The organism is Fictibacillus sp. NRS-1165, assembly GCF_050468105.1.
GTDB classification, from domain to species: domain Bacteria; phylum Bacillota; class Bacilli; order Bacillales; family Fictibacillaceae; genus Fictibacillus_C; species Fictibacillus_C terrinigri.
In genome coordinates, this window is the sequence record NZ_JBDPNU010000038.1 from 1 (window position 1) to 44,249 (window position 44,249).

Here is a 44,249-nt window from a genome sequence, read left to right on the forward strand (position 1 = left end):
ACAATTGGGGTGCAGTTCAGAACAGGCGGTTTTTGTTTTTATAGGATGGGGGAGAGCAGGCGGGAAATAGATTCTCTGAACCGGATCCATTTTGAACGCTGCTGATATTGTTCCCATGTCAGCTTTCTTGAAAGTTTGACATCCTCATGGAAAGCGTCCATCAGTTTTTTGGCAATCGTTTTGTTGTAAATAAAGGCATTGATCTCAAAATTGAGTTTTAAACTTCGGATATCGAAATTAGCGGTTCCGACAGAGGATATCTCATCATCGACCACGATAGATTTAGCATGGATAAAGCCGTTGTCGTAAATATAGACTTTTGCTCCTGCCTTCAGCAAGTCACCAATGTTCGATAAAGATGCCCAGTATACAAAGACATGGTCCGGCTTATTCGGAATCATGATCTTTACGTCTACCCCGGAATGGCAGGCGATCCGCAGCGTGTCCAGCAGGCTGGCGTCAGGAATAAAGTAAGGGGTTTGAATGGTGATCGAATTTTTGGCCAGGGAGATCATCTTAATGTATCCGTCCTTAATTTGCGGCCATTGGGATTCAGGGCCGCTTGTCACAATCTGCATGCCGATGCTGCCCTTGCCGATCTCTTCTGGAAAAAGGACCGGGTCATAATCAATATCATGTCCATAAGAGGCTTGATTCCAGTCCAGAATAAAGCGGGTTTGCATGGAGTGGACGGCCGTACCCTGGATCTTTAAGTGGGTGTCGCGCCAAAAACCAAACCTCGGATTAAGCCCCAAGTATTCATCGCCAACGTTAAAACCGCCGACATATCCAATCTTTCCGTCGATAATAACGATCTTCCGGTGGTTCCTGTAGTTCATCCTAAAATTAATGAAGGCAAACTTTGTCGGGAAGAAGACTTCGACCTCTCCTCCAGCTTTTCGAAGCTCTGAAAAAAAGCGCTTGGTGAGCCTTCGTGATCCCAATTCATCGTAAAGAACTCTCACCTTAACTCCCTGCTTCGCTTTTTCGATCAGCATATCTCTTATTTTTCTGCCAAGATTGTCTTTTTTTATGATGTAATACTGAAGGTGTATATGGTGCTCAGCCTGCTCGATATCCTTAAACAGGCTCTCGAATTTCTTTTCCCCGTCGGTAAATATTTCAACGGAGTTATCTCTGGAAAATGGAGCTTGGTTATTGAGGAGCTGCATGTAGATCAGATCCTGACTGGCCCGTTCAGGTTCGTTGCAGAACTCAAAAGAGCCCTCCCTAAGATGTTTCATCTGGCTGTTTAATGTTTTCTCCAAACCGAGCTTTTTTTGGTCATCCCATTGAAAAAGCCGATTTCTGCTCAGGTTTTGCCCAAAGAGTAAATAAAGAAAAAAGCCTCCTAAGGGTATGAAGAGCAAAACAAGGAGCCAGGCCCAAGTGGAGCTGGCATCGCGGCGTTCCCGAAATACGATGACGGCCGCAAGCAATATATTCAAAATGGTAACGAGCATTAGTAAAATAGAAAAAATATGCATAAATTCTCCTTAACAAGCAAGAGTACGGTAGATGTATAACATACCATATTCTCCTTGTATATTCCCAGTTCTTCAAATAATAAGCAGAGGGACCGGTTGGATTTTTTCATAAATAGAGTGTAGCATAATCCCATAAATTTCCGAATAGTTACTCAAAAGAAAGCATATGAAAGGATATTAGAGGATATGTCCATATATGTAAGTATATTATGGCTATCTGTTGGGATTCCTAATAGTAACTGTCACACACCCTTAAATCAAACGATACATAATTTGGTGCAGCATTGATACTTCTATACAATAATAAAGTTACGGTGAATCGTGGTTGTCGAAAAATGTCGTAAAATTAGAGGTGATGTTATGGAAGTAAAAGTCAGTGTAAGAAATGTAACCAAAGTATTTGGCAAATCTCCGAAAGCTGCCGTTCAATTACTGAAAAAAGGTTACTCAAAAAGAGACATATTAAAAGAAACGGGCAGCACGGTCGGTGTGAATAACGCATCATTTGATATCTATCCTGGTGAGATCTTCGTGGTCATGGGGTTATCCGGAAGCGGTAAATCCACTTTGATCCGCATGCTTAACCGGTTGATCGATCCTTCGAGTGGCGAAATTCTTATCGATAATAAAGACATCGTGAAAATGCCTTCCTCTCAACTTAGAGAAGTGAGACGCAAGACCATCAGTATGGTGTTTCAAAACTTCGCATTATTTCCTCATAAAACCGTGTTGGAAAATACGGAATACGGATTGGAAATACAAAATGTCTCCCCATCGGAACGCAAGGAAAAAGCGATGAGATCCCTTGAGATCGTCGGATTAAAAGGCTATGAAAATCAGCTGCCTTCCCAGCTGAGCGGCGGAATGCAGCAGCGTGTGGGACTGGCAAGAGCGCTCGCAAGCGATACAGATATCCTTTTGATGGATGAAGCTTTCAGTGCCCTTGACCCATTGATTCGGAAGGATATGCAGGACGAACTCCTCGAAATTCAGGATTCCATGCACAAAACGATTATTTTTATCACGCATGATCTGGATGAAGCGCTACGAATCGGGGACCGTATTGCCCTTATGAAAGACGGCAGCATCATTCAAATCGGAACACCTGAAGAAATTATGATGAACCCGGCAAATGAATACGTAGAACGGTTCGTGGAAGATGTGGATATATCACGTGTTCTTACCGCTTCACACGTAATGAAACGGGCAGAGAAGATCTCTCCTGACAGAGGGCCGCGGGTTGCGCTTCAAATCATGAAAGACCAAGGGTATTCCAGCATCTTTGTCGTCGACCGGAAAAAAAGACTGCTTGGGGCTGTGACAGCAGACGCTGCATCTATGGCCATTAAAGAAAATAAAACCATCGAGGAAGTCATGCAAAAAGACGTGTTGACCGTAAGTGAGGACACACTGCTTTCTGACTTGCTGGAACCGATGGCGAATTCGACGATTCCACTTGCCGTTACGGATGAAGAAAAACGGTTAAATGGTGTCATTATCAGAGGCGCAGTCATTGGGGCGCTTGCCGGCAACCGCGATGGGCTGAACGGAAAGGAGGATGACGAATGAATTTTCCGAAAATCCCTTTAGCACAATGGGTTGACCATCTTGTGGACTGGATAACGAGCACGTTTGATCCTGTGTTCAATGCCATTACAGGCTTTATCGATGGGCTGCTTGACAACCTTGTCACCCTTCTTGGAATGGGACCATCGATTGTTTTAATATTAATCATAACTCTTATTGCTCTTTACACGAGCAGATGGGGAGTGGCCATTTTTACTTTGATCGGATTATTACTGATTGATAATCTCGGATATTGGGATTCAACTGTGGATACGATCGCACTCGTGTTGTCATCCGTCGTCCTGACTATATTGATCGGAATACCGCTTGGAATATGGGCTTCGCAAAAAGATACCGCAAGAAGAATCATTACCCCTATTTTGGATTTCATGCAGACCATGCCTGCCTTCGTATACCTGATTCCATCGATTCTGTTCTTCGGAATCGGTGTGGTGCCGGGGATTCTGGCATCTGTGATCTTTGCGGTACCGCCGACGATCCGTCTTACGAATCTAGGGATCCGCGAAGTGCCAAAAGATTTGATCGAAGCTTCAGAAGCCTTTGGCTCCACAACAGGACAAAAGCTGCTCAAAGTACAGCTTCCATTGGCTGCACCGACCATCCTGGCTGGTGTCAACCAGAGTATCATGCTTGCCTTGTCCATGGTCGTTATCGCATCACTTGTTGGTGCACCCGGACTTGGAGCAGAAGTTTATCGTGCGGTGACGCAAATTAAAGTCGGCCAAGGTTTTGAAGCCGGGCTATCGATCGTTATTATCGCAATCATCCTGGATCGAATCTCTCAAAACTTACGAAAACCGCTTTTCGGCAATATCATCAATAAGAAAATTGTTTATTCTGTCTTAGCCGGTGTGCTGATCGTAGCTTATGCTGCAACAGCGATCGCACAGGCTAAACCGGATCAAACGAGCTCTAAGAATGTCGGTGACCAGGTGAATTATGAAATAACAGGGATCGATCCTGGTGCCGGATTAATGAAATCAACAGAAAAAGCGATGAAAGACTACGGTTTGAATAAAGACTGGACACTAAAAGAAGGTTCAGCCGCAGCGATGACCGCAGAATTGAAAAAAGCGTATGAAAAGAAAGAGCCGATCATCGTTACTGGATGGACGCCGCATTGGATGTTCAGCAAGTACGACCTTAAATACCTGAAGGACCCTAAAGGCTCTTACGGTAAGGGAGAAAGCATCCATACTCTCACGAAAAAAGGATTCAAGCAGGAAAATCCAGGCGCTAACAAGATCTTGGATCAGTTCTACTGGAAGCCTTCTGACATGGAAGAGGTCATGGTGGACGTTCAAGATGGAGCGAAGCCTGAAAACGCTGCAGCTAAATGGGTGAAATCCCATAAGCAACAAGTCAGCAAATGGACGAAAGGTGCTCAAAAAGGCAATGGGAAAGAAGTCAGCCTTGTATATGTAGCCTGGGAATCCGAAATTGCAAGTACGAACGTTGTAGCAAAAGTTCTTGAACAGCAGGGCTATAAAGTAAAACTTCAGCAGGTTGAAGCCGGCCCGATGTTCGCTGGAGTGGCAGACGGAAGTGCCGACGCGATGGTCGCCGCATGGCTGCCAACGACTCACAAGGATTACTACAACAAATATAAAGGCAAATTCGAGGATCTCGGTCCTAACCTGGAAGGTACGAAGCTTGGACTGACGGTTCCGAAATACATGCCGATCGATTCCGTTGAGGATCTAAAAAAATAAGAATGATTGAAAAGAGGGCAGCTTCCTGAAAGCTGTCCTCTTTTTTAGATAGACTAATGGCCAAATCCTTCTAATAAACTATAAGGAATACTGCAAATTGTTTGTTAAGGGGGAGCTCAGCATGAATAACATCAATTGGGTCGTGGGCGATCCATACGTATATCAATCGCTGCAGCCGGCCGTAGGAAAGCCGGTTGTCGTCCAGACCGAGCGAGGGTCGGTCCGGGGGACGCTTAAACAGGTGGTTCCTGATCATATCGTCGTAGAATCCGCAGGAAACTCATTTCATATCCGCACGCAAGCGATCATCTGGGTGGTGCCGAATCCTCAGCTTATTCCCGAATAATCCTCCTGGGGACCACATAGGCTTTGAGGTAGTAGAAACACAGCGGGGGGGTGAAGCATCATGATAAAACGTGTGAACAAAATTCAGATCGAACTGCCGCGGCCGGAGCACGGAGACATGAACGGAGCCTCAGCCGTTCAGGAGCTTTTGGGCGGAAAGTTTGGAGAGATGTCTACACTGAATAATTACATGTTCCAGTCATTTAATTTTCGGGGAAAGAAAAAACTTAAACCTTTTTATGACCTGGTGGCCAGCATCACGGCGGAGGAGTTCGGCCATGTGGAATTGGTGGCCAATACGATTAATCTCATGTCATTCGGCAATACGTTTCCGGGTGACCCGGACAGCACACCGCTGCAAAATGGGAAGGATGCACGCTATTCGCTCCATTTTACGACGACGCCTCAGACTGCCTACCCGGGTGACTCCATGGGCCGCCCGTGGAACGGAGAGTTTGTAACCAATACCGGAAATCTTATAGCTGATCTTCTTCATAACTATCTGTTGGAGATCGGAGCGCGTACCCATAAAATGAGGGTGTATGAAATGACGGAGCATCCAACAGCAAGAACCTTGACCGGTTATTTACTCGTCCGGGGAGGCACCCATATTATCGCTTATGCAAAGGCATTGGAAGTAGCAACCGGTGTGGACGTCGGAAAAATGCTTCCGGTTCCGAGACTCGACAACAGCAAGTTTGATTACGCAAAGAAATTTATGGATCAGGGACTTTATAATGTGCTGTATACGTGGGGAGAGCCTGAGTACCGCGACATCAGCAAGATCTGGAAAGGAAAGAACCCTGAAACCGGCCAGCAGTTAACGGTCATTGACGGCATGCCGGAAGGGGCTCCCGTACCGGACTTTGAAGAACTTCCTGAGGAATTTGCCCCGGGCATCGACCGGGATGATTATGAGCGCATTTTGAAGAGGCTGATGTCGAATTTGTAAAGGGATGCCGAATCGCCAGTGTATGATGGAGTGGTTCGGTTTTTTTGTGGTAATTGAGCCAAACTCCAGCTAATTGAGCCAAACTCAGGAAGAATTGAGCCAAACTCGAAATAATTGAGCCAAACTACTTATTCAGAGTATTTCACTCGGAAAACCTTGACATCTGTCCTGAAAGTAAGGTAACATACTCTCAAACTAAAACATCAACAGCGGCAGAGGGAACAACCCGCAAGGTGCAATATGGCATCGCCGGCCTAATGTTCCGCCGTCTCCAAATTGGTGAATTACATAGAGCAAGAGCTGACTAGACATCTAGAGGCTCGTTTAAGCAGATCACGTTCTGTTTAAGCGGGCTTTTTATACGGGAAAAATAGAGGGAGGAAAGCGCATGTTCACTTTCTACTGGAGTCTATTGATCTTATTTTGGGTGATCGGACTGTTTATTTGGCATAAAATTTATCCGGATCAAAGAAGAGAGGGATAAGTGAGTAAACTGTCCGTCTGAAACGTAAACATGGAAAATCCTCATCCGGGCAGAAGGATGAGGATTCTTAATTTATTGAAGAACTTTTTTTAGAATGTTAATGTTTTTTTCCATGAGGCTGATATAGTCTTGTTTACCTGAAATATCTTTTAGAGAGGGTGACTCCAAGTTATGGAAGGACAGGGCCTCGGCACCCACCTCAGATTTTACTGTATCGGCTACCCGCGGTTTGACATTGTCTTCAAACAAAACATAGCGGATCTGATGTTTCTTTGAAAGATTAATAATTTGCTGCAGCTGTTTCTGGGTCGGTTCATTGGACGGAGAAAGTCCGGAAATTGGAATTTGTTTTAATCCATATCGCTTCTCCCAATAACCATAAGCAGCGTGTGAAACAAGGATTTCTTTTTTATGGCTGCCTTTCATAAGAGTTTTGAAGTCTTGATCAATAGCAGCGATCTGAGATTTTAAATCCTCAAAGTTTTTCTCATAGTATTCTTTATGAGAAGAATCTTTTTTCACCAATGCATTTTTTATGTTTTCCGCCATTTTTATGGAATGTAATGGATCAATAAACACATGGGGATCAACGTCTCCATGTTCATGATGCTCCTTTTGGCCTTCATGCTCCTCCTGAGCTTCAGCAAGCGGTATCCCTTCTGAGGCTTTAACCACCATCGTTTGATCTTGATTCAATGTGTCGATGGCTTTGTCGGCAAATCCTTCCAATCCTGCTCCGTTATAGATAAAAATATCACCATCAGTCAGTTTGGACATCGTTTGGATCGTGGGTTCGTAGTCGTGGGGCTCGATACCTGCAGGTACTACATTTTGCACATTAACATACTTGCCGCCGATCTTTGCTGCAAAATCCTCAAGTGGAAAAATAGTCGTATTGATTTGTATTTTTTTGTTCTTATGAGCTGCTTCCTCGGCCGAACTGGTCTTGTTTTGGCCGGAACAGGCTGCAAGAATAAAAGAAAGAGCAGTGAACATGGCAAGCCATTTCATCATTTTCATCGTATTCAACCTTTCAATATAAGATCTTACTGAACTATATCGTAATGGTTACGATTTGTAAAGAGTTTTTCCTCATCTCCATCTTACAAAAATTGCCATTATTGACAGCCCGATGTGTAAGGATTACAATACAAAACGTAATAATTACGATTTAAGAAAGAAAGGAATGATGGATGATGGCGAAAAAAGCAATGATCGAACGAGAGTTAAAACGTCAGGCGGTCGTTGAGCGCTATGCTGCAAAAAGAGCAGAATTGAAGGCGATGGGAGATTATGAAGGTTTGAGCAAGCTTCCTAGAAACGCGAGTTCAACCAGGCTTCATAATCGATGCAAGGTGACCGCGGCCGAGGGGAGTCCTTCCGTGAACTTGCTCATAAAGGCCAAATTCCAGGCGTGAAAAAAGCAAGCTGGTAAAAAGAGAAAACTTTCTCTCACAAAACGTGAAGAGAAAGCTTTTTACTAATTTGCATTAAGACCATGGCCTCACCTTCCTTCCGTATAGAATGCAGGAATAGGATCTCGGAGTTTTTCCCAATCGGAATTCATTTATTCTGTTGTTAAAAGGCAATGATCCAGTGAATGTTCGATACTTTTTTGGTCCATGTTCATTCCAATCATGACAAGCTCTGTCAAGCGGTCACCGAACTGCCCGTCCCAAATCTCAAGCAGTTCGGGTGCTTCTGCCAGAGTTTCTTTTTGTTCATCCTCAGGCAATGCAGCGATCCAGTCTCCTGCTCCTTGAATGACAATCGAAGTACCTGCCTGAGATAAAAGGCCGGCTGTACGGTTTCTTGAAGCCAGCCAAAACATTCCTTTTGACCGCACGATTTTTGCAGGCCAGTTTTCCAGCCATTTCATCAGGCGTTCAGGATGGAATGGGCGTTTCCGGCGATACACAAAAGAAGTGATGCCAAATTCTTCTGTTTCAGGTGTATGCTCACCGTTAAGCTCTTTAAGCCAGCCGGGTGACTGGCTGACCTTTTCAAGATCAAATAGTCCGGTATTCAGCAGTTGGCTAAGTGGAACTTGGCCTTTGATGGATTCCAATATTTTAGCTTCGGGCTGCAGCTTGCGCATGACTGCTTTTAGACGTGCGACTTGCTCAGATGCTACAAGGTCTGTTTTATTAATGATAATGATATTGCTGAATTCAATTTGATCAACGAGCAGATCGATCACTTGGCGTTTATCTGTTTCATCGACTGCTTGATTTCGATCAAGAAGGTTTTCTCCTGAAGCATAATCTTCCCAAAACCGGTGGGCATCCACAACGGTGATCAAAGCATCAAGTGACACTAACTTGGTAAGATCGAGGCTTGATTCTTGATCCTGGTAGGTTAATGTCTGTGCAACCGGAAGAGGCTCACTTATTCCAGACGACTCGATCACGATGTAATCGATCGTCTTGTTGTCAGCAAGCTTCTGAACCTCCAGAAGCAAATCATCGCGCAAAGTGCAGCAGATGCAGCCATTCTGCAATTCTACCAGCTTCTCCTCCGTGCGGGAAAACCCGCCCTGTTTGATCATTTCGGCATCCACATTTATTTCACTCATATCGTTTACAATGACAGCAACCCTTAAGTTCTCGCGGTTGTTTAGTATGTAATTAAGCAGAGTGGTTTTCCCTGCGCCCAGATAGCCGCTGAGCACGGCAACAGGTATGGTTTCCAATCCAATCCCTCCAAAATAAAACGTAATGTTTACGATTTGGATCTTACCATACTCTTTTAAGAAGTAAAGGGGACAGCGAAAATCTTTTTGATGAATAGATAATTTGTTTGTTTTTCTAGGTCTGGACCTGCCATCCATGATATGATAAAACATAATGATTACGATTTATAAAAATAACAAGCATTTACTGATAGGAGGGCCATCATATGACACAGCCACAAAAAATACCAACCTACATACTAAGCGGCTTTCTTGGCAGCGGAAAAACAACAGTATTGCTCAAGATGCTGTCTGACTTTAAAAAGAGGGGGCTTAAGCCGGGCATCGTTCTTAATGAGCTCGGTCAGGTGAATGTAGAAGGGCATATGTTTAAAGGTGAAAAGCTGCTGGAAATGCTGGACGGCTGTATTTGCTGTACGATACAGGACGATCTTCGCGAGGAGCTTCAGTTCTTTTTACAGGAAGAGAACGCTGTCGATGTATTACTGATTGAAGGTACAGGAGTGGCAAATCCGAAGGAAATTCTTGAAGCGCTGACCGATCCGCGTCTTCTTGACGGTTTTGAAACACAGTCCATCATCAGTCTCGCCGATGCGAGCAAGTTCCTTGAGTATCAAAGCATTTTCTCCAGTTCAAGGGAAATACGGGAGATGCTCAATGAACAGATGACGAGCGCTACACTTATTCTTTTAAACAAGATGGACCTTGTCAACGAGAAAACGAAAGAAAAGATCTATAAAAAACTTAGCAAGCTATTAAAAGCAGATGTTGAAATCATAGAAACGGTCTATGGTGAAGTGGAGCTGGAGGAGCTGTTGAAGAAACGGATGAGCACGATTGCCGTCTCCCTTGGGGATGGAATGGAAGAAGCCGGCCATTCGCATCACAATCATGAACACCACCACCACGAGCACCCTTTTAAAGCGTTTAAAATAGAAGATTTTCCTGCGGTCGAGCGAATCCGCTTTGAAAAATGGCTGAAAAAGCTGCCTGGAAGTGTGCTGCGCGGAAAAGGAATGGTATCGCTGGCTTCTCTCTCTGGTCTCTATCAATTTCAATTCGCATCGAAAGAACTGGAGATAGAACGGATGGAAGACCCAACCTGCCGGACATGCCTGATTTTGATCGGTTATAACATGCCGATTGAGGAAATTCGAACTTCCTTTCAGCAGGAGGTTCTGCAGACATATAAAGTGTAGTTTCCCTACAATGGCTATTCATTAATGTTCAGAGCGGCTTCCTGCGTTTCCTCTTTAATTTGACCGATGACAGAGATAGCAGCGCCCACAGCTTGGATCCGGCTGCCAGTGATAATTAAGTCATCATTGTCAAAGAAGACAGACGGATGATAGTATCCGCCGTCTTCGAGCAGCTCATATGAACCGCCCAGCGCCTGAAGTGAGTTCCCGATGGCCTGTCCTCAAATTCGTCTGCTAAAGCAACCAAACCGCCTAATGCCTGGGTCCAATTCCCCGTTATGATTAAAATGTCCTCGATGTGGCCTTCAAAATCCATAAGAAGACCGGCGATGACTGTAACGTTTCCGATCGCCTGAAGTTCATTTCCGATCAGTTCCAGTGAAAACGTTCCTTGCCCGCCGGCTTCAAGTGAATTTCCGGCAGCTTGCAATGTATTGCCGAAAAGGTCTAAATCCTTCCGGAATTCCTTTGGTAAAGCAGGAAATGGAGTAGTCCCAATTGCTGAAAGAAGGGTGCCTAAAGCTGCTATTACAGATCCTGCAATTTCTTTGCTATGGCTATTCATAGGCAACCAGCTTCCTGTTTTTATCTTACTTAAATCTTATTCAGCAGGAAAGCCGGGCGTTAACATATCGAGATCGATTTCTAATTAAGCAGACAGCTAAATTTCCGCACAGAACTGTAAAACATGCTACATTAAATGCATGATGATCAGAGAGCACGATGAAGGAGGATTTATTGTGATACGTTTTGGTATAATTGGAACGAACTGGATTACCGATTCTTTTTTGAAAGCAGCAGGGGATCTGGAGGATTTTAAACTGGCTGCCGTCTATTCAAGGACGGAGGAAAAAGGCAGAGAGTTTGCGGATAAATACGGGGTGCAGACCGTTTTTACGGATGTGGAAGAGATGGCAAAATCAGAAGTCGTCGATGCGGTCTATATCGCCAGTCCAAACTCTTTTCATTCGAAGCAGGCCATCATGCTGATGAATCATGGGAAGCATGTGCTCTGTGAGAAGCCCCTTGCATCGAACGCAGGCGAAGTGAAGGATATGATTGCAGCAGCAAAAGAGAACAAGGTGGTTATGATGGAGGCGCTGAAGTCTACGATGCTTCCAGGGTTCAAGGCGATCCAGGAGTGCTTGCCCAGGATCGAAACGATACGAAGATACGTCGGGAACTATTGCCAATATTCTTCCCGCTATGATGCCTATAAAGAAGGAAACATTTTAAATGCATTTAAGCCCGAGTTTTCGAACGGAGCACTAATGGACTTGGGAACGTATTGCATTTATCCGCTCGTTGTTCTGTTTGGTAAACCGCTCACTGTAAAGGCAAGCGGGATCATGCTGGAATCCGGTGTCGATGGGGAGGGAAGTGTTCTTCTGACCTATGAGTCGATGGAAGCCGTCATCACCTACTCGAAAATTACTGATTCCTTCCTCCCTTCTGAAATTCAAGGGGAGAAAGGGAGTATCGTCATTGACCGGATTCATACCCCGGAGAAAGTAGAGATCCGGCTAAGGGGCGGCTCGACAGAAGAAGTCTCTCGGACTGCCGATCATGAACCGATGTATTATGAAGCAAAAGAATTCATCTCCTTGATTCAGCAAGGAAAACTTGAATCTGACATTAATTCACACTCGAATTCTCTTACCGTCATGGAAATCATGGATGAAATCCGCAGCCAGATTGGAGTTGTCTATCCGAATGACAGTAAATAACGACAAAAACCGCTCATCCTTTTAAATGAGCGGTTTTTGTTTAATTCAGCAGTGAAAATGGAATAGTACCTATCAGATGAAAATGGGGGTTTGGATGAGAGAGCATTGGTCACACTAATGCATAGATAGGGTACAATTTTGAGGCCTTTGAGGAGTGGTAGATATGAAAACAGTAAAGAAAGCCATTATTCCAGCAGCCGGGCTTGGTACCCGGTTTCTGCCGGCCACCAAAGCGATGCCGAAAGAGATGGTGCCTATAGTAGACAAACCCACTATTCAATATATTGTGGAGGAGGCGATTAGTTCAGGCATTGAAGATATCCTGATCGTGACAGGTAAAGGGAAACGTGCGATCGAGGATCACTTTGACTATTCCTTCGAACTGGAGCAAAGTCTGTTCAGCAAGGGCAAGGTGAAGCTCCTTCAGGAAGTTCAACGATCTTCAGAGATGGCCGATATTCATTACATCCGCCAGAAACAGCCGAAGGGACTCGGTCATGCGGTGTGGAGTGCCAGGAAGTTTATTGGAGACGAGCCGTTCGCCGTGCTTCTTGGTGATGATATTGTACAGTCAGAAACACCATGCATTCGCCAACTGATTCAGCAGTTCGAGAAAACAGGGTCGTCTGTAATCGGGGTCAAACCGGTACCGGAAGAAGAAACCGATCGATACGGAATCATTGAGACGAAAAAACAATCCGGACGATTGTATGAGGTTTCTAATTTTGTGGAAAAGCCCGCTAGAGGTGAAGCACCATCAAACCTGGCCATCATGGGGCGCTATGTTCTTACTCCAGAGATCTTTTCCATTCTGGATAATCAGGAGATCGGGGCGGGTGGAGAGATTCAGCTTACGGATGCCATCCAGAGGCTGAACCAGAATCGGCATGTGTATGCCTACGAGTTTGAAGGCGATCGTTACGATGTTGGGGACAAGCTTGGATTTATCATGACGACGATTGAATTTGCTCTGAAAAATAAGGAGCTTAACGAGCCTCTCTTGCGTTATTTAAAGGAAAAGATGATGGACGTACAGGCCGATCCGAAATTGTAATTTTGCCGATTTTACGGCTTATTTTAAACAGAAGGGGTTCTCTGAATTGTGAAATACTGGCCAGCCTTAAGCCCGGAAAAAAAACATCTGATACTCGCATGGGTGTTCCTGTTTTTCTTCATGGCCCCTCCGTTTATACTTGGCGAGAACTCGCATATCCGAGTGCATGATAATATGGATTCTAACATCGCTTGGTATAAGGTGCTAAAAGAGAGCGGCCAGCTATTTGGTCCGATGGATGCGGTTATTCCCCAAATCATAAACGGGCTACCCCGCAATGCGTTCGGAACGGAGTTCAGCCTGATCCAGTGGCTTCATCACTGGTTTGAGCCGATGACAGCTTACGCAATGAGCCAGGGAATTACCCGTATTTTTGCGTTCATCGGCATGTATTTGCTGCTGACGAGACATTGGATAAAAGACCAAAAAGCTTATCCAGTTACTGTATGGGTTTCGCTCGCGTTTGCTCTCACCCCCTTCTGGCCTTCGGGCATGCTCAGTACACTCGGGCAGCCCTTGGCACTATGGGCTTTTTTAAATATAAGAAAGCACAAAGACACATGGAGGGAGTGGCTGATTCTCGTACTACTGCCCTTATATTCCAGTTTTGTGCTTGGTTTTTTCTTTTTCCTAACGGCTGTGGGTTTGCTTTGGATGTATGATGCACTGGTAAAAAAGCAGTGGAACCTCCGCTTTTTATTCAGTATCGTACTGATGGTTGCAATCTATCTGATGATTGAATACAGACTCTTGTACTCGCTCGTTGTACCTGAAGAACCGACAAGCCGGAACGAGTTTGAGATCGGGCAGCATACATTCTGGCATTCGATGAGGCTGTCTTTTAAGAACTTTTTTTTGGGCCACACGCATGTTCTCACCCTGCATACAGCGGTCATCATGCCTATTACGTTTGCGGCGCTTTGGAAGCTTTGGAAAGATAGAGGCAGAAACGTTGATAGCAAAAAGCTTTTCCTATTCCTGTTTGTGCTTAACTTTTTGCTCTCTGTCTGGTATGCCTTTTGGTTTAACAAGGGCTGGGAACCGATTAAAGTCAGGGTTTCTTTTCTTGCAACCTTCAATTTTGCCCGTTTTCATTTTTTGCGTCCTCTCGTTATTTACGCATTATTTGCTTTGGGATGCTGGGTTTTATGGAATAGAGGATCTTGGAGGATATGGGTGAAGGCTGGGATTGCTCTTCAGATTTTTGTTCTGTGCTGCGCTCATGAAGAGATCTATTATCGTTCGGTCGGTGCTCCGTCCTTTAAGGAGTTTTATGCTGAAAAGCAATTTGAGGAGATCAAGGACTATATAGGCAGTCCTCAGCCATCTTACCGGGTCGCGAGTATAGGGATCCATCCTGCCATTGCTCAGTATAATGGCTTCTACACACTCGATACCTATAATAATTATTATCCGTTGTCCTATAAGCATCAGTTTCGGAAGATCATTGCCAAGGAACTGGATAAAGACCGGGCGTTAAGGAAGTACTTTGACCGTTGGGGAAACCGGTGCTATCTGTTCGCAGATGAACTGGGGAAAAAGTATCATTACACAAAGGATTCAAAAGAAGTGGTTCATCATCTGCAGCTGAACACTAAAGTCTTTACCGAAATGGGTGGACAGTACATTTTTTCCGCATTGCCGATCGGCAATGCGGAAGAAAATCATCTGCACTTTGTCAGAGCGTTCTCACAAGAAGAATCGGCATGGAAGATTTATTTGTATCGTGCAGAAGCTGTTGAATAAATTAAAGGTTGATGAACAATGAAACATTCATTTGTGCGTTTTTTAATGGTTGGTGTCATCAATACGCTTGTCGGACTATCCGTCATCTATCTGTTGATTCATGCAGCCGGTGCAACGTATTGGATTGCAACGTTTTTGGGAAACACGGTTGGAGCCTGTGTAAGCTATGTGCTGAATCGGATGTTTACCTTTAAGAGTTCCACACCCGTTGCCGGAAGCATGATTCGTTTTATTATCGTTATACTGCTCTGCTATTGTACAGCCTACTACGCTGGCATACAGGTTGTTAAATGGGCGTTTTCAGCTATCCTTCCCCTGCCAAAGGAGTTTGCCAAAGATGCCGCAGTACTGATTGGAACTGGACTTTATACGGTATTGAATTATGGCGGGCAGAAACGCTTCGTTTTTAACGAAAAAAACAGTCATGGCAAAGCGGGCTCATTAACTGGAGAGTAATAAAAAGTTGTTATTTTGTTCCGGGAGCGGGCTGGTCTACACCTTTTACATGATGACGATGTCCATCGTCTACAGTTGTGAAAAAGTCGTAAAAGTGTACGTGCATGCCGTTGCCAACAGGTATGGGCGGACCAGAATAGGCACGGTAATGGTGGGTATGCCCATCTTCAAACAAGACGTACCCCTCCGTAAAATGGATATGGCCTCCGTCCTGCGTGGGAATGGGCGGTGAAGTCACATCAAGACATTGATGAACATGATTATCGGCCATAGAAGTATAGTCAACGGAACCATGGTTATGATGGGGAACAAAACCTTGCACAAAATCATTTTTTCTGACTTTGTTGTTCATAGCAGATTCCTCCTGTAACATTGATCTACTTCATAGATATGTTTCCGCAGTGTGTTATTTTCCAGAAATTAATGCTGGATTGCATTTCTGTTTTGAAAAGAGTATCATTAAAGAACTGGTATTTTTGCCGCAACAAATAAGGATGATGGATATGACGAGCCCAAAATTCAAAATTACATAGTACCCTAAGCCGGAATGGGCTTAGGGTTTTTTTTTCCTTCGGGAAACTTTATTTTAGGAGGGGAACATGGACACTGTAAAAGAAAGAGAAAGGATCGGTAAAAAAGTAGCCTGGCTGGCTCTGATCAGCAACTGCATATTAACCGTTGGAAAGGTGGCAGTCGGGCTGATGGCAGGAAGTGAATCTGTCTTTGCTGACGGCATTCACTCTGCTGCCGACATTGTCGCTTCCATTGCTGTATTGGCCGTGGTGGGGATTTCCAACAAACCGCCTGATGAAGACCATCCATTCGGGCATGGTAAAGCAGAAGTGCTTAGTGAGGGTTTTGTAGGCATTATTTTATTTCTTGTTTCGATTTACATTGTCGTTGAAGGCATTCTCGGATTGATGGGAACTCCTCATGCACCTGAATACATTGCATTGATTGCAGCTTTATTTTCTTATATAGCAAAGCATCTGTTGTACCATAACTCCATGAAGCTGGGGGAAAAATACAACAGTAAGGCCATCATCGCGATAGCATTTGACCATAAAGCGGACATTGTCGCTTCTCTGGCAGCGTTTTTCGGTGTCATTCTCTCGATGATCGGTGAGCGATTCAACGTGCACTTTCTCTTGTACGGTGATGCTGCTGCCAGTCTTATTGTTGCTTTTCTTATTTTAAAAATTTCATTAAAACTGCTCGGTTCATCCATTGATGTACTCATGGATAAAAATATCGAGAAACCGATGCTGACGCAGTATCGAAAGGTCGTTTTGGAATTTAATGAAGTGAAACGGATCGACCGGATGAGAGCCAGGACACATGGGCATTACATCATCCTGGACTTAAGGATTTCACTTAATTATGACTTGAGTATTAAAGAAGGCCATGATATTGCAAGAGAATTAAGAGACGAAATACAAAACAGATTTCCGGATACATCAGAAGTATTTATCCATATTAACCCTTACTTCCCTGACAAAAAATGACACCTTTGACGGGTGTTCTTTTTGTTTAGTACAAATCAAATCGGGAATAGATTGCATAAAGAAATGCAAAAAGGAGGAGAAGTTGAATGAAATCTATCCATGTGCAGCTTGAATATACGGAAGATGCTCCAGAGACCTTTGATAAAGATCTCCGTGTAAAATTAAATGATAACTTAAGTGATCTGGGGCTGAAAGTTGTTTCGATCGGAGACTTTGGTACAGAGGATCAGCTGCCGAGTTCACAGTCTGGTACAGCAAAGCCCGACGCATCCGGACAGCAGGCAACGATCATCCCGGATAAGAATACTTCTGCAGGCGGACAGTCAACTCCGGATGAGCAGCTTCCCGGACATGAAAATTCAGGGAAGAAGTAATATTGGTGTTTAGGCCTTGTCACAGGACAAGGCCCTTTTTATTTACAGAGGATGTAAAAAAGATGGGATCTTGAAGAATCCTTACCTCTTTAAAGGAAATGCAGGAGGGATGTCGAAATAAGTATGATCGATAAAGTAATGTCTTCTATAGTAAGATGTCCCCAAAAGGAAATGAATTTGTTGAAATAAAAAGGATAAATACATAAATTGTTGAAGGTATGAAAGGTATATATATAATGTGTTGTTTATTCAGTGGTGTGTCTAAAAATACTATATTCCGTATGCCAATAGCAAGTAAGCACTACCAATAAAACAGGAATAGAGGTGCTTACCATGTTCTATCATCAGGTTACGGTTGACATAACTAAAGAACTGGATATATCTATTGCCAGGCAAGAAGGTAAGGAGCTTGCCAGAATCATCGGATTTAATCAAGTCAATCAGGTCAGGATCAAAACAGTGATATCAGAGCTTGCCAGAAACATTTACCTTTATGCGGGACAAGGTAAAATCATTGTCGAAGCGGTTGAAGAAGTAAAACGGCCAGGGATCAGAGTATCAGCGATTGATTACGGTCCGGGTATTCAGGATATAGACCTGGCGCTTCAAACGGGTTACACGAGTTCAGGAGGATTGGGAGCCGGTTTGCCGGGTGTCCAAAAATTAATGGATAGCATCAACGTCCGATCGACTCTTAATTTGGGAACTGAGATCATAGCCATTAAATGGTGCAGTGAAAAAATGATGAAATAGCCGCCGATTTCCATGAAAGTAATGGGAGCAGGCGGCTAAATTAATGGGTATTTAATGGAAAATATTACAAACTGCTTGTCTCTGAACTATAATAAAAATGAAGCCAAATATTAAGGAGAATCCTTATTTATGATAAAATCTGTAATCTTTGATTTTGATGGCACGATGGCTGACTCGAAGCGGGTGTTCCTATCGGTGTTTAATCAGCTGGCGGCAAAACATGGTTTTCGCAGAGTAGATCTAGAAGAGATGGAGTATTTAAGGAAGCTTTCAATGAGGGAAAGGATGAAGCAATTTGACTTCCCGGTGCATAAACTGCCAGCTTGGAGCACTGAATTTTACGAGCTGTACCATCAAGCGTCTGAGGAAGTGACACTGGTCCCCGGCATGGCTGAACTTTTATCGGAAGTAAACAGCAGGGGATATAAAACGGCCATTATATCCTCCAATTCCAGAAAGAACATCGATGCATTTCTAGATCGGAACAGGCTGAGTCCCATGGAAGAGGTCATTTGCTCGAACCGGCTGTTCGGAAAGGACCGCCATATTAAAAGCTATCTGAAAAGAACCGGTCTGGGAAAGGAAGAAGTGATCTACGTGGGTGATGAAGCCAGGGATATTGCCGCTTGCCGTAAATGCGGCATTAAAATCATCTGGGTCAGCTGGGGTTATGATGCAAGAGAGGCCGCTGAAAAAGAAAAACCGGATTTCATGGTGTATGAGCCTAAAGATATTTTAAAGGTCATACACTGAGCACATGATAAACCCTGCGTTAAGGACGCAGGGTTTTGACTTGCTGTTTTCGCTTCTTATAAGGCAGAGCTAAAAATGGCAGCTTTCGTTTATTGCCTTTATAGTGGATAATTTCAAGCAGCTGGTTTAATGCTTTCATTTGGTCAGGTTCATTCATGATATGGGCGCCTCCTCCTCTTCATATCAATCTATGAAACAGCAGAGGCAATATGCTTCTTTTTTCTCTAGGCTAAATATTCCTGATGAGTGACAGTGTTCAGTAAAATGTACTGTCCTTCGATTACAGCCGAGTAAAGCTTAGCCTCGCTTTCCAAAACACCAATCCTGACCAGCTTCTGCTGGATGTTCTTTTCGGAGGGCGGCACCTTGCTTGTCTCGTAAGGTCCTACGACCAACATATGCTTTGTGTCCATTCCGTCTTTTTTCAATAGTTTCAGCCGATTTAACAATTTCTTTTCAGAAGGGTATATGCCGATAACCCTGCGCGTATTCATGGACAAACCTCCTCAATAATTGTAAAAATTTAAGTGAATATTCTGTAAATTCCCGAAATAGTTACCCTTTAAAACCTATTTCATAAAATTTTCATAGAGCTGCAGTTTTTGCATGGCAGGGAGGTATTGTTTAGTACGATCGTCTGCAGGCTTTAAACAGGGCGCTTGAGCTGTTTCAATGTGTTATAGTAAAAATGAGAAAGTATTTGAATAGATAGGGGTAGGCTTGTTATGGTTGAGGTGTTAATGGCAGCGCTTTTGCCGATTGTTTTACAGCTTATTTTTAACCGGGTGCTCTTTTCAAAGTATCTGCCTGTGTTCATCACGCTGCTTATTATGCTGTTTGCGTTTGATGGACAAAATCAGCCGTTTTATCTTCAGGCAACAGGATTATGTTCTCTGATGATCGGATATTGGCTTGGGTTGAACATATATAAGAAACAAGCGCGCAAAATGAAATAAAAGCGTTCGCCTCAAGAAGGGGCGGACGCTTTTTTTCGCCAATAGCGAGCGGAATCCTTTAAAAATAAGAAAAGCAGTATCATAATATAGACCGAAACAACGCCGAGGCCGATGCGGCCGAAATGTAAAAGCTGAAGAAATACGGAAACGATCGTTGCGGCGTAAATTCCGCCGAGATATGTTTCCATTTGGTGATTTTGATAGAGCGCGGTAAGCCTCGCTCCCAGCTGGGCGCCGATCAATGCGCCAATAATTAATAATAGGCCCATGTGATAGTTGAGCGTGACCGACTGTGCGTAGGTGAGAAAACCGGCTGCAACAATAGCAAAAACACTCACGAGGCTCGTTCCTACGGCTTTTCTCGGCTGCAGCTTCAATACAGAAATCATCAGAGGCACCATGACAAAGCCGCCGCCGACCCCGAGGGTGGCAGAAAGGAACCCGCCGGTAAACCCGATCAGCAGGGCCTTCGGGATGGAAAAAGCACTTTCCGCTGGTGCTGCCGCTGGCTTTGTTCCTTTCTTTTTCCTGAGCAGCTGAACAGCAAAGTATCCCATAAGTATGATATATAAGGCTGGTATAACAATTTTATCCCAATGGTTTTCGCTAAGCCACATGACAACAGGGTGTGCTGCCTGTGTGGCAAGCACTCCAGACAAACCAAGGGTAATGGCTGTTTTCCAATAGATATTTTTCATGCGAAGATGGGCAAATACCCCTGAAACACTGGTCCCGATCGAATACATGAGACTGGTCGCAATTGCAGTGACCGGCTCATAGCCAAAAAGTATCAGCACAGGGGTCAAGATAAAGCCTCCCCCAAGTCCGAAAAAACCGGAAATAATTCCAACCGCAAGCCCCAGAAGAACATAAAGCAATTCCAAGATGCATTCTCCTTTAGACGTTCTGTCCAACATTCAAAGTGTACACCAAGCGGAGAGGGATGAAAATATATTTCACATGATAAATTCGTTATTTCCAACATTTAACGCGCGAATATTTGTTCGTAAAAATTAGAGTTTTGCAGGTCAGCTGTGTTATAATCTTATTAGCAAAATTTAGGAACGGAGGTTGTGAAATGAGTGAGTCTTTTCAGCTTGTATCTTCTTACGAACCTCAGGGAGATCAGCCTGAAGCGATCCGGAAGCTGGTTCAGGGGATCAAAGAGAAGAAGCAAAAAATGACACTGCTTGGCGCTACAGGTACAGGTAAGACATTTACGGTTTCAAATGTCATAAAAGAGGTGAATAAACCAACGCTGGTTATCGCCCATAACAAAACATTGGCAGGGCAGCTGTACAGTGAGTTTAAAGAATTCTTTCCGAATAACGCGGTTGAATACTTTGTGAGCTACTATGATTACTATCAGCCGGAAGCTTACATCCCGCAGTCCGATACGTTCATCGAGAAGGACGCGAGCATCAACGACGAAATTGATAAGCTCAGACACAGTGCCACCTCCTCGCTTTTTGAACGGAAGGACGTTATCATCGTATCCAGCGTTTCATGCATTTATGGCCTCGGTTCGCCGGAGGAGTACAAGAGTATGGTCATTTCCTTGCGCACAGGCATGGAAAGAGACAGGGACCAGCTTCTGCGTGATCTGGTGGATATTCAGTACAACCGCAACGACATTAACTTCACACGCGGTACCTTCCGTGTACGCGGAGACGTAGTGGAAATCTTCCCCGCATCCCGTGATGAACGCTGCCTGCGGGTAGAGTTCTTTGGAGACGAGATCGACCGGATTACAGAGGTGGACGCCCTGACAGGAGAAATTGTCGGGGAGCGGAAGCATGTCGCGATCTTCCCGGCATCCCACTTTGTTACCCGTGAAGAAAAAATGAAACTGGCGATCCAGCGGATTGAAGCAGAGCTGGAGGAGCGGCTGAAGGAGCTTAATGATGCAGGAAAGCTTCTGGAGGCACAGCGGCTTGAACAGCGGACCCGCTATGATATAGAAATGATGAGTGAGATGGGATTCTGCTCAGGCATCGAAAACTATTCCCTGCACCTGACGCTTCGCCCGATCGGATCCACACCGTATACACTGCTTGATTATTTTCCAGATGATTCTATGATCGTCATCGATGAGTCCCATGTTACCCTGCCTCAGATCCGCGGTATGTATAACGGTGACCAGGCCAGAAAGAATGTGCTTGTAGAGCACGGCTTCCGTCTGCCGTCAGCCAAAGACAACCGTCCGCTGACGTTTGATGAATTTGAAGGAAAAGACAAGTTCCAGCATATTTATGTTTCTGCGACTCCAGGCCCTTATGAGGCGGAGCACGCACCAGAACCGATCCAGCAGATCATCCGTCCGACAGGATTGCTGGATCCGACCATTGAAGTGAGGAAGAGCAAAGGCCAGATTGATGATCTTCTTGGAGAGATTAACGATCGTGTGGCGAAAAATGAACGGGTGCTCGTCACTACCCTTACGAAAAAAATGTCTGAGGATTTGACAGATTATCTGCAGGAAATGGGTATAAAGGTAAGATACCTCCATTCTGAAATCAAAACATTGGAGCGGATCCAGATCATCAGGGACCTCAGGCTCGGTGTGTTTGATGTGCTGGTAGGGATTAACCTTTTAAGAGAAGGATTGGATATTCCGGAGGTGTCACTGGTTACCATTCTGGATGCCGACAAGGAAGGATTCCTTCGTTCGGAAAGGTCACTCATCCAGACGATCGGCCGTGCAGCGCGTAACAGCAATGGCCACGTTATCATGTATGCAGACCATATTACGAAGTCCATGGAGATCGCCATCGGCGAAACACAGAGGCGCCGCAACGTCCAATTGAAGTATAACGAGGAACACGGGATCACGCCGCAAACGATTAAAAAAGCAGTGCACGATGTCATCCGCGCCACAAAGGCGGCTGAGGAAGCGGAAGAATATACATCTAAAGCACCTAAACAAAAAATGAGCAAAAAAGACCGCGAAGCATTTATCGAGCGTCTGGAAGTGGAAATGAAGGACGCAGCACGAAATCTGCAGTTCGAGCGGGCCGCAGAGCTTCGTGATATGATACTTGAGCTTAAGGCTGAAGGGTAAGGTGATTGTTGTTGTCTACCAACCAGAACATTATAGTAAAGGGTGCACGCGCCCATAATTTAAAGAATATAGATATTACGATTCCAAGGGATAAACTGGTCGTTCTGACCGGTTTATCCGGGTCAGGAAAATCCTCGCTGGCGTTTGATACGATCTATGCAGAAGGGCAGAGGCGCTATGTTGAGTCGTTATCTGCTTATGCCAGGCAGTTTCTGGGCCAGATGGATAAGCCCGATGTCGACTCTATCGAAGGACTGTCTCCTGCCATCTCGATCGACCAGAAAACGACCAGCCGGAACCCGCGTTCAACAGTAGGGACTGTAACAGAAATTTATGACTATCTCCGTCTCCTCTTCGCACGCATTGGCCGGCCGGTCTGCCCGAATCACGGCATTGAGATTACATCGCAGACGATTGAACAGATGGTCGACCGTATTCTCGAGTACCCTGAACGGACGAAGCTGCAGATTCTTGCGCCCGTTGTTTCAGGCCGCAAGGGTGAACACGTTAAAGTGCTCGAAGACATTAAAAAGCAGGGCTATGTCCGTGTAAGAGTTGACGGTGAACTTCGGGACATCGGCGAAGATATTAAGCTTGAAAAGAACAAGAAGCATTCCATCGATGTTGTCGTCGACCGTATTGTCGTAAAGGAAGGAATCGCCACACGTCTTGCTGATTCTCTTGAAACAGCGCTGAACCTTGCCAGCGGAACCGTTACGGTCGATGTAATGGGTGAGGAAGAACTCCTTTTCTCCCAAAACCATGCCTGCCCATATTGCGGTTTCTCAATCGGTGAACTTGAGCCGCGCCTGTTTTCCTTTAACAGCCCGTTCGGTGCATGCCCTTCATGTGACGGTCTTGGAATGAAGCTTGAGGTTGATCCTGAACTCGTCATCCCTGACTGGAGCCTGTCGCTGAATGAGAATGCGATTGCTCCCTGGACGCCTGTGAGCTCCCAGTACTACCCGCAGCTTCTGAAGAGTGTGTGCGATCATTTTGGAATTGATATGGACGTTCCTGTTAAAGACCTGCCTAAAGATCAGCTCGATAAAGTCCTTTATGGCAGTGATACCGAGAGAATCCGTTTCCGGTATAAAAACGATTTTGGGCAAGTTAAAACGAATGATATTTATTTTGAAGGCGTTCTGGCTAACGTTGAACGCCGCTATAAAGAGACGGGTTCAGATTACATCCGGGAGCAGATGGAAGGCTACATGGGACAAAAAGCCTGTCCTTCATGCAAAGGGTACCGATTGAAAAAAGAAGCGCTGGCGGTACTTATCAACGGTCAGCATATCGGTGAAGCCACCGCTCTATCTGTGACCGAGGCGAAAGAATTCTTTGAAAATCTTGATCTAACAAACAAAGAGCGCGCGATCGCCCGCTTAATTTTGCGTGAGATCGTTGACCGGATCGGCTTCCTTGTAAATGTGGGACTCGATTACCTTTCATTAAACCGTGCAGCTGGAACATTATCCGGAGGAGAAGCTCAGCGTATCCGGCTTGCCACACAGGTCGGCTCAAGGCTGATGGGTGTTCTGTATATCCTGGATGAGCCTTCAATCGGACTTCATCAGCGGGATAATGACCGGCTGATCCGCACACTTGAAGAGATGCGCAGCTTGGGGAATACTTTGATCGTCGTAGAACACGATGAGGATACGATGCTCGCTGCAGACTATATTATCGATATCGGACCAGGTGCGGGAGCTCATGGAGGAATGATCACTGCCCAAGGCTCCCCGAATGAAATTATGGATGATCCGAACTCCCTGACTGGACAATATCTTTCCGGCAAAAAGTTCATTCCGCTTCCAAAAGCGAGAAGGAAACCGGACGGGAGGAACATCGAAGTCATCGGTGCTTCTGAAAACAATTTAAAAAACGTAAAGGTAAAAATTCCTCTTGGACTTTTTACAGGGGTAACCGGAGTGTCCGGTTCCGGAAAAAGTACGCTTGTTAATGAGATCCTGCATAAAGCATTGGCACAGAAGCTCCATAAGGCCAAGGAAAAACCGGGTGCGCATAAAGAAATCAGAGGCTTGGAGCACGTGGACAAGGTCATCGACATCGACCAGTCGCCGATTGGAAGGACACCGCGTTCCAATCCGGCTACCTATACAGGTGTTTTTGATGACATCCGGGATGTTTTTGCATCCACCAATGAAGCGAAGGTCCGCGGATACAAAAAAGGCCGTTTCAGCTTTAACGTAAAAGGCGGACGCTGTGAAGCCTGCCGTGGAGACGGGATTATCAAGATCGAGATGCACTTCCTTCCAGATGTTTATGTTCCTTGTGAAGTTTGCCACGGAAAAAGGTACAACCGCGAAACACTGGAAGTGAAATATAAAGGGAAAAACATTGCGGAAATTTTGGATATGACGGTTGAGGAGAGTGTGGATTTCTTTGCCAACATACCTAAGATCAACCGTAAGCTGGCTACGATTCTAGATGTTGGTCTTGGCTATATAAAACTTGGTCAGTCAGCGACGACCCTATCTGGCGGAGAAGCGCAGCGGGTAAAGCTTGCCTCTCAGCTCCATAAGCGTTCAACCGGTAAAACGATCTACATTTTGGATGAACCGACAACGGGGCTTCATGTAGATGATATCTCGCGTCTGTTGAAAGTCCTTCAAAGGCTCGTAGATAATGGGGATTCAGTCGTTGTGATCGAGCATAATCTCGATGTTATCAAACAATGTGACTACCTCATCGATCTTGGTCCCGAGGGCGGAGACAAAGGCGGAACGATTGTCGGCGCGGGTACGCCGGAAAAATTAGCCGGTACCCCTGAGTCACATACGGGCCGTTATCTTGCTCCCATCATCAAGCGGGACAAGAAACGCATGGACGCTGTTCTTCAACAAAAAGAATCAGTGACAAAATAAAAAATGAGTGCCGGGCACCGCGATTACACAAGTGTGTAATGGTGGTGCCTGGCACTTTTAATGTAAAAAAACAGCAGAGCTCTTCTATTTTTTTAGAAAAAGTAATAGCTTGTATAAAAGGTAATTTATGAGCAGAACGAACAAACTACCTACGATCGCCGCCAAGAGCCGTTCCCATGCGGAATAATCGGCGCTGGAATCTCCCAGTGCTCCGAATATGATGCCAGCCAGCATAAGGATGGTTAAAAAACTAAAGAAAGATTTTATCGCTTTTTGGGTTGAAAACATGTTATCCTCCATATTGATTTCCCTTACTCTCTCATTTCGAGTGAAGGCATGGGTGCAAAAAATAAGTATCCCTATCTAAGATAGCCTATAATAAGGGAAAAAAACAAATACACCTGCGAATTTTTAAAGGATGTATATTTCTTAAGTAGAATTAGAAGAAGTAGTCCTTTTCGTTGTTCTAGATTTCAGGAGGAGACACAGCATGAATCCAAATGTAAGACGTTTTGTATCGGCATTTTGTTATTTCAGCCTGTTTTTTGCACCCTTTCTCTTTCCGGCGGTCGTTTATTTTGCGGTTCCGGATCAAGAGGTGATCCAGCATGCCAAAAGAGCTTTTTTATCGCATCTTTTCCCGCTTATCGCGATACCGCTGGGGATTATCATCTCGGCTGAAACAGAGTTTAATATGAAGGCGATCATCGTGAGTGTGATCTTATTCGGCCTTACTTCATTAGCCATTATGGTGTGGAATATAATGCAGGGAATTAAAGTTTTTACCCGATAGTTGAATGTCAGCATGTATTGACCGGAACAGTAGAAAGCAGCCTAGAATCAGCCGGCGCCGGTTTTTTAAAACTTTGAAGGGGGCGTCAATTTCATATGGAAGAGCGAAAAATGATTTTAACCATGCTTAATGAAGGCAAGATTTCAGCTGAGGAAGCTGAGAAACTATTGCTCGCGGTTAACCATAAAAAAGGGTTTGCGCTGCCATCCGGGACGTTGACTAATAAATTAAAAAGTACAAAAAAGGATACTTCCAAAGGCTTTAAAATGGGGAAATTCATCAACAGAGTCGTTAAGCGGATCAAGACGGTTGATTTTGATCTGAACTTTGGTCCGCATGAGGACGTTCACTACATTTTTGAAGACCGTCATGTTATGTTTGAGGCTATTGATATCGAGATTTATAATGGATCCATCACTGTTGTTCCTTGGGAGAGAAACGATGTTCAGATTGAATGTCAGGCGGAAGTCTATAAGATTCCGGAAGGCACAGCAGCAAAAACAAAGTTCCGCAACGAAACGTTTTATGATTGTGATGCCACCTGCCTGCGTTTTTACGCCCGAAATAAGCATCAGAAAGTAAATGCCGTCATCTCGGTCCCCAAAAAGATTTATCAGGAGATCAAACTTGTGACGTTTAATGGCGGAATTAAAGTTGGCGATTGTGAAGGCCGGCAAATGGCTTTAAAAACTACGATTGGCTCGTTGTTCGTCAATAATTGCAGCGGAGAGAAGCTGAAGGCAGAAGCGTCCAACGGAAGCATTACCTTAAAGGAAAGCGAATGGAAAGAGCTCATTGCTGAGACCATGAATGGTCCGGTTCGCCTGAATGGAAAGGTGGATGACATCCGTATTGAAACCATTAATGGCTCGATCTATTATCGATTAGACGCTCCGGCGACTGGATATGCATCTTTAAAAACAGTCACGGGTAAAATAGAAGCAGAATTGCCGGAGTCACTTGAAGTAGAGGCCAGTTTAAAAACGTATGTCGGAGGCCTGGTCAGTGATTTTGACGTAATGGAAGTCTTGGAGCAAAAAAAGGAAGTAACGAAGAAGTTTCTTCGTTTTATTGCTAATAAAGGAAACGAACCGGCTTACCGGATGGAAGCGGAAGCCAAGACAGGATCCATCGCCATTCTGAAGGTTAAATAAAGGAGTGACACCATGAAAAGACTTGTTCGTTCGAGTGACCGGAAATTAGCAGGTGTATGCGGCGGGATTGCTGATTATTTCTCTGTGGATGCTACCATCATCCGCCTGATCTTCATTGTTGCTTTGATCGCAACGGCAGTAGCCCCTGTCGTTATCGGTTATTTGATTGCTATGCTTATCATTCCTGAAGAAAGTAGAGTGCAGTAAATGTTTAACTGGTTCATATCTTTACTTGTCAACACCGTTGTTCTCATGGTTGTTGCAGGCTATTATCCACCTTTTCACCTGGAAGGAGCAGGTGCTGCTTTTTTGGCCAGCGTCATCCTTTCCATCTTTAACTTATTTATTAAGCCTATATTGGTCTTGCTGACCCTGCCTGTCACTGTGCTCACATTCGGGCTGTTCCTTATCGTAATAAATGCTATCCTGCTCATGCTGACAGCACAGGTCATGGGGGATCAATTTGATATCGATGGATTTGGAGCCGCCTTTTTGGCAGCCATCATTATCTCCATTTTAAACCTGCTCATTCAGAACTTTATTATCGAACCTATGCAAAAAAAGAAGCGTTCCAACTAGGGGCGCTTTTTCAGATTAATCAATGAGGTGTGGTTCCAGGCACCTTAGAATTGGGGTAGAAAAAGTCTGCGGTGCCAGGCACCACGGATGGTTAAAAGTCAACGCGAAAATACCAAATGGGCAGCGTGGGGAGGGGGGATACAGTGGAGACTCAAAGGCTGCAGTTCAGGCAGTACACGATGGAGGATCTTGAGTTTTATGCGTCTTTGTGGGGGCAGCCTGATGTTGTGCGATACATAGGCAAGGGATTAACCAAAACAAATAAGGAAGCATGGAAAAGTTTAGAGAATTGGATCCTTCCCGGATACAAGAATGGATTGGGACTTTATGTGATCCAGCTGAAGGAGACAGAGGAGCCGATCGGGCACGCTGGCCTGGTCCGGCAGGTCGTTGAGGGCCGGAAAGAGACGGAGATCGGCTACTGGCTGGCCAAACCCTATTGGGGGCAAGGGTTTGCTTCAGAAGCCGCTGCTTTTTTCACGTCCTATGGAAAAAATCAGCTAAAGTACGGCAGGCTGATCTCTCTCATTCATCCAAAGAATGCAGCGTCGATCGCTGTGGCGAAAAAACTGGGAATGGCCTATGAGAAAACGGTCTTCTTCAATGGAAACCGCACACGTGTTTATGCATCGGGAGAATAGCAGACACTAGGGCTTCAGGATGGTAAATTTTTTTCAAAAATGAATTTTGTTACCGTATTGTCCTTAGTGTTACAATAATAGTGGAATGGATGAACAATAGGAGGAAACCATGGCGAAAGTACATACAAAAGAGTTGATCGATAAATTTCAGCTTGAACTGGTCAGCGGGGAAGAAGGCGTGCACCGTACCATTACGACCAGTGATATTTCCCGCCCCGGACTGGAGATGGCTGGGTATTATACCTATTACCCGGCGGAGCGCCTTCAGCTTCTTGGAAAAACAGAACTTTCTTTTATCAGCGAGCTGCCTTCGCAAATTCGCAGACAGCGGCTGGAGCAGCTGTGCACAGATGAAACACCGGGCATCATCATCTCTCGGGAAATGGAAGTGCCAAAAGAGCTCCTGATAGCCTCTCATGGGACAGGCGTGCCGATCATGCGGACGAAAATGACCACCACCCGCCTGTCGAGCCGACTGACCAATTATTTGGAAAGCCGTCTTGCACCAATGACCGCTGTTCATGGTGTTTTAGTTGATATATATGGAATCGGAGTGCTTATTAAAGGAGACAGCGGGGTAGGAAAAAGTGAAACCGCACTAGAGCTAGTGAAACGGGGCCATCGCCTCGTTGCGGATGATTCGGTAGAAATCCGCCAGGAAGATGAAGAGACCCTCGTGGGGAGCGCACCCGAGCTGATCCAGCATCTGCTCGAGATCCGCGGTCTTGGCATCATAAATGTCATGACGCTGTTTGGTGCGGGAGCAGTCCGTAACTATAAAAAGATTTCTCTCATTATCAACCTGGAAACGTGGGATTCCAAAAAGGTCTACGATCGTCTGGGTCTAGAGGAAGAGACCATGCCGATACTTGACACTGAGGTGCCGATTCTAACGGTGCCTGTTCGGCCGGGACGCAACCTTGCTGTCATTATAGAAGTTGCTGCGATGAACTTCCGCCTGAAACGGATGGGTATGAATGCAGCCAAGCAGTTTAACGACAGATTGACAGATGCGATCGCATCAGGAGACGATGAAGATTTATAATCATAGAAAAGAAAGAAAAAAGGAAGTGGAAACGTGGACTCTAGTATTCAACCGATCGACAGGGTTGCTTTCGAACTAGGCCCCATAACCGTCTATTGGTATGGGGTGATCATCGGGCTTGGAGCTTTGCTCGGCCTTTGGATTGCCGTCAGGGAATCTGAACGCCGCGGGCTCGGAAAAGATACGTTCGTGGACGTCGTCATGTGGGCGGTGCCGATAGCGATCATCTGTGCGCGCATTTATTATGTCTCATTTGAGTGGGACTTTTACAGCAAGCATCCCAATAAAATCATCGCGATCTGGGAAGGGGGCATCGCCATTCATGGTGCGCTCATCGGATCATTTTTAACAGCTTTTATTTTTTCAAAAATGCGCGGCATCTCCTTCTGGAAGCTTGCGGACATCGCAGCACCGAGCATCATACTGGGACAGGGAATCGGGCGCTGGGGCAACTTTATGAATCAGGAGGCACATGGCGGGCCGGTGAGCCGGAGCTTTTTGGAGAATACGCTGCATCTTCCGGATTTTATCGTGAATCAGATGTACATTAACGGAGCGTACTATCACCCTACTTTTTTATATGAATCACTTTGGGATTTAGCCGGATTTGTGATCCTCATGTTACTGAGAAAAGCAAACCTTAAACGGGGAGAGCTGTTTTTCAGCTATGTGATCTGGTACTCCATCGGGAGATTTTTCGTTGAAGGCTTGCGGACGGATAGCCTGATGCTGACATCAAACTTAAGGATCGCCCAAGTGATCTCACTCGTCCTGATCGTCTTGTCGGTCAGTTTAATCATCTATCGACGCAAAACGGGCATGTCCGAGAAACGCTACCTGGAAGGGTGAGCCGCTCGGCTGACCTTTACATAAAACAAACAACAAGAAAGGAATTCCTATGAAAATCAATACGGCTTTATTTGATTTAGACGGAACACTCATTAACACGAACGAGCTGATCATTGCCTCCTATCTTCACACGCTTGATAAGTTTTTTCCAGAACAGTACAACCGTGAACATATCATTCCCCTGATGGGTATGCCTCTGACAGAGACGATGGAACTCTTTGATAAGAACCAAGTGAAGGAACTCATAGAAACTTACAAAGATCATAACCTCTCTCATCACGATGAGCTCGTTACAGAGTTTGAAGGGGTTATTGAAACGATAGAGACGCTGCATAAGAATGGCTATAAACTGGGTATCGTAACAACGAAAATGAGGAACTCGGTTCATTTGGGCCTTAAACTCGCAGGCCTTGACCATTTCTTTGAGACGATCGTTTCGCTCGATGATGTAGAGCGAGCGAAGCCGGATGCTGAACCTGTGGAAAAAGCGCTGGCACTGCTAAATGCTAAACCAGAGGAAGCGATCATGATCGGCGACAGCAAGTATGATATTCTATCAGGAAAAAATGCAGGCACTAAAACAGCAGGGGTGGCCTGGACCATTCGAGGCCGAGAATATCTTGAAGAATTTTCGCCGGATTATATGCTTGATCACATGACAGACCTACTTGCTGTTTTAGGGGAGAACTAAATTGAGGAAGACGGAACGGTATGCTGTCCAAGGCAAAAACTCACTCTACCAGGTCTATGCGACCGTGCCTTTTTGGAAGGTAGCGAAAAATTTCGTTGCCATTCAGGTATCGCGCTATACGCCCTTCCTGCCCGTGAAAAACTGGATCTGTCGGACGTTTCTTGGAATGAAGGTAGGAGAGGATACGGCAGTCGCTTTGATGGTCATGCTGGATGTCATGTTTCCCGAACGGATTTCGATCGGCAGAAACACGGTGATCGGCTATAACACGACCATTCTCGCTCATGAATATTTAATTCGGGAGTACCGGCTTGGTGATGTGATCATTGGTGATGAAGTGATGATCGGTGCGAACAGCACAATCCTCCCGGGAGTGACGATTGGAAACGGTGCCGTTGTTTCAGCCGGTACACTCGTTCATAAAGATGTGCCGGAAGGAGCCTTTGTCGGCGGGAACCCCATGCAGATCATTTATACGAAAGAGGAAATGGAAGGCCTGGAGCGGGAAAAAAGTTGAATTTTGTCGTGCTTTCGGCTCTTGGGTTTTTATGATGAAAGGAGTATACTAGTAACAAGACAACTCGGTAAGCAGGAGGGAAGAAATTTGAATCGGAAGTCTTTTTCCATATTTTTTGTAAGAGATACATTCAAAGTAGGCCATCTCATGGATGATTGCTCCATGAGTCAGCATTCTGCATCCCAAGCCAGCAACAACACAGAACTTCTTGCAACTAGAGACGCTTACCGTTTTCGCACCGCAGTTTCCCGGTTAAAGGGAAGCTCGTTTGTTAAGCACTATGAGCTGCATGATGACAAAGCCAGGATCTATTATTTTGGAGATTTTGCATCCTATCGCAGGCTGGTTCCGTATTCCGCACTAGCGAAAGAAGACTACCTACACTACTTAGGCACTGAAGACGCAGTGTACCAACTACTCCTTGATTCCACGGTTTATCTGCTGAAAGAACTCCATTTCCTTAATCATGTAACCATCGAAATTCCGAACCATGGCAAAATATATACAGTCAATGTTTCACGAAAAGAATTAGACGAACACCTGGATTGCAGCCTGTCTGAAATGAAGGACGGACATCATCACCGGTTTTATTTATTGTACCGCGATTTAGAAGTTAAGAAGTTTGTCTCTCAATTTGTAAAAGTTAGGCGGCTGCGCAGAAAACATTAAATTCTACTTGGAAAAATCAATGCTTGCAAAGGCGTTGATTTTTTTATTTTGTTTAAAATACGGCCGTTCAAGGAATTCCGCATCATTTAGAGAAATAACTAAGGTAGCTGAAATGGAGGGTTAGACAGGGAAAAGATGGTGGGAACGGTAAAAGAATTGATCGGAGCGTCCGAGTGCCTCAAAGGGTTTTCCGTGATGAAGGAGCTGAGAACGGCACTGTCCCAGGAGTATCTGGAGCTCATCAGTTCCATGTCCAAGGAGGGATACCGTCTTTTTTGCCCTTGAACACGAAGGAATAACAGCAGCTGCAGCTGGTATTATCATACGAACCAATTTTTATAATAAAAAGCATATTTTTGTCTATGATCTCGTCACTCTTGCGGATTACCGATCAAAGGGGTGTGGAGAAAAACTGCTGGATTATGTGCATCATTGGGCGAAAGAACAGGGCTGCGAATTTGCTACACTGGAGTCCGGTATTCAGAGGAAAGATGCCAATCGGTTCTATGAAAACAAGATGGGCTATGAACGCTATTCTATTCTTTTCGGAAAATACTGTAGGGAAACCGCCGAGAAAAATTAAGGCTACTATTCTTTCTGGAAAGAAATTGTGATGATCTATGGAAGCAGCGATTCCATCGTGTCTGCATTCAGAGGGCCGATATGGAGCTGAGCAACTCTGCCGCTTTTGTCGATAACATAGGTCGTAGGCAGGGTAAAAGCATGGTATTTGCGACTGACTTTTCCCTGTTCATCCAACAATACCGGGAAGGTGACTTGATGTGTTTGGGCAAATGCTCTGGCAGCTGTTCTTGAATCTTCAGACGTAAGATTCACTGCCAAAATGACCGCATCCCTGCCGCCGTGTTTCTTTTGAAACTGCTGCATTTCCGGCATCTCAGCCTGGCACGGAGGGCACCAGCTTGCCCAAAAATTAAGGAAGACTGTTTTTCCTTTATACTGGGAAAGGGAGAGTGTCCTTCCGTCAATTGTTTTCAGTGTAAACTCAGGCGGGATGTTGCCCCTTTTCAATCCTGATATTCCTGCTTCAGCGGCTGGGTAACTCTTCTCTCCGAATGGCGCTGCAGAGAATGAAAACAGAGCAAGAGCTGCAAAAACGATGGAGCTAAGTCTATGCACACGTTTGTTTTTCATGAATACAAGAACCATAAACAGCCCGAATACAACGGTGAAAAGCGCAGTGGACACGATCGTTCTTTCACAGAACGCATGAACACCTCCATAGAACAGGTAGAAGGCAGCTCCAGAGAGTGTGCCAGTGGATAACAACAAGGATACTGAAGCATTCGATCTGCTCAAAGAAACGAATACATACGAACCTGCTGTGATCACTCCCAAAACCAACCCCGGTGTGCCTCCTGAAAAATAAAGAAGGGAACTGGGATGCCTGAACGTCAGCAATGGATGAAAAATGAAATAGCTGATCTTCCAAATGATCAGCAACAGGGTTACAGCATTCCATAAGAGATGGATTTCTGTAAACGCGGCCTTTTCCTTTTTTGCTTTAACATTCACCACTGCATAAGCAAACATTCCAGATAACAAGAGGAGCAAAAGCTGAGAGTTTAAATGCAGGGAACCCAGCTGAATAACTTCCGGCATCGGCCTTCACCGCCTTCTTCTAAACATAAGTGTTAGTCTTACTATTACCTTATCCATGGAAAAGGACAAGTATGTTAGAGAAAATACAAAAAGGAGAACGTTTTAGCACATAAAAAGAAGAAGGAAATGAACCAGTTCATCTCCTTCGCCTGTGTTTTATAAACCTTTCAATCTTAATCCATGTCAGCTGTTACAAAAGATAAAACCCGACACCCATGATCAGGTAGGCTGCAAGAAGGGTCAAGCCTTCGAACCAGTTGGTATCCCCGTCATTCGTCAGGGAGATGGTTAGGAACACGGCTAAAACCATTGAGACGAGTTCAGGCAGGGAGAAGACGAGTGACATCTGCTTTTCGAAGAATGCGGAAGCCAGAACAAGAACAGGAGCAACAAACATGGCGATCTGCAATGTGGAACCGACGGCGATTTCCACGGTCACGCCAACTTTGTTCTTGTAAGCCATCAATACTGCCGAGGCATGTTCAGCGGCGTTACCGACGATCGCGACGATGATGATCCCGATGAAGACTTCACTCCAGCCGAGTGTTTTTCCTACTTCTTCAAACGTGTGAACGAGGTTTTCTGAAATGTACGCAACTGCTAAAGTGGCGAGAAATAATATAATAATCGATTTTTTCTTTGTCCACTCTGCGGTTTCTTCTTCATTATGCGGCCCCGTTTCTTCTTCATAAGCATAAACACCGCGGTGGGTCACAAGCTTAAAATAGAGGGCTGCCAAGTAGAGGAAAATCATGATGGCTGACACCCAAACGCTCAATGTAAAAGATTCGTGGTTATCAAGCGTCAATGAGAAAACCTCAGGGAAAACAAAAGCTACGACTATGGCAAAAATCATTAATCCTGCGTTGTGCTGGGCATCATGCACATTAAATTTTTGCCGTTTAAACTTTAATCCGCCGATAAAGAAAGAAAGTCCCCCTACAAGCAAAAGGTTCCCCAAGACTGAACCTGTTAAAGAAGCGAGCACGACCGAAACTAATCCAGCTTTTAAGGCAAAAATAGAAATGATCAGCTCTACAGCATTGCCGAAGGTGGCGTTCAGGAGCCCTCCGATCCTTGGGCCGACCGTAATGGCGAGACTCTCCGTTGCTCTTCCCATGAAGGAAGCAAGAGCAATAATCGTGAAGCAATAAATAATGAATGATGCAACTGCCGGCCAATGCATCAGGCTGGCGGCCACTGATAAAGGAATTCCTAATATAATTCCGATGAAAAAAATACGATTAACCAATATGTATGCTCCTTTATAGTAGTGTTTTTTTCGTGTAATACTAAATTGTCTTCAAGATGTATCCTTTTGTTGCAGCTCCCATCAAGTATTCCCTTTTTCACTCGTATGTAACATATTTTATCGATAAATTGGGATAGCCTGCAAGCTATTCCTTTTCTGCTCTTTCGGTTGACGAATCCATAAAAGAAGTGTAGACTACAACGTATATTTTATCTTGGTAGTATATTAGCGAACTAAAGCATAGTGAAGGTGTGAGACGATGTCAAAGCCGTTTGTATTCGAAAAGCCAATGGGGATGAGAGATACTCTTCCCTTACTATATCAAGTAAAACAGCAGGTTCGTCAGGTGATGGAACAAGAAATTAAAGGCTGGGGGTATCAGTTCATTCAGACTCCTACATTAGAATATTATGACACGGTAGGCGAAGCATCTGCCATCCTGGATCAGCAGCTCTTCAAACTCCTGGATTCAGAAGGGAAGACGCTCGTCCTAAGACCGGACATGACGGCCCCGATCGCCCGTGTGGTTTCTTCCAGTATGAAAAATGTTTCGTATCCTATCCGTTTGGCGTATGATTCGGCTGTTTTCCGTTCACAGCAGCGGGAGGGCGGCCGGCCGGCGGAATTTGAACAAGTGGGCGTTGAACTGATCGGTGATGGAACTTCAAGTGCGGATGCAGAAGTCATCGCACTCATGGTGTCCGCTCTCTCTAAAGCTGGACTGGATGAATTTAAAGTGGCCGTGGGACATATCGGCTTTCTTAATGAACTTTTTCTTGAAGTCCTTGGAAATGCAGAAAGAGCAGAAGAGCTTTTGAGGTTTTTATATGAAAAAAATTATGTCGGCTACGCCAGCCATGTGAAAAACCTGGCACTTTCGTCCATCGATAAAAAGCGATTGCTCGACCTGCTTCAGCTGCGTGGAAGCGAAGAAATCCTGGAAGAGGCCAAACAAATCGCGGCAGCCGGCGGGCAAAAGGCAGTCGCTGATCTGCAGGAGCTATTCTCTATTTTAGATATGTATGGAGTAAAAGATAAAGTGATCCTCGATTTTACTCTCTTCAGCCACATGAGCTATTACACGGGAATCGTATTTGAAGGCTATACGAAAGAACTCGGTTTCCCGTTATGCAGCGGAGGAAGATATGATCAGCTGCTCGATGAATTTGGCAGGAGTGCTCAGGCTATTGGATTCGGGATACGCCTTGATTACTTCATCGAGGCACTGGACGTAAAGGAGCCTGTCAACCCCCGTACATGCATCGTATTTAGTCCGGAACGGAGAAAAGAAGCAATCGTAAAATCAAGAGAGCTTCGCGAAAAAGGGGAGTCTGCGGTTGTACAGGATATTTCAGGTGTCGGAAATGTGGATGAATACAGCGGCCGTTTCGAAGAAGTCATTTATTATATCGGTAAATCGGAGAAAGGGGAGGTAAAATGAGCAGCTTATTAACGGTAGCCATGCCTAAGGGGCGTATTTTTCAGGAAGCGGTAGAGCTTTTGCGCCAGGCGGATTATCCGCTGCCTCCCGAATTTGAAGATTCCAGAAAACTCATTATTGAAATAGAAGAAGCAGGAATGCGGTTTATCCTGGCCAAGCCGATGGACGTTCCGACTTATGTGGAACATGGCGTTGCCGATGTTGGGATCGCAGGGAAAGATGTGATGCTTGAAGAGGAACGGGACGTATATGAAGTCCTTGATTTAAAGATCAGCGACTGTTATCTCGCAGTGGCCGGCCTTCCCGGACAGAAGGAAAACTCGGTTGCTCCCAAGATCGCAACGAAATATCCGAATGTAGCGGCACAGTATTTCAGAGAGCAGGGAGAACAGGTGGAGATCATCAAATTAAATGGTTCCATCGAGCTGGCTCCGCTGATCGGACTCGCAGATCGCATCGTGGATATTGTTTCGACCGGAAGAACGTTAAAGGAAAACGGCCTGGTAGAAATGGAAAAAATCCAGGGGATTACTTCCAGGATGATCGTTAACCCGGCCAGCTACCGAATGAAATCAGGGGTGATCGATGAGCTGGTCGAACGCCTCAGCAAAGTGGTGGAGAGCAAGGAGGAAGTACTGTGAAGATTGAGCGGGCGGTAGACATAAAAACTGTAAAGCGAAGCATCGATCAGGACACTGAAGCTCAGCTGCTTTCTGTCCAGGACATTTTAAACCAGGTGAAGGAACAAGGAGATGCCGCGCTTTATGAGCTGACCGAGAAGTTCGACGGGGTGATGCTCGAGGAACTGCTGGTGTCACCAGAAGAAATTCAGCAGGCCTATCAGGAAATGGACGATGAATTGGTCGAAATCATAAAAGAAGCCGCAAAGAACATCGAGGAGTACCATGTTCAGCAAAAAAAGCAATCCTGGTTCTTCACACGGCCGGACGGTACAATGCTCGGACAGAAGATAATACCTCTCGATTCAGTAGGAGTCTATGTTCCCGGGGGTACTGCAGCATATCCATCTTCCGTGCTTATGGGTGTAACTCCGGCAAAAGTCGCCGGCGTAGAGCGGATCGTGCTGGTTTCACCACCTGACAAAAACGGTAAGCTCCCGGCAGGTGTACTGGTAGCGGCCAATGAAAGCGGTGTGGCTGCAATCTTTAAAATCGGAGGGGCACAGGCGATTGGGGCGCTGGCGTATGGTACGGAAACAATCAAGAGCGTGGATAAAATCGTCGGGCCCGGAAATCTTTATGTGGCGCTGGCCAAACGTGAAGTATTCGGTACGGTTGATATTGACATGATCGCTGGCCCGAGTGAAATCGCTGTTTTGGCGGATGGAACCGCCAATCCTGCCTATATTGCTGCCGACCTGCTGTCACAGGCTGAACATGATCCGAGATCAGCCTCTGTCTTGGTTACCACGTCAGAAGCACTGGCAGAGCAAGTGGCAAAGGAAGTGGACAAACAGCTCCAGACCCTTCCTCGAAGAGAGATTGCAGAACGAGCAATACGCGATTATGGAGCCATCTATCTCGTGGAGAGCTTGAAAGATGGCATCGATTTGATCAATGAGATCGCTCCGGAGCATTTGGAGGTTATGACGCAAAACCCGACGGAACTGCTGGGGCAAATCAAACATGCAGGCGCTATCTTTCTCGGTCCCAACAGCTCAGAGCCTGTTGGCGATTATTTTGCCGGCAGCAACCACGTCTTGCCGACGAGCGGAACCGCACGTTTTTCATCCCCGCTTAATGTAGACGATTTTACGAAAAAATCAAGTGTCATCATGTACAGTGAAAGAGCGATCCAGGATAACGCGAAAAAAATTGCCGCATTCGCCCGGCTTGAAGGACTTGAAGCACACGCACGGGCTGTGGAGAAACGATTGGGGGAAAAGGAAGATGAGTAACCGAACCTATTCAATAGAAAGAAATACAAAAGAAACCCAGATTGCTCTGAAGTTTTCTATTGATGGAGAGGGAGTGGCAGAAATTGATACGCCTGTTCCTTTCCTGAACCACATGCTGGACGGGTTTACCCGCCATGGACTATTTGATCTGACTGTGAAAGCTGCGGGCGACACGGAAATTGATGACCACCATACGACGGAGGACGTCGGAATCTGTCTTGGAACAGCGATAAAAGAAGCGCTTGGTGATAAAAAAGGAATCAAACGTTACGGGAACGCTTTTGTTCCGATGGATGAAACCCTTGCCCAGGTAGCCATCGATTTGAGCAACCGTCCTCATCTGGAGTTTCGTGCAGAATTTCCTTCTCAAAAGGTTGGAACATTTGATACGGAGCTTGTGCACGAGTTCTTCTGGAAGCTTGCACTGGAAGCTCGAATGAATCTTCATGTGATTGTTCACTACGGCACTAACACACATCATATGATTGAAGCTGTCTTTAAAGCGTTCGCGAAGGCATTGGATGAGGCGACCCTCATCGATCCCCGCGTGAAGGGTGTTCCCTCAACAAAGGGGATGTTGTAGATGATCGGGATCATTGATTACGGAATGGGGAACCTTTACTCCGTCAGTTCAGCCTTGAAACGTCTGGATCAGCCTTATTTTCTGTCGGATCAAAAAGAAGAGCTCGCAAAAGCGGATAAGCTTCTTCTTCCGGGTGTCGGCTCGTTTAAGGATGCGATGAGCATTTTAAATGGAACTGGATTAGCAGATTTTATAAAAGCCGAAGCGGCGGCAGGAAAGCCTCTTCTCGGTATATGCCTCGGCATGCAGCTTCTTTTTGAAGAAAGCGCAGAAAATGGCATCACCAAGGGGTTGGGTCTGCTTCCAGGAACGGTAGAACGGTTCTCAGGAGTAACGTGCAGCGGGGAGACGTACAAAGTACCGCATATGGGCTGGAATAAACTTGAGTACAACCGGACGTCTCCTCTCATTGAAAATCTGGATGAAGGCTATGTTTATTTTGTTCATTCCTACGCCGTTCAGACGGATGACAGCGCGTGTGTGATCTCCCAGGCACATTACGGTGACCGAAGCGTGCCAGCGGTGGTCGGGCAAAACAACATATTCGGAACACAATTTCATCCGGAAAAAAGTTCAGAGACCGGCATGACGATTCTAAGCAATTTTTGTAAACTGGCAGAGGGGGCGAAAGCATGAGTGAATTTATATTGTATCCGGCCATTGATATGCGCGGCGGCAAATGCGTGAGGCTGCTGCAGGGAGATTATAGCCAGGAAACCGTGTATGGGGACTCCCCTTTTGATATGGCAAAGCAATTTGCGGAAGCAGGTGCAAAGTGGATCCATATGGTCGATCTCGATGGGGCGAAGGCTGGAGAACGGGTCAACCATCAGCATGCTGTCCGAGTCGCCAAGGAACTTGAGGTTTCTGTACAAGTTGGGGGAGGCATACGCACCGAAGAGGATGTGGCTTTCTATCTGGAAGAGGGAGTGGACCGGGTGATCTTAGGAAGCGCAGCGATCTCAGATCCAGAGTTTGTAATGAAAATGCTTCGTACGTATGGAGAGCAAATTGCGGTCGGAATCGATGCTCGAGAAGGGTATGTGGCGACAGAAGGATGGCTGATTAATTCAGAGATAAAGGCTTCAGACCTGGCTGAGCGGCTGGCTGCTGAAGGAGCCGAAACGTTTATTTTTACCGATATTTCAAAGGACGGCACACTTCAAGGGCCGAACACAGAAGCCATTGGACAGCTTGCCGGTTTAACGGGTAAAAACGTGATCGCATCCGGAGGCATCAGCTCATTGGAGGACCTTCAAGTACTGAAAAACGACCACAGGGGCATCGGCGGTGCGATAATTGGAAAAGCCCTGTACACAGGCCGGTTTACATTACAGGAAGCACTGGAGAAGGTGAAATAAATGCTGACAAAACGAATCATTCCCTGCCTGGATGTCAAAGAGGGCAGGGTGGTAAAAGGCGTACAGTTCGTCAACCTCATTGATGCGGGCGATCCGGTCGAACTTGCTGCCTTTTATGACCGGGAAGGCGCGGATGAGCTTGTCTTTCTTGATATTTCTGCCTCTCACGAAGGCCGCCAGACGATGATTGACGTGGTTGAACGGGTGGCGAGCCAACTGGCCATCCCTTTTACTGTAGGAGGAGGCATCAATTCCCTTGAAGACATGAAACGTGTGCTGCGTGCAGGCGCCGACAAGGTGTCCGTGAATACGGCCGCTCTTTTGCGTCCTGAACTTATTACGGAGGGCGCTGATTACTTCGGTTCTCAATGTATCGTCACGGCCATCGATGCCAAGTATGATGAAACTCTTGGTTCGTGGCGTGTCTACACACACGGCGGCAGAAAACCAACCGAGTGGGAAGTGACCGCCTGGGCGAAAGAGGCGGTGAAACGGGGTTCGGGCGAGATTCTGCTGACAAGCATGGACCAGGATGGAGAGAAGAGCGGATTTAACCTGAAACTCACGAAGGCAGTAAGTGAAGCCGTTACGGTCCCAGTGATCGCATCTGGCGGAGCTGGAAACGCACAGCATTTTTACGAAGCCTTCACTGAAGGAAAAGCAGATGCGGGGCTTGCTGCCAGCATCTTTCACTACAAAGAAACGTCAGTAAGGGAAGTAAAGAGAGAGTTAAAAGGAAAAGGAATGGTGATCCGATGAAAGTGTCTTCCGTAAAGTTTGATGAAAAAGGGCTGGTGCCCGCGATTGTTCAGGATGCCCGTACGAAAACGGTACTCACCCTTGCCTATATGAATGAAGAATCATTGAAAAAAACACTCGAGATTGGTGAAACGGTATTCTACAGCCGTTCCCGCCAGGAGCTCTGGCACAAGGGCGCCACATCCGGCAATATACAGAAAGTAGTGGATATCCGCATGGACTGCGACCAGGATGCCCTCGTCGTGTTTGTTGATCCACAAGGGCCGGCGTGCCATACGGGAGCAGAGAGTTGTTTTTCTGGCGAGGCTTCGCTTCGAGGTTCGGTGACAGCCGCCAACGTGCCGGCGGCCGACGGAACTACGTCGTACGGCGATGTGGTTCCGGGCAAGGCAGGAGGTAAATCTCCTGAAATACTTAATGTGCTGCAGCGGCTGATTGCTCAGAGAGAACAGCAGATGCCAGAAGGGGCGTACACCACGTATCTTTTCGATAAAGGGGTGGACAAGATCTTGAAGAAGGTCGGAGAAGAGGCTTCAGAAGTGATCATTGCCGCTAAAAACCGCGACAAGGAAGAACTAAAATGGGAAGCAGCCGACCTGATCTACCATCTGCTTGTTCTTTTGCAGGAACAAAAGCTTCCGTTTGCTGAGGTTTTAGGTGTTTTAGAGGAACGCCATACCTCCAAGGATCGAAAATAGTGAGTAAATATGAAGCCGCCGGGTTGTCCGGCGGCTTTTTTGTGATGGGGAAATGCATAGTTAAGCATAAATTAGGGATAAATGAGCCCAATTTCAAAAAATTGAGCCAACAAGCACTTAATCGATCCGATCTGAATATTCAGACTTTCCCTCGCGCACCACTACCCATAAACAAACATACGAATCAGCAAAATAACCATTGAAATAAACTTGAAATCTGCCTCCGAATACACTAAACTAGTGAGAAACTAAACGAGAAATAAGTAATGAGAGGAATGAGTAGTAGTTGTCTCCCTGTTTCAGAGAGCCGGTGGGTGGTGGTAACCGGTACACAGACAGGTACGAATTACCTCCTTGAACTTTCTTTGTGAACCGGTCGGTTATTAGAGCCAGATCAGTAACAAAGAACGGCCCGAACCGTTAATTCGTGAGTGGGAGCTTTAATCAGCTTCAACAAGGGTGGTACCGCGTGCAAAACCACGTCCCTTTTTTATAGGGATGTGGTTTTTTATATAGCTGCAGCGCCCAGGCCCTCGAGGTCGCTTCACTCTTACCCTCAATACAAAAAGCGTGTTGCTATTTAAGAGCTCCAGCGCTTGTCAGGCCTTAGTGGGGCGCTTCAGCTTTCAAATTAAGGAGGAATGATTACGATGAAAGATTTTATTCAAACCTTGTCTGCTGACCAAACGAAAGAGGTGGAGCGGCAATATGCGCTGTATGCCAATGGTGTACAGGAGATCATTCCTGCTGACGAGTTTAAACAGAAGATCGCCAAATCATTGGTCGAGAAAAAGCGGTTAAAAGTGAAGCTTGGTTTAGATCCCTCGGCTCCTGACGTACATATCGGCCATACGGTCGTTCTGCAAAAGCTCAAGCAGTTTCAGGATAACGGCCATATCGTCCAGCTGATCATCGGTGATTTTACGGGTAGGATTGGAGATCCAACAGGCAAATCCACTGTGCGGAAGCAGCTGACGGATGAGGAAGTGAGGCACAATGCGCAGACCTATTTTGACCAGTTCGGCAAAGTACTGGATATGGACAAGGTTGAGCTTCATTACAACGCCGACTGGCTCTCCAAACTGAATTTTGAGGATGTGATCCAGCTCGCTGGGAAAATCACCGTTGCCCGTCTGCTGGAACGCAATGATTTTACTGCGAGGATCTCAACCGGCAAGCCGATTTCTCTGCATGAATTTTTCTACCCGCTCATGCAAGGCTACGATTCTGTCATTCTGGAAAGTGATCTTGAGCTGGGGGGGACAGATCAGCATTTTAACGTGCTGATGGGCCGGCATCTTCAGGAACACTATGGGAAAGAAAAGCAGGTGGTGATGCTGCTTCCGTTGCTTGAAGGGCTAGATGGTGTGGAGAAGATGTCAAAATCCAAAGGTAACTACATCGGGATCAATGAAGATCCGAAAGAGATGTTCGGAAAAATGATGTCCATTCCAGATGAGCTGATGCCAAAGTACATCGAATTGGCCACCGACTACACAATGGATGAAAAGAACAAGCTGAAAGATGATCTACAGGCTGGCCGCCTTCACCCGCGCGATGCAAAAATTCGGCTGGGCAAGACCTTTGTTCGAATGTTCCATGGGGAAGAAGCGGCGGAAAAAGCGGAACAGCATTTTCGGGCTGTTTTTCAAAAAGGAGCTGTACCTGATGAGATCCCTTCCATGAAGTGGAACGGATCTGGCACTGCTGCCGTCGTCGATCTGCTCGTCGGCCTCCGGCTTTTAAGTTCCAAGAGCGAAGCACGGAAAATGATCCAGAACGGCGGAGTGAAACTTAATGGAGAAAAAGTTTCAGACATAAAACTTGAGATTGAGATAAAAGATGATACAATCGTTCAAGTAGGAAAAAGAAAGTTTGTAAAATTAACGCTATAAATAAAAACCACCGTTTCTTCATACAAGAAATGAGCTAACCTAAATAAGTG

47 protein-coding genes, 2 pseudogenes and 1 other annotated feature are annotated in these 44,249 nt (G+C 45.6%); of the genes and pseudogenes, 38 read left to right on the forward strand and 11 right to left on the reverse strand.

Translation table 11 applies throughout. From position 1 onward, the window contains the following. Window positions 1–38: 38 nt before the first annotated feature. Complete coding sequence (gene cls / locus ABHN01_RS16755) at window positions 39–1,487, reverse strand: cardiolipin synthase (protein WP_429876478.1); 1,449 nt, start codon at window positions 1,485–1,487, stop codon at window positions 39–41. Window positions 1,488–1,847: 360 nt separating this feature from the next. Between cls and ABHN01_RS16760 the strand changes: the two genes are divergently transcribed. The 4 genes from ABHN01_RS16760 to ABHN01_RS16775 all read left to right on the forward strand — a co-directional run bounded on the left by ABHN01_RS16760 (window position 1,848) and on the right by ABHN01_RS16775 (window position 6,083). Next, the gene (locus ABHN01_RS16760) at window positions 1,848–3,056 is read left to right on the forward strand and encodes a quaternary amine ABC transporter ATP-binding protein (RefSeq protein WP_429876479.1); all 1,209 of its coding nucleotides are present in this window, start codon (window positions 1,848–1,850) and stop codon (window positions 3,054–3,056) included. Further along, window positions 3,053–4,786 carry a glycine betaine ABC transporter substrate-binding protein gene (locus ABHN01_RS16765; RefSeq protein ID WP_429876480.1) on the forward strand — a complete coding sequence of 578 codons (1,734 nt, stop codon included), beginning with the start codon at window positions 3,053–3,055 and terminating at the stop codon, window positions 4,784–4,786. Before ABHN01_RS16760 ends, ABHN01_RS16765 begins: the two co-directional genes overlap by 4 nt. Window positions 4,787–4,907: 121 nt before the next feature. Continuing rightward, window positions 4,908–5,132, forward strand: a complete 225-nt coding sequence (locus tag ABHN01_RS16770) for a YuzF family protein (RefSeq protein ID WP_290399035.1) — start codon at window positions 4,908–4,910, stop codon at window positions 5,130–5,132. 60 nt (window positions 5,133–5,192) lie between these two features. Next, window positions 5,193–6,083: a manganese catalase family protein gene (locus ABHN01_RS16775; RefSeq protein WP_429876481.1), complete on the forward strand. Its 891-nt coding sequence runs from the start codon at window positions 5,193–5,195 to the stop codon at window positions 6,081–6,083. 556 nt (window positions 6,084–6,639) lie between these two features. Here ABHN01_RS16775 and ABHN01_RS16780 read toward each other — a convergent pair. Next, entirely contained in the window at window positions 6,640–7,587 is a 948-nt protein-coding gene (locus ABHN01_RS16780) for a metal ABC transporter solute-binding protein, Zn/Mn family (protein ID WP_429876482.1), read from the reverse strand. 176 nt (window positions 7,588–7,763) lie between these two features. Between ABHN01_RS16780 and ABHN01_RS16785 the strand changes: the two are divergent. Then, window positions 7,764–8,002, forward strand: a pseudogene (locus ABHN01_RS16785) (uS14 family ribosomal protein). Window positions 8,003–8,134: 132 nt separating this feature from the next. Here ABHN01_RS16785 and ABHN01_RS16790 read toward each other — a convergent pair. Next, window positions 8,135–9,259 carry a GTP-binding protein gene (locus tag ABHN01_RS16790; protein ID WP_429876483.1) on the reverse strand — a complete coding sequence of 375 codons (1,125 nt, stop codon included), beginning with the start codon at window positions 9,257–9,259 and terminating at the stop codon, window positions 8,135–8,137. Between the two features lie 206 nt (window positions 9,260–9,465). On the opposite strand from ABHN01_RS16790, the gene ABHN01_RS16795 reads away from it, so the two are divergent. Continuing rightward, entirely contained in the window at window positions 9,466–10,458 is a 993-nt protein-coding gene (locus ABHN01_RS16795) for a CobW family GTP-binding protein (protein ID WP_429876484.1), read from the forward strand. 14 nt (window positions 10,459–10,472) lie between these two features. On the opposite strand, the pseudogene ABHN01_RS16800 reads toward ABHN01_RS16795, so the two are convergent. Next, a pseudogene (locus ABHN01_RS16800) lies at window positions 10,473–11,023 on the reverse strand (DUF6944 family repetitive protein). Between the two features lie 175 nt (window positions 11,024–11,198). On the opposite strand from ABHN01_RS16800, the gene ABHN01_RS16805 reads away from it, so the two are divergent. The 4 genes from ABHN01_RS16805 (at window position 11,199) to ABHN01_RS16820 (ending at window position 15,441) form a co-directional block, all read left to right on the forward strand. After that, complete coding sequence (locus ABHN01_RS16805; RefSeq protein WP_429876485.1) at window positions 11,199–12,185, forward strand: Gfo/Idh/MocA family protein; 987 nt, start codon at window positions 11,199–11,201, stop codon at window positions 12,183–12,185. 163 nt (window positions 12,186–12,348) lie between these two features. Beyond that, window positions 12,349–13,239: a UTP--glucose-1-phosphate uridylyltransferase GalU gene (gene galU / locus ABHN01_RS16810; RefSeq protein WP_429876486.1), complete on the forward strand. Its 891-nt coding sequence runs from the start codon at window positions 12,349–12,351 to the stop codon at window positions 13,237–13,239. A gap of 48 nt (window positions 13,240–13,287) precedes the next feature. Then, complete coding sequence (locus tag ABHN01_RS16815; protein WP_429876487.1) at window positions 13,288–14,985, forward strand: DUF6044 family protein; 1,698 nt, start codon at window positions 13,288–13,290, stop codon at window positions 14,983–14,985. Between the two features lie 18 nt (window positions 14,986–15,003). Next, the gene (locus ABHN01_RS16820) at window positions 15,004–15,441 is read left to right on the forward strand and encodes a GtrA family protein (RefSeq protein WP_429876488.1); all 438 of its coding nucleotides are present in this window, start codon (window positions 15,004–15,006) and stop codon (window positions 15,439–15,441) included. A 10-nt stretch (window positions 15,442–15,451) separates the two neighbouring features. Here ABHN01_RS16820 and ABHN01_RS16825 read toward each other — a convergent pair whose 3' ends face one another. Further along, window positions 15,452–15,793 carry a YmaF family protein gene (locus ABHN01_RS16825; protein WP_429876489.1) on the reverse strand — a complete coding sequence of 114 codons (342 nt, stop codon included), beginning with the start codon at window positions 15,791–15,793 and terminating at the stop codon, window positions 15,452–15,454. 247 nt (window positions 15,794–16,040) lie between these two features. Between ABHN01_RS16825 and ABHN01_RS16830 the strand changes: the two genes are divergently transcribed. From ABHN01_RS16830 to ABHN01_RS16845, 4 genes are all read left to right on the forward strand, one after another. Further along, window positions 16,041–16,946: a cation diffusion facilitator family transporter gene (locus tag ABHN01_RS16830; RefSeq protein ID WP_429876490.1), complete on the forward strand. Its 906-nt coding sequence runs from the start codon at window positions 16,041–16,043 to the stop codon at window positions 16,944–16,946. An 86-nt stretch (window positions 16,947–17,032) separates the two neighbouring features. Then, entirely contained in the window at window positions 17,033–17,320 is a 288-nt protein-coding gene (locus tag ABHN01_RS16835) for a hypothetical protein (RefSeq protein ID WP_290398237.1), read from the forward strand. Between the two features lie 333 nt (window positions 17,321–17,653). Next, on the forward strand, window positions 17,654–18,073 hold the full coding sequence (locus ABHN01_RS16840; RefSeq protein ID WP_429876491.1) for an anti-sigma regulatory factor: 420 nt from the start codon (window positions 17,654–17,656) through the stop codon (window positions 18,071–18,073). A 129-nt stretch (window positions 18,074–18,202) separates the two neighbouring features. Beyond that, the gene (locus ABHN01_RS16845) at window positions 18,203–18,826 is read left to right on the forward strand and encodes an HAD-IA family hydrolase (protein ID WP_429876492.1); all 624 of its coding nucleotides are present in this window, start codon (window positions 18,203–18,205) and stop codon (window positions 18,824–18,826) included. Between the two features lie 19 nt (window positions 18,827–18,845). Here the strand turns inward: ABHN01_RS16845 and ABHN01_RS16850 are convergent, their stop codons facing one another. Both ABHN01_RS16850 and ABHN01_RS16855 read right to left on the reverse strand, forming a co-directional pair. Further along, a complete protein-coding gene (locus ABHN01_RS16850) occupies window positions 18,846–18,983 on the reverse strand; it encodes a hypothetical protein (RefSeq protein ID WP_290398240.1) in 138 nt (45 codons plus the stop codon). 67 nt (window positions 18,984–19,050) lie between these two features. Continuing rightward, complete coding sequence (locus tag ABHN01_RS16855) at window positions 19,051–19,320, reverse strand: hypothetical protein (RefSeq protein ID WP_290398241.1); 270 nt, start codon at window positions 19,318–19,320, stop codon at window positions 19,051–19,053. A 231-nt stretch (window positions 19,321–19,551) separates the two neighbouring features. On the opposite strand from ABHN01_RS16855, the gene ABHN01_RS16860 reads away from it, so the two are divergent. Further along, on the forward strand, window positions 19,552–19,782 hold the full coding sequence (locus tag ABHN01_RS16860) for a DUF2198 family protein (RefSeq protein WP_290398242.1): 231 nt from the start codon (window positions 19,552–19,554) through the stop codon (window positions 19,780–19,782). A gap of 11 nt (window positions 19,783–19,793) precedes the next feature. Here the strand turns inward: ABHN01_RS16860 and ABHN01_RS16865 are convergent, their stop codons facing one another. Continuing rightward, window positions 19,794–20,666 (reverse strand): sulfite exporter TauE/SafE family protein, encoded by an 873-nt coding sequence (locus ABHN01_RS16865; protein WP_290398243.1) that lies wholly within the window; start codon window positions 20,664–20,666, stop codon window positions 19,794–19,796. Window positions 20,667–20,860: 194 nt separating this feature from the next. Here ABHN01_RS16865 and uvrB point away from each other — a divergent pair, with 194 nt between their 5' ends. Then, window positions 20,861–22,843 (forward strand): excinuclease ABC subunit UvrB, encoded by a 1,983-nt coding sequence (gene uvrB, locus ABHN01_RS16870; RefSeq protein ID WP_429876493.1) that lies wholly within the window; start codon window positions 20,861–20,863, stop codon window positions 22,841–22,843. 11 nt (window positions 22,844–22,854) lie between these two features. Next, the gene (gene uvrA, locus ABHN01_RS16875; RefSeq protein ID WP_429876494.1) at window positions 22,855–25,731 is read left to right on the forward strand and encodes an excinuclease ABC subunit UvrA; all 2,877 of its coding nucleotides are present in this window, start codon (window positions 22,855–22,857) and stop codon (window positions 25,729–25,731) included. Window positions 25,732–25,815: 84 nt separating this feature from the next. On the opposite strand, the gene ABHN01_RS16880 is transcribed toward uvrA, so the two are convergent. Further along, complete coding sequence (locus tag ABHN01_RS16880) at window positions 25,816–26,019, reverse strand: hypothetical protein (RefSeq protein ID WP_429876495.1); 204 nt, start codon at window positions 26,017–26,019, stop codon at window positions 25,816–25,818. A 202-nt stretch (window positions 26,020–26,221) separates the two neighbouring features. Between ABHN01_RS16880 and ABHN01_RS16885 the strand changes: the two genes are divergently transcribed. From ABHN01_RS16885 to ABHN01_RS16940, 12 genes are all read left to right on the forward strand, one after another. Next, complete coding sequence (locus tag ABHN01_RS16885) at window positions 26,222–26,524, forward strand: hypothetical protein (protein ID WP_290398246.1); 303 nt, start codon at window positions 26,222–26,224, stop codon at window positions 26,522–26,524. Between the two features lie 95 nt (window positions 26,525–26,619). Next, window positions 26,620–27,678 (forward strand): DUF4097 family beta strand repeat-containing protein, encoded by a 1,059-nt coding sequence (locus ABHN01_RS16890; RefSeq protein ID WP_429876496.1) that lies wholly within the window; start codon window positions 26,620–26,622, stop codon window positions 27,676–27,678. A 12-nt stretch (window positions 27,679–27,690) separates the two neighbouring features. Continuing rightward, a complete protein-coding gene (locus ABHN01_RS16895) occupies window positions 27,691–27,885 on the forward strand; it encodes a PspC domain-containing protein (RefSeq protein ID WP_290398248.1) in 195 nt (64 codons plus the stop codon). Beyond that, on the forward strand, window positions 27,886–28,257 hold the full coding sequence (locus ABHN01_RS16900; RefSeq protein WP_429876497.1) for a phage holin family protein: 372 nt from the start codon (window positions 27,886–27,888) through the stop codon (window positions 28,255–28,257). It begins immediately after the preceding gene. 116 nt (window positions 28,258–28,373) lie between these two features. Then, window positions 28,374–28,898, forward strand: coding sequence for a GNAT family N-acetyltransferase (locus ABHN01_RS16905; RefSeq protein WP_429876498.1), 525 nt, complete (start codon window positions 28,374–28,376; stop codon window positions 28,896–28,898). A gap of 109 nt (window positions 28,899–29,007) precedes the next feature. Next, window positions 29,008–29,943, forward strand: coding sequence for an HPr(Ser) kinase/phosphatase (gene hprK, locus ABHN01_RS16910; RefSeq protein WP_290398251.1), 936 nt, complete (start codon window positions 29,008–29,010; stop codon window positions 29,941–29,943). 33 nt (window positions 29,944–29,976) lie between these two features. After that, entirely contained in the window at window positions 29,977–30,792 is an 816-nt protein-coding gene (lgt, locus tag ABHN01_RS16915) for a prolipoprotein diacylglyceryl transferase (RefSeq protein WP_429876499.1), read from the forward strand. Between the two features lie 49 nt (window positions 30,793–30,841). After that, window positions 30,842–31,483, forward strand: a complete 642-nt coding sequence (gene ppaX, locus ABHN01_RS16920; RefSeq protein WP_429876500.1) for a pyrophosphatase PpaX — start codon at window positions 30,842–30,844, stop codon at window positions 31,481–31,483. 1 nt (window position 31,484) lies between these two features. Beyond that, the gene (locus ABHN01_RS16925; protein ID WP_429876501.1) at window positions 31,485–32,000 is read left to right on the forward strand and encodes an acyltransferase; all 516 of its coding nucleotides are present in this window, start codon (window positions 31,485–31,487) and stop codon (window positions 31,998–32,000) included. Between the two features lie 87 nt (window positions 32,001–32,087). Continuing rightward, window positions 32,088–32,669, forward strand: a complete 582-nt coding sequence (locus ABHN01_RS16930; RefSeq protein ID WP_429876502.1) for a hypothetical protein — start codon at window positions 32,088–32,090, stop codon at window positions 32,667–32,669. Between the two features lie 138 nt (window positions 32,670–32,807). Then, complete coding sequence (locus ABHN01_RS16935) at window positions 32,808–32,954, forward strand: hypothetical protein (protein WP_429876503.1); 147 nt, start codon at window positions 32,808–32,810, stop codon at window positions 32,952–32,954. A gap of 34 nt (window positions 32,955–32,988) precedes the next feature. Further along, window positions 32,989–33,252 (forward strand): GNAT family N-acetyltransferase, encoded by a 264-nt coding sequence (locus ABHN01_RS16940; RefSeq protein ID WP_429876513.1) that lies wholly within the window; start codon window positions 32,989–32,991, stop codon window positions 33,250–33,252. Window positions 33,253–33,287: 35 nt separating this feature from the next. Here ABHN01_RS16940 and ABHN01_RS16945 read toward each other — a convergent pair whose 3' ends face one another. Then, the gene (locus ABHN01_RS16945; RefSeq protein ID WP_429876504.1) at window positions 33,288–34,292 is read right to left on the reverse strand and encodes a TlpA family protein disulfide reductase; all 1,005 of its coding nucleotides are present in this window, start codon (window positions 34,290–34,292) and stop codon (window positions 33,288–33,290) included. A gap of 190 nt (window positions 34,293–34,482) precedes the next feature. After that, window positions 34,483–35,544: a calcium/proton exchanger gene (gene cax / locus ABHN01_RS16950; protein WP_429876505.1), complete on the reverse strand. Its 1,062-nt coding sequence runs from the start codon at window positions 35,542–35,544 to the stop codon at window positions 34,483–34,485. Between the two features lie 259 nt (window positions 35,545–35,803). On the opposite strand from cax, the gene ABHN01_RS16955 reads away from it, so the two are divergent. The 9 genes from ABHN01_RS16955 (at window position 35,804) to tyrS (ending at window position 44,199) form a co-directional block, all read left to right on the forward strand. Then, window positions 35,804–36,985 (forward strand): ATP phosphoribosyltransferase regulatory subunit, encoded by a 1,182-nt coding sequence (locus tag ABHN01_RS16955; RefSeq protein WP_429876506.1) that lies wholly within the window; start codon window positions 35,804–35,806, stop codon window positions 36,983–36,985. Beyond that, on the forward strand, window positions 36,982–37,626 hold the full coding sequence (gene hisG / locus ABHN01_RS16960; RefSeq protein WP_429876507.1) for an ATP phosphoribosyltransferase: 645 nt from the start codon (window positions 36,982–36,984) through the stop codon (window positions 37,624–37,626). The genes ABHN01_RS16955 and hisG overlap by 4 nt, the downstream gene beginning before the upstream one ends. Further along, window positions 37,623–38,903, forward strand: a complete 1,281-nt coding sequence (hisD, locus tag ABHN01_RS16965; protein ID WP_429876508.1) for a histidinol dehydrogenase — start codon at window positions 37,623–37,625, stop codon at window positions 38,901–38,903. The genes hisG and hisD overlap by 4 nt, the downstream gene beginning before the upstream one ends. Beyond that, window positions 38,896–39,486: an imidazoleglycerol-phosphate dehydratase HisB gene (gene hisB / locus ABHN01_RS16970; RefSeq protein ID WP_290398262.1), complete on the forward strand. Its 591-nt coding sequence runs from the start codon at window positions 38,896–38,898 to the stop codon at window positions 39,484–39,486. Before hisD ends, hisB begins: the two co-directional genes overlap by 8 nt. Then, the gene (gene hisH / locus ABHN01_RS16975; protein WP_429876509.1) at window positions 39,487–40,122 is read left to right on the forward strand and encodes an imidazole glycerol phosphate synthase subunit HisH; all 636 of its coding nucleotides are present in this window, start codon (window positions 39,487–39,489) and stop codon (window positions 40,120–40,122) included. Further along, window positions 40,119–40,847 (forward strand): 1-(5-phosphoribosyl)-5-[(5-phosphoribosylamino)methylideneamino]imidazole-4-carboxamide isomerase, encoded by a 729-nt coding sequence (gene hisA / locus ABHN01_RS16980; RefSeq protein ID WP_429876510.1) that lies wholly within the window; start codon window positions 40,119–40,121, stop codon window positions 40,845–40,847. Before hisH ends, hisA begins: the two co-directional genes overlap by 4 nt. Beyond that, window positions 40,848–41,606 carry an imidazole glycerol phosphate synthase subunit HisF gene (hisF, locus tag ABHN01_RS16985; protein ID WP_290398265.1) on the forward strand — a complete coding sequence of 253 codons (759 nt, stop codon included), beginning with the start codon at window positions 40,848–40,850 and terminating at the stop codon, window positions 41,604–41,606. It abuts the gene before it with no gap. Continuing rightward, window positions 41,603–42,304: a bifunctional phosphoribosyl-AMP cyclohydrolase/phosphoribosyl-ATP diphosphatase HisIE gene (gene hisIE, locus ABHN01_RS16990; protein WP_429876511.1), complete on the forward strand. Its 702-nt coding sequence runs from the start codon at window positions 41,603–41,605 to the stop codon at window positions 42,302–42,304. Before hisF ends, hisIE begins: the two co-directional genes overlap by 4 nt. Before the next feature lie 257 nt (window positions 42,305–42,561). Further along, window positions 42,562–42,794: a binding site (T-box leader), on the forward strand. Between the two features lie 160 nt (window positions 42,795–42,954). Then, window positions 42,955–44,199, forward strand: coding sequence for a tyrosine--tRNA ligase (tyrS, locus tag ABHN01_RS16995; RefSeq protein WP_429876512.1), 1,245 nt, complete (start codon window positions 42,955–42,957; stop codon window positions 44,197–44,199). Window positions 44,200–44,249: the final 50 nt, after the last annotated feature.

Coding starts and splice junctions, on each gene's coding strand:
- cls (WP_429876478.1), bottom strand. CDS start 1,487: ATGCATATTTTTTCTATTTTACTAATGCTCGTTACCATTTTGAATATA.
- ABHN01_RS16760 (WP_429876479.1), top strand. CDS start 1,848: ATGGAAGTAAAAGTCAGTGTAAGAAATGTAACCAAAGTATTTGGCAAA.
- ABHN01_RS16765 (WP_429876480.1), top strand. CDS start 3,053: ATGAATTTTCCGAAAATCCCTTTAGCACAATGGGTTGACCATCTTGTG.
- ABHN01_RS16770 (WP_290399035.1), top strand. CDS start 4,908: ATGAATAACATCAATTGGGTCGTGGGCGATCCATACGTATATCAATCG.
- ABHN01_RS16775 (WP_429876481.1), top strand. CDS start 5,193: ATGATAAAACGTGTGAACAAAATTCAGATCGAACTGCCGCGGCCGGAG.
- ABHN01_RS16780 (WP_429876482.1), bottom strand. CDS start 7,587: ATGAAAATGATGAAATGGCTTGCCATGTTCACTGCTCTTTCTTTTATT.
- ABHN01_RS16795 (WP_429876484.1), top strand. CDS start 9,466: ATGACACAGCCACAAAAAATACCAACCTACATACTAAGCGGCTTTCTT.
- galU (WP_429876486.1), top strand. CDS start 12,349: ATGAAAACAGTAAAGAAAGCCATTATTCCAGCAGCCGGGCTTGGTACC.
- ABHN01_RS16820 (WP_429876488.1), top strand. CDS start 15,004: ATGAAACATTCATTTGTGCGTTTTTTAATGGTTGGTGTCATCAATACG.
- ABHN01_RS16825 (WP_429876489.1), bottom strand. CDS start 15,793: ATGAACAACAAAGTCAGAAAAAATGATTTTGTGCAAGGTTTTGTTCCC.
- ABHN01_RS16830 (WP_429876490.1), top strand. CDS start 16,041: ATGGACACTGTAAAAGAAAGAGAAAGGATCGGTAAAAAAGTAGCCTGG.
- ABHN01_RS16835 (WP_290398237.1), top strand. CDS start 17,033: ATGAAATCTATCCATGTGCAGCTTGAATATACGGAAGATGCTCCAGAG.
- ABHN01_RS16840 (WP_429876491.1), top strand. CDS start 17,654: ATGTTCTATCATCAGGTTACGGTTGACATAACTAAAGAACTGGATATA.
- ABHN01_RS16845 (WP_429876492.1), top strand. CDS start 18,203: ATGATAAAATCTGTAATCTTTGATTTTGATGGCACGATGGCTGACTCG.
- ABHN01_RS16850 (WP_290398240.1), bottom strand. CDS start 18,983: ATGAATGAACCTGACCAAATGAAAGCATTAAACCAGCTGCTTGAAATT.
- ABHN01_RS16855 (WP_290398241.1), bottom strand. CDS start 19,320: ATGAATACGCGCAGGGTTATCGGCATATACCCTTCTGAAAAGAAATTG.
- ABHN01_RS16860 (WP_290398242.1), top strand. CDS start 19,552: ATGGTTGAGGTGTTAATGGCAGCGCTTTTGCCGATTGTTTTACAGCTT.
- uvrB (WP_429876493.1), top strand. CDS start 20,861: ATGAGTGAGTCTTTTCAGCTTGTATCTTCTTACGAACCTCAGGGAGAT.
- ABHN01_RS16880 (WP_429876495.1), bottom strand. CDS start 26,019: ATGTTTTCAACCCAAAAAGCGATAAAATCTTTCTTTAGTTTTTTAACC.
- ABHN01_RS16885 (WP_290398246.1), top strand. CDS start 26,222: ATGAATCCAAATGTAAGACGTTTTGTATCGGCATTTTGTTATTTCAGC.
- ABHN01_RS16890 (WP_429876496.1), top strand. CDS start 26,620: ATGGAAGAGCGAAAAATGATTTTAACCATGCTTAATGAAGGCAAGATT.
- ABHN01_RS16895 (WP_290398248.1), top strand. CDS start 27,691: ATGAAAAGACTTGTTCGTTCGAGTGACCGGAAATTAGCAGGTGTATGC.
- ABHN01_RS16900 (WP_429876497.1), top strand. CDS start 27,886: ATGTTTAACTGGTTCATATCTTTACTTGTCAACACCGTTGTTCTCATG.
- ABHN01_RS16905 (WP_429876498.1), top strand. CDS start 28,374: ATGGGCAGCGTGGGGAGGGGGGATACAGTGGAGACTCAAAGGCTGCAG.
- hprK (WP_290398251.1), top strand. CDS start 29,008: ATGGCGAAAGTACATACAAAAGAGTTGATCGATAAATTTCAGCTTGAA.
- ppaX (WP_429876500.1), top strand. CDS start 30,842: ATGAAAATCAATACGGCTTTATTTGATTTAGACGGAACACTCATTAAC.
- ABHN01_RS16945 (WP_429876504.1), bottom strand. CDS start 34,292: ATGCCGGAAGTTATTCAGCTGGGTTCCCTGCATTTAAACTCTCAGCTT.
- ABHN01_RS16955 (WP_429876506.1), top strand. CDS start 35,804: ATGTCAAAGCCGTTTGTATTCGAAAAGCCAATGGGGATGAGAGATACT.
- hisG (WP_429876507.1), top strand. CDS start 36,982: ATGAGCAGCTTATTAACGGTAGCCATGCCTAAGGGGCGTATTTTTCAG.
- hisB (WP_290398262.1), top strand. CDS start 38,896: ATGAGTAACCGAACCTATTCAATAGAAAGAAATACAAAAGAAACCCAG.
- hisH (WP_429876509.1), top strand. CDS start 39,487: ATGATCGGGATCATTGATTACGGAATGGGGAACCTTTACTCCGTCAGT.
- hisA (WP_429876510.1), top strand. CDS start 40,119: ATGAGTGAATTTATATTGTATCCGGCCATTGATATGCGCGGCGGCAAA.
- hisF (WP_290398265.1), top strand. CDS start 40,848: ATGCTGACAAAACGAATCATTCCCTGCCTGGATGTCAAAGAGGGCAGG.
- hisIE (WP_429876511.1), top strand. CDS start 41,603: ATGAAAGTGTCTTCCGTAAAGTTTGATGAAAAAGGGCTGGTGCCCGCG.
- tyrS (WP_429876512.1), top strand. CDS start 42,955: ATGAAAGATTTTATTCAAACCTTGTCTGCTGACCAAACGAAAGAGGTG.